This window comes from Entomomonas moraniae, from assembly GCF_003991975.1.
GTDB lineage: Bacteria > Pseudomonadota > Gammaproteobacteria > Pseudomonadales > Pseudomonadaceae > Entomomonas > Entomomonas moraniae.
Window position 1 is genome coordinate 3,105,380 of record NZ_CP029822.1, and the last position, 57,671, is coordinate 3,163,050.

Consider the following 57,671-nt stretch of genomic DNA (forward strand, 5'->3'; position numbering starts at 1 on the left):
TGCGCGCTTATATTGTATACCGTGAACAACACAACCGTTTAAGACAAGATCATAAAACTCTCATTGATGTTTCTGCTTCAATGAATGAGTATTTAAACCGTGAAGACTGGCGTGTTAGAGCAAATGCAAACCAAGGGTATTCATTGGGCGGTTTGATTTTAAATGTTTCAGGTAAAATTACTGCAAATTATTGGTTAGACGAAGTGTATGCTCCTGAAATAGGTGATGCTCATCGCGTAGGTGATTTGCACATCCATGACCTTGATATGTTAGCAGGGTATTGTGCGGGTTGGTCACTACGCACTCTATTATTTGAAGGTTTTAACGGTGTGCCAGGGCGTGTTGAGGCAGCTCCTCCTAAACATTTATCGAGTGCTTTGGGGCAAATGGTAAATTTCTTAGGGACGTTACAAAATGAATGGGCTGGTGCACAAGCCTTTAGTAGTTTTGATACCTACCTTGCTGCTTTTATTCGTAAAGATAATCTAACCTACGAGCGTGTCCGTCAATCGATTCAAGAGTTTATTTATAATTTGAATGTGCCTTCACGTTGGGGGACGCAAACACCTTTTACGAATTTAACGTTTGATTGGGTATGCCCTGAAGATCTGCGTGAGCAAGTGCCTATTGTGGGCGGTGAAGAAATGCCATTTACTTATGGTGATCTACAAGTAGAAATGGACATGATTAACCGCGCATATATTGAGGTGATGCAGGAAGGCGATGCTTATGGTCGGATTTTTACCTTCCCCATTCCTACCTATAATATCACTCATGATTTCCCTTGGGAAAGTGAGAATGCAACACGTTTGTTTGAAATGACTGCCCGTTATGGCTTGCCTTATTTCCAAAACTTTTTGAACTCTGACCTTGCACCTAACTTAGTTCGTTCTATGTGTTGTCGTTTACAGTTAGATGTTCGTGAGTTATTAAAACGTGGTAATGGCCTATTTGGTTCAGCAGAGCAAACAGGCTCGTTAGGCGTAGTAACTTTAAACTGTGCACGTTTAGGGCACTTATATAAAGGCAATAAAAAAGCGCTTTATCAACGCTTAGATGAATTATTAAACTTAGCAAAAGATAGTCTAGAAGTTAAACGTAAGGTCATTCAACGACACATGGATAATGGCTTGTATCCTTATACAAAACGTTATTTAGGCACATTACGTAATCATTTCTCAACTATTGGTGTCAATGGTATTCATGAGATGATTCGTAATTTTACAGATGACCAAGAAGGGATTCATACAGCTCAAGGCCACCAGTTTGCGATTGAATTCTTGGATCATGTACGTGCTAAATTGGTTGAATTCCAAGAGCAAACGACCCATTTATATAATTTAGAGGCAACGCCTGCTGAAGGGACAACGTATCGTTTTGCAAAAGAAGATAGAAAACGCTTCCCTGATATTTTACAGGCGGGGGAAGGTGAGGGCAGTTATTATACCAACTCTTCTCAACTCCCTGTAGGCTTTACCGATGATCCTTTCCAGGCCTTAGAAATGCAAGATGATCTGCAAACTAAATATACTGGCGGTACAGTGTTGCATTTGTATATGGCAGAGCAAATTTCTTCGGCACAAGCGTGTAAGCGTTTGGTACGTAATGCATTATCTAAATTCAGATTACCTTATTTAACGGTAACACCAACCTTTTCAATTTGTCCTACCCATGGTTATTTGGCAGGTGAGCATGAGTATTGTCCAAAATGTGATGAGGCATTATTACAGCAACAAAGCGCACAGGTTACTAAAGATTGTAGTAACTGTTAATTATTTTTTATGTAATAGAAGTGAGAAAATACAATGATGAAGCAACAATTACCTGAAAACCAAAGACAACGTTGTGAAGTATGGACACGTGTAATGGGGTATCACCGTCCTGTGAGTGCGTTTAACCTTGGTAAGCAATCAGAACATAAAGAACGTCAGCATTTTTCTGAGCAAACAATGACCAAGCATTGTTCGCAATAGTTTATTGGGATAACTTGTAGGAGTCATTATGAGCACTTTCGCCCATCTCTCAGAAACGACTTGTAATGCTCCTATCAAGTTATATCCTCTTTTACGTATTGGCGGTTTTGTTCCTCTAACTACGTTGGATTATCCTGACCATTTATCTTGTGTTATTTTTTGCCAAGGTTGTGCATGGCGGTGTCGTTATTGCCACAACAGTGATCTAATTCCTGCGCGAGCAGATAATGAGTTAGCATGGGATAGTATTATCAGTTTCTTAGAGCGGCGCCAAGGTTTATTGGAAGGGGTTGTATTCAGTGGAGGCGAGCCTACATTGCAACGAGGATTATTAAAAGCCATAGAGCAAGTGAAATCCATGGGATATTTAGTTGGATTACACAGCGCAGGCATTAATCCTAGGCAATTTAAACAGATTGTTAATATAGTCGATTGGGTTGGTTTTGATATTAAAGCGTTACCAGAAGATCATCAAAATACGACCTGTGTTGCAGGGAGCGGTGATGCTAACTGGTTAAGTTTGCAGTACTTATTAGATAGTCAAACGGATTACGAAGTACGCACAACCGTGCATTGGCATTTGATGTCTGTTGAGCAATTAAAGCAAATAGGCGATCGGCTACGTGCTAAAGGGGTTGAACGATTTGTTGTTCAATTAGCAAGAAGCCAACGTGTTCTAGATAAAGACTTACCTGCTGTTTATCTCAGAGCCGACCAAAAAGCCTTGTGGGACTACTTTCAAGCATTATTTCCAACATTCATTTTACGAGATGCTTAAGAACATTTCGTTTAAATACTGAACAATTCCTTAACCATTGTAGATTGTATTTATACAGTAGGCGAACAAAATGCATTTTATTCTTTCTAAGAATACTCACAGTATTTTTAATAAGGAAATAAAAATGAAATTAAATGCTTGCTTATTGTTTGTCTCTCTTGTCTCTGTCAATTATGCTATTGCTAATGATCAATGGGGATATCAAGGTAATATTTCCCCTGAACATTGGGGTGAGATTTCAAAAGATTTCTCTGCATGTAAAGCGGGTAAACATCAGTCCCCCATTAATATTGCCACTTCTAAAAAATTACATCACCATGAATTAAGTTTTCATTACGATTTAACTGCCGAAGAGTTAGTCAATAATGGTCATACTGTTCAGATTAATGTAAACAGTGATAATGATTATTTAATCTATAAAAATGATAAATATTATTTAAAACAATTCCATTTTCATACCCCAAGTGAAAATCAAATACATGGTAAGTCCTACCCATTAGAAGTTCATTTTGTCCATGCTAATAAAGAAGGTAAACTATTAGTATTGGCTGTTATGGCTAATGAAGGCAAAGCGAATCAAGAGTTAGCCAAAGCATGGAGTGTTGTATCGGATAAGCAGAACCAAGCAGTTGCAGTAAAAGATACATTTGATATCAGTAAATTTATTCCTGCTGATCATGGGTATTATCATTTTGAAGGCTCATTGACAACACCCCCTTGCACAGAAGATGTTAATTGGCTTATTTTAAAAACCCCTGTGGAAGTGTCTAAAGAGCAAATAGCAAAGTTTGCAGCATTATTAAAAGACCACCATAACAATAGACCCATTCAACCAATCAATGACAGAGAAGTTGATGAAGAGTAGTGGGGTATAAAATTAAAGCGTCTATTAAAAAGTAGGCGCTTTTTTATGAGTGGCTGTTTATAATCTAATGATGACTGAGATAGATACCCCTAGATTACTTTTGAGACAATGGCAAGACAGTGACTATCAACCATTCGCTCGCTTAAATGCTGACGTTGATGTGATGGCTCATTTTCCTACAGCGTTAGATAAAGATGCCAGTAATCAAATGGCGAATAAATGCCGACAATTGATTAATGATAATGGTTGGGGATTTTGGGCGGTAGAGTTAAAAGAAAATAGGGCGTTTATTGGTTTTGTTGGTTTGCATAGGCCAACCATAACGTTACCCTTTTCCCCTTGTGTTGAGGTGGGCTGGCGCTTAGCAAAGGCTTATTGGGGTAAGGGGTTGGCAACGGAAGCAGCTAGAGAAGCATTGGCGTTTGGCTTTATGACATTGGGTTTGGATGAAATTGTTTCTTTTACAGCGACATCTAATAAACAATCAGAAGCTGTTATGAAACGGTTACATATGGATTATAAAGGTCTTTTTGAACATCCTTCTTTAGCTAAAGATTCGCCTTTGTTGAAGCATCATTTATACGGTCTCACTAAAGCGAAATGGCTTAGTTTAAAATAACCTGTTTGGCCCCTCTCACACTATTAATAAACAGTATTTGCTCTGCATTTAAAACATCTTCTTTGTACAAAACTTGTTCATGGATAAAACCGTTATTTAACAAGTATTGCCGTAATGTACCTGCTAAAAGTCCTGAGTGAATGGGAGGTGTTAGCCATTGTCCTTTGCTTAAAATAACCACGTTGCCATTAACGAACTCCGTCACTTGCCCCTGTTCGTTAGTTAATAAATAGTCTTGGTTTGGTTGGGTTAGTGCAGGGTAAAATTCTCGGCGCGTTGTTTTATGATATAACAGGGTATTTGAGCTGTTGACTGCGTGTTCACACCATTGGGCTTGTAGTGGTTGTTCACTAAATACAATAGGCACTGCTTCGCAATCAATCTCACCTTTATTATTAAGCAATAACCTAACTTTATAGGTTCCTAATGGATATTGATTTGCTAGTGAGTTAAGGTGATGTTTGAGTTGGATGTAGTTAAATACAAAGTTAAAGTAATGAGCTGAGTTCTTTAAGCGTTGTAAATGTAAGGCTCGTAAAAAAAACTTTCCTTCTATTAATAATAAGCTTTCTAATAATTGGTCGGGGAGGTGGTTAGTGGTAAGTACTTTAGTTTTAGCGAGTACTTCTTGGTATTCGTTACCGACGGTTGAGTTCCAAGTAATACCCCCACCCACACCATAGCATGCTTGTTGTGTTGTCTTATTGACGGAGATAGTTCTGATAGCGACATTAAACGTTGCTTCATGGCTTGGTGTCATAAATCCTATAGCACCACAGTAGGCTTCTCTTGGAGTTTTTTCTAACCGAGTAATCACCTGCATAGCACTAGCTTTAGGTGCACCTGTAATAGAACCACAAGGAAACAGTGCCTTGAATACATCAAGTAAAGTGGTATTAGGTTTTGTTTCAGCCGTAATGGTTGATGTCATCTGCAAAACAGTGGGGTACTTCTCAATGGTAAAAAGCGCGGGGACTTTAACGGTGTTGAGGATGGCTATTTTGCTGATATCATTGCGCAGCAAATCAACAATCATTAGATTTTCTGCTTGGTCTTTTGCTGAACTTGCTAAGGTATCTGCTTGTTGTTTATCTTCCGATAAGGTTTTACCCCGAGCGATTGTCCCCTTCATTGGTTTAGTGGTAATGACTCCATTTTTCCAATGAAAGAATAGTTCTGGTGAAGCAGAGAGTAATTGGAAATGTTCAGTATCTAAATAAGCACAGTAGTTGGCTTGTTGGGCATGACAAATTTGTTTGTAGTAAGCATAACTTTGCTCTACGGGTAATCTTGCATTTAAACGAAGCGTGTAATTGACTTGATAAACATTGCCTTGAGCTATTTCATCTTGTATTGACTCTATGGATTGCTGATAGGTGAGTGGGTTAGTATCTATCTGCCAGTCAGGTACTGCTTGTAAAGGTTGGTTTTGTTTAAGAGGTATTTCTGTTGGTTTATCAAAAACACCAAACCATACCAACGGCATGTCACCCGTTTGATGAGTGGATAAATAATTGGTAAATGCTGAAGCTGCCTCGTAAGCAACATAGCCTGCAATATAAAAGCCATCATCCACTGCTTGCTGCAGTTGATGAAAGCAGTCAATAACTTCATCTAAATGATAAGCTTCTATAATCTTTAAAGGATGACAGAAGCCGATAGGTTGGCCGTTAAAATCAAATGCAAGGTGTATCAAGGATAAACCTATATTTCTAATGTCCAGTTGTAATCAATGGTCAATGGCGCATGTTGTGAAAAACGTGGCTGGCGCGATAAGTCGAAGTCTCTAACAATACGACGAAGTCCAGGGGTTAATAGTTGATAGTCAAAACGCCAACCCATGTTTAATACTTCCGCTTGTTCGCTTTCTGGCCACCAAGTAAATAGATTAGTTTCGCGCGTCAGTTCACGCATGGCATCAACATAACCAAGGTCAGCAAAAACATCGTCTAGCCAAATACGTTCATCGGTTAAGAAACCTGGAAGCGCTTGGCATTCACGCCAGTTTTTTACGTCTAATTTTTGATAAGCGATATAAAGAGACGCACAATAAATATATTCACGGCGTTTGCGACGTTGTTTGATAAGGTATTCAGTAAAATTTTCCATGAATGAAAACTTTTCATCCAGTTGTTTTTCACTTTCTTGACCTGTTGGGAATAATAAAGAAGAGATACTGATCTTATCAAAATCTAATTGTAAATAGCGACCGAAGTGATCTGCCTCGGGAAAACCTAAGCCAAAAATAATTGCTTTGGGCTGTAAGCGAGAATAAATAGCAACGCCTCCTTTTTCAGGTTCAAACGAATCGCAACTAAAAAGGTTAAAGCCCGGTAGTTGAAATTCGGGTGCTTCTATTTCTTGATTTGTAATACGAGTATCTTGTAAGCAGATAACATCAGCCGACTGATTCGCCAACCAATCAAATAAACCTAAATTTGCCGCTTTTTTAATGCCATTAACATTAACGCTCACAACACGCATAATACGAAAACCTCTTTACAAACTAGGGCCTATCATACTCTAGTTTGATTATTTTTTTAATCAATTTGTTTAAACAATTATAACTACACGTATCTGAGTTAGTTAAATAGCTTTTATTAAAATTGAAGTTAAAGATAATTAATAGATAGTTTTGCATTTTACAACAAAAAAAATCTTTTTGTAGCTGAGACGCATCAAGATAATCTTCATAATTTGTACTGTGTACCTTAATAAAAGTTGTGTTTAAGCGGTGTTCTATCTATTTTTAATATTAATTAAGCGAGAAGATTTGTATAATTATCATTAAAATAGGCTTATTACATAATTAGATTCAGTATTTAGGTGATGCATGCAAGATTATCAGCGGGATTTTATTAAATTTGCAATTGAACAGGGTGTTTTACGCTTTGGTGAGTTCACATTAAAGTCAGGACGTGTGAGTCCTTATTTTTTTAACGCAGGACTTTTTAATTCAGGCGCTGCTATTTCGCGTTTAGGGCAGTTTTATGCGGCGGCAATTGTTGAGAGTGGATTAGAGTTTGATGTGTTATTTGGCCCTGCTTATAAAGGTGTTCCCCTCGCTGTAGCAACCGCTATTTCTCTGGCTGAGGACTATGAGCAAGATTACCCATGGTGTTTTAATCGTAAAGAAGCTAAAGACCATGGTGAGGGTGGCGTATTGGTCGGTTCTGCGTTAAAGGGTGATGTGTTGTTAATTGATGATGTGATCACCGCCGGTACAGCGATACGTGAAGTGATGCAGATTATAAGAAATGAGAAAGCAGTCACTGCAGGCGTCATCATTGCATTAGATAGACAAGAGCGCGGTCAAGGAACCTTGTCAGCTATTCAAGAAATTGAAGATGAGTTTAGAATGCCCGTATTAAGTATTGTGACACTGGATATGATTTTAGAGTATTTAAGTGAAGACCAAGCGTTAAATGAATATTTGCCAGCTGTTAAGCAGTATCGTAAAGAATATGAGGTCTAGTGAAAGCAAGAAAAGGGATAAATATCCCTTTTTTAGAAATTTCTATAAGTAGTTTGTTTTTAAGTATTAGCATGCTTCAAGATGTTTTTTTGCTCTAGTGCAATGAAAGCATCTATCATGCTATTAAAAACAGCAGTAGCCACATTTGTATCGAGTCCTAGTTGCGCAGCCTCTTGAGTTATTTTTTCAATTATTTGCGCACGACGAGCAGGCGCAGGGGCTTCGCTAATATCCTTTTTTAATTGGGCGGCACGTTCAACATATTTTTGTCTTTTGGCCAGTAGTGCAAGTATGGAGTTATTAATTAAATCTATTTGATAACGGACGTCTGCTAAATTTTGACATTCATCTGCTTGCATAAGCTTAATCCCTTTTTTAAACAGGTCGTAGATATTCTTTTAGTTGAATACCTGTGTTAAATCTATAACCAAAATATAACGATTTATTAGCGTATTGTGTGTGGATACTTAGATGGGTATCTAAGTTGCACAACACTAACGTGAAATGAAGTGTTGTGCAAAAAGCTAAATTACATAAATGTAAAGAGTTGCTTCTCATCTAAACGAGACTTAGGTAATTTGCTGTTGAAGTCTTCATCAGCATGATAACCTAAGCTCGCGATAACGACACTGGATAAGCCTTTACTCTTTAATCCTAAGATTTCATCAAGTTTAGCTGGGTCGAATCCTTCGATGGGTGTAGAGTCAATGCCTAAACAAGCAGCACCTAGTAGTAAGTTACCAAGTGCAATATAGACTTGTTTAGATTCCCAGTTAAATTGATCGTGAGGTGTTTTGCTGTTTAAACCAACAAAATAATGGCGTCCATCGTCATTGGCTTGTTTGATTTCTGCCGTAGCAAAGCGCCCATCTTTCTCTTCTTGGTCTAAAATGGCTTTCATGTGCTCTTCTGAGAGATCTGTTTTTGCGCAAAAAACGACAACATGTGAGGCATCAGTAATACGCCCATGGTTAAACTCACTAACACCCGGTAAAATCTTTTGTTTTGCTTCTGTTGAGCTGATAACAAAAAAGTGCCAAGGTTGTGAGTTAACAGAGGAGGGACTGTCTCGTAAAATATTACAAAGTTGTTTGATGTGTTGTTCTGATATTTTTTTACTGCTATTGTATTTTTTTGTCGTAAAGCGTTTAGCCGCAATTTCATCAATATTCATTTTTATCTCCCAATCCTTAAAACTTTAAAATTTAGCCTTTTATTATAACAGCCAATTCAATAGTCAATTAATTAACAGTGTGATTAAATTTTACAAAGATGATTTAATCACATTGTTAATGTTTTAAAGTTATACTTTGTTGTATATTTTAGCGCCCTGTAGCTTGAATTGATTTGCTTTTTCTTGCATCTCGGTTTCTAATTCGGTTGTTGCCAAGGTTTCTGTATTATTGGCATAGTCACGAACTTCTTGCGATATTTTCATGGAGCAAAATTTAGGGCCACACATTGAACAGAAGTGGGCAACTTTTGCCGAATCTTTCGGAAGTGTTTCATCGTGAAAAGCACGAGCGGTATCGGGGTCAAGACCTAGATTAAATTGATCTTCCCAACGAAACTCAAAGCGTGCTTTTGAAAGCGCGTTGTCCCGTATTTGTGCCCCGGGATGGCCTTTTGCTAGGTCAGCGGCGTGGGCTGCAATTTTATAGGTGATAATACCTGTTTTAACGTCTTCTTTATTGGGTAAGCCTAAATGCTCTTTAGGGGTAACATAGCAGAGCATGGCACATCCGTACCAACCGATCATGGCAGCGCCTATGCCCGAAGTGATATGGTCATAACCGGGCGCAATATCGGTGACTAATGGACCTAATGTATAAAAAGGTGCTTCATCGCAACACTCCAGTTGTTTATCCATATTTTCTTTAATTAAGTGCATAGGAATATGGCCAGGCCCTTCGATAATTGTCTGTACATCATGTTTCCATGCTGTTTTAGTTAGCTCACCCAAGGTTTCTAATTCACCAAACTGGGCTGCATCATTTGCGTCTGCAACTGATCCTGGGCGTAAGCCATCGCCCAATGAAAAGCTAACATCATAAGCTTTCATAATGTCACAGATGTCTTCAAAATGGGTATAGAGGAAGCTTTCTTGGTGATGAGCTAAACACCATTTAGCCATGATAGAACCGCCACGAGAAACAATCCCTGTTACCCTTTTAGCAGTTAATGGAATATGGTGTAAACGTAATCCTGCATGAATAGTAAAGTAATCTACGCCTTGTTCAGCTTGTTCAATGAGGGTATCTCTAAAGAGTCCCCAAGTTAGATCTTCTGCAATACCACCTGTTTTCTCAAGTGCTTGATAGATAGGAACAGTTCCAATAGGAACGGGGCTATTACGAATGATCCACTCACGAGTTTCATGGATGTGTTTGCCCGTTGATAAGTCCATGATGGTATCTGCTCCCCAACGGATTCCCCACGTGAGTTTGGCAACTTCCTCCTCAATAGATGAACCAAGAGCGCTGTTACCTATATTACCATTGATTTTTACGAGAAAGTTGCGACCAATAATCATTGGCTCTAGTTCAACATGATTAATATTCGCTGGAATAATGGCACGACCTCTGGCGATTTCTTCGCGAACAAACTCTGGAGTGATTTGTTGAGGGATGCTAGCACCAAAACTATTTCCTTTGTGTTGTTGGTTATACACACCCGCTTCTAATTGTTCTTGTAGTCTTAGGTTTTCACGAATAGCCACAAACTCCATTTCGTCCGTAATAATGCCTTTTTTAGCATAATGCATTTGAGTAATATTTTGTCCAGCTTTTGCTTTTTTGGGCAGACGATTTAAGCCAAAACGCATACTTTGAAGTTCTGGATTTGTTAAACGTTGTTGAGCAAAGTTGGAGCTTAGCTGTGTAAGCTGCTCCGTGGCTTGACGATCATTGATCCATATTGAGCGGATATCAGGCAACCCTTTACAGATATCAATGTTGGCCTGAGGGTCAGTATAAATACCTGAGGTATCGTAGATTGTAACCGATGGATTGTACTCAGGAGTTGAGGATGTTTGGGTAGAGCTTACAGAAACTTCTCTCATAGGTACTTGAATAGAAGGTTTCGAGCCTTGCACATAAATTTTTTTAGAGTTGGGGAAGGGCGCTATGACGCTACGATCCACTTGTACGGATTGGTTTAATGGAGTTAAAGAAATTGTTTTCATAATGGTCACCACCTTGTTATTTCTGTTAATGGAGGTGAACCTGAAGAGTGAGCAAGGCAATAGATAGAGAGGGTGTGCCCAAGTTATCCAACTTGTTCCCTACGCAGGTATTAACCTGATCAGGTTCAACGGGACAAGGCAGTAGCCTATCTCAGCCATAAAGGCGCCCCGACAAGATGCGGTTTAGTTTACGCGATTAACATCATTAGTCAAAGTGATAATTGAGCAGGTAGGGCTTTTATTGTGTCAAGGTAATATACCTGTATTATACGTAATATGTTATGATTTACCTTAGCTATCATCATAAACGAGGTTGTAATGATGTTAAATAGCCAAAATTCTTTTATTGTTTCAATGAATTATCATGTGATATCTAGTTAATCCTTCATTTTTAGTGTACAGCAGGATTAAATAAAGCGAATTTGTTTTGATAAATTATGCAACAAAATCATCAAAAATCGAACTGGATTGTGGAAAAGCTAAAATTTAACTTTTTGTAATTTAATGATTTTTTGTTTTTCTTGCTCTGGTTTTATGCATTAAAACTGCCTTATTTTACATGCCAGAAATTACAATATTTGCTATACTAATAGCCAAGAGTATATAAGTTGGAATGGTTTTTATAGTCTATTAATGTTGTAAGAGGTTAGGAGAATAACTTGATAAAGACACAAACCCCTGCTATTGATAAAGCCGTGCAAATTTTTAGCTATTTATCTCAGCAAGGAGGTGCTACATTTAGTCAGATATATCAAGATGTTAACTTACCTAAAAGTACAACATCTTCTCTGCTTGCATCGCTGGTTGCTCATGGTTTGTTGCGTCAAGATAAAAATAAATATTATCTTGGCTTACGCCTTTATGAGTTTGGGAAAAGGGCAGAGGAAACCTTCGATATCAAAAAATTAGCATTAGAGCCCTTGACCCAATTACGTGATATAACAAAGCTAACTTGCCATTTAGGCGTTTTACAAGGGGCTGAGGCTATTTATTTAAGTAAATTAGAAAGCCCAGGTGCTATAGTGGTAAGAAGTTGGATAGGAAAAAAGCTGTCGCTCTATAGTTCTGGGCTCGGTAAAGCACTTCTTGCTTGGATGTCAGATAAGGAAATTGATCGTTTATTACCGGATGAGAACTTTAAAATATATACAGCCACCACGATTCCAAATAAGACAGAGTTAAAAAAAGAGTTAGCTCAAATCAGAGAGCAGGGCTGGGCTTTTGATAATGGAGAAGACAGCGAAGAGGTAAATTGTATCGCCGCACCAATTTTTAATAAGGAAAAGCATGTGATTGCGGCAATTAGTATCTCTGGTGTTTCTTTTCAAGTCAGTGCTGAAAGAGTACCGCAATTGACTAAAATGGCCTTGGCAACAGCACGAACCATCTCAGAGGAAGTTCAGAAGTATTAGCGCTTAATCGGTTAAAAGAAAAAGGGTATCATTAATGTGATACCCCTTTTTTATGAGTTGATTTATTATTCTGGATCTTTTAGAACCATGGGACGGTTGAAGTTAATCAACATTGAGCACACTAAATACCCTGCGGCAGCAAAGGCAAAAAACATCATAGCTGAGTAATAAGAGCCTGTTCTATGGATCATCCAACCCACTAAGATAGGAACAATTGCTGCTGTCATGTTGCTACAGAAATTCATTGTACCTGTTATCGTTCCTGCCATTTTTTGTGCACCTAATAGCCCTGGAATAGACCAATAGACACTGGCCCAACGTAATGGAAAGAGAGCGATGGTTAAAAATATAACCGCCATAGTTGGACTGGATGTATTAGCACATAAAAATACGCCACCACCTGAAACAATGGCAGAAATGGCTAATAACACATGGAATACTTTATTAGGCGCTGTACCTGCACTACGCCATTTATCTGCGATATAACCCCCCAGCTGTTGACCAACAAAACACAATAAAAACATAATGGTCATGGCACCACCCATCTCTTTTACATTAAAGCCATGAGCTGTTTTTAAATAAGCGGGTACCCAAACCATTAGTCCATAAAACACGGTACTATAACAAGCCCAGCCACCAATGAGTGCTAATACGTTTAATTGTGTTAAGTACGGAAGAATATCTCTTAAGCGTGTTTTGCTGGGTGAGGATGTTTTTGCGCTGTTGATTCCCTCTTCAATGTAGGTTAATTCTTCAGCATTGACAGAAGGGTGCTCGCTAGGTTTATCACGAATAAAGAACCACGCCATGGCACCTACCACTACTGTTCCGACACCCGCAATAATAAAGGCAATACGCCAAGAACCAAAGTGGCCAATCAACCATGTTAAAAGTAGCGCACCTAATGCTGTTCCCAGAGGAGCTCCGCCATCCAATAGCATAGACCCACGACCACGTTCGTTTGGCGTTAACCAGTTACCCATCAGTTTAGCACCTGCCGGCATAATAGGAGCTTCTGAAATACCTAACCCAATACGTGTTAAGCTCAAGGTTAACACTTGGTGACAAGCTGCCCCTACTGCTTGGAAAGCTCCCCAAATGATCGTTGCAACAGCGATGATAGTGCGTGTTTTAAAACGGTCAGCTAAAAATCCACTGGGTATTTGCATTAAGGCGTAAGACCAAAAAAATGCACTGTGTATGAGGCCAACAATACGTTCATCATGAATGCCAAATTCTTCTTGAATAAAAGGCATGGCAATACCTAATGAGGTTCTATCGATATAGTTAATAGCACCTAAAACTAGCATTAGTATAAAAATTAGCCACCGGACAATGGTTGGTTTTCTTTTCGGCGGTGTGGCGGTATTGGATATTGACATGTAAATCTCCTAATAAGCATGAGATATTTGTACTCAAAATATGGTTGGGGTATTGATGTCATTACAAGTACTGCATTTATTACATAGTATTTGGTGCAAAAAGAAGCGCATCTTTTAATGGATTAAACTTCCTTTATTTCTATATGTAGAACATTTATTCTGAATGTTAGAATTTTATTATATCTGATGTCAATGGCTAGTCATATATTTGCTGATCTATATCTATATTTGTTCCTTATAAAGAACTTTATTTTTAAATTTTTAAGGTGGTGAAATACAGCTATATTTTTAATTTGGATTGGTGTGTTTATTAGTATTGATGGATTGTTACAGTTAAGTATTTTTTATTTTATTAACTAGCGTATACTATTTTTCGTTTTTTACTTTTTATTGATAAGTTGATTTATGCGTAATGATCTAAAAGATGAGCCAATCTCTGTTCCTAGTTTAACCATAGATGATGTGGAAGGAGTATCGACTAATGGAGATTTTGAGCTAAGAAATAGAAAAAAATCACGGTTTTCCAATGGTTTTATTCTATCCATGTTGCTGTTCTTATTTATTGTTTACAGTGTGGGGATGTCTATACTTTTTTGGGTGTTTAAGCAGTCGACCGATGAGGTTCGTAACCAACTAAATCAAACAACCAGTTCAACAACACAAGTTACCGAAGCTAACTTGGTGCGTTGGCAAGCATTGGCAAAGCAAATAGCTGATCAGCAAGCAACAACTAAAACAAGTTTAGAAGGCATTCGTGACCAAAATAAGCAGCTGATAGGGTTGCTCAATAAATTACAAACTGAGCAAAAAACGACAGCAAAGCAACAGTCAGAGCAAAATGATCGCCTAGTGAAGCTTGAGCGACAACTACAATCATTTACTCAATACGATGAGCAGATTAAACGCTTAACGACTGAGTTAGATAAGTTAAAGCAATCACAAACTACAATCATAACAATCGCCAGTGATGTTAAAGCATTGCAAGATAAAAAATTACCTCAGGCAGTGCAAAGTGTGCAAGACGATTTGTTGTTATTACGTAGTCAACTTGATGCGTCAGCAAATAATGATTCTAAGCAGCAGTTAGCGAAACTAGAAAAACAAATACAGTCATTGCAAAGTCAGGTGGATACACTCAGACAACAGTTAAGTAATCGTTCGCTCTATTAAATGAAAAGTTTATCTTACCCCCATAGCGTTGCTGAGTTACAAGCAATACGTAAGGCAAATAGTACACGCCCTTTTTTAGCGAGAGGGCATCAGGTTGTTCGCTGTGAACGTTGTCGCCTAAATAAACACTACTGTATTTGTTCGTGGCAACCATCGGTTCATAGTAACGTAGGCATGTGTTTGTTAATGTATGATACAGAGCCATTTAAACCTTCAAACACTGGTTGGCTTATTGCGGATATTGTTAAGGATACTTACGCATTCAGTTGGTCGCGCGTAGGCAATATGCAACAAGTAGAAGCGTTACTTAATGACAGTAGTTGGCAACCTTATGTTGTTTTCCCGGGAGAGTATGCGCAAGAAGAGCGTGTATGCCACCAATTAGTTCCCTCTGATAAAAGACCTCTATTTGTATTATTGGATGGTACATGGCCTGAAGCGCGAAAAATGTTTCGTAAAAGTCCTTATTTAGATAAGTTCCCTGTTTTAAGTCTTACATCGGATCAGCTGTCACGTTATCAACTGAGGCGTTCTAACAATGACGCGCATCTTTGTACGGCGGAGGTGGCGGCGTTATGCCTTGATTTGGCAGGGGAAAGTCATGTGGCTGCGGCACTTAATCATTGGTTGGATGTGTTTACACAGCATTATCTAGCAGCCAGAGAAACCAAAAAAGTTAATACAGAAGATGCATTGCATAAGCAATTATTAGGGTCTATCGAGTATTGATAAAATAGACCCTATTTGAGAGGGTTTGATTAGTTCTCTACTTTTTTAATGATTTTGTCCATGTCCTCTATTTTTAAGTCATGTTTTAAATACACTTCTTTATCAGATAATTCGATATTTAACGAATGTTTTACCTCGTAAGCTAATGTACCTTGTTTTATGGAGAAATCGATCACGTGTCCGCCAATTGATTTTTCTTTATTAATAAAATGGAGATGGAAACCAGCGACAGAAATGTTTTGGAAAAACTCAGGTGTCCAAAAGCCGATTAATGTCCCTTCAATATGGGTTAAATTATCGACTATCTGAAGTTCTGCCACTTCTAATGCCGTTTTACAGGGTTTGTCGTGTTCGCTAGGTCTTCTGATCTTTAGGGTATCAAATACTCCCTCGAGTTTGACGGCTAAGAAGACATTATCAAGCAGTGTATAGTTAGCTAGTTCTTGGTAAAGGGTATCTTTAGATAACAAATGATTAAACGTTGCCTGCTTGTCTGGAACAAAAGTAGTGATTTGTGCAAAAGGTAATTTTTCTGCATCAGTCATCAGTCTTAAACCTTTAGACCCTTTGGCTTCTAAAAAATGGCAGCTATCAATAGTGACTTCCCCAGCTAAACCATCGGAACAACCTAATCCAAAATCACCGTGCTTTTTGATTTCTGAAATAGGGAATAATCCTTCAAAAACACCCCCCATAAGGGCATTAATACCTGAAAATTGAGAAATTTGTTTTTTCATTGTTAATAATCTCCTATTAATTCACTTAATAGCGTACTAAGCCGCCATCAATGTTAAACGTTACGCCATTGACATAATCGGCCAGTTCCGATACCAAAAATAAAACACCTTTGGCTACCTCACTAGGGGCTGCTGGCCTATGTAGGGGGATTGCCTCTAATGATTTGTCATAGAGTGCCTTATCCATGTTACGTGTGATTTCAGTATCAATAAATCCAGGGCAAATCACATTGGTGGTTATGTTATAGCCACCCGCTTCTCGGGCTACGCCTTTAGTAAAGGATATAATAGCTCCCTTTGTTGCGCCATAACAGGTGTTTCCTAAAAATCCGCCACCCATTTGACCTGCAACAGAGGCAATATTAACAATTCGACCCCATTTATTTTGCATCATATAAGGCAGTGCTTTTTTAGTTAGCATGAAAACACTTTTTACATTAATATCAAATAGCTTTTCCCATTCACTGACAGTAACATAGATAATATTTCCTTTAGAAATAATACCTGCATTATTAATCAAAATGTCTATACGCGTATCTTGGTCAATAATATTATTGATCAAGTTAGTTGTATCGGTATCTGATGCTACATCAGCATAAACAAAACGAGCTGAACCACCTTGTTGCTTTAGTTTTTGTATAGCATTATTGCCAGCAGCTTTGTCTATATCGGTGATTACAACATTGGTACCGGCTTTAGATAATTCATTGGCAATATCAAATCCAATACCTTTAGCACCGCCTGTCACTAGTGCTACTTTACCATTAACATCGATTTTCATATCAATATCCTCTATACTTAATTTATGTACCTATCATATCGTTAATAGATTGTGTCTCAAGCTAAAAAAATTAAACCTTGATTAAGCCTAAATTAAGCAGAAGTCTTAAGCATAATATTCCTCTAAACCTTATAAATGTATTTTTAGCGGCTGCTGAACAACAATCATTTAAAATAGCGGCTGATAAGCTTTGTTTAACAACCAGTGCTGTCAGTCAGTCTATAAAAAAGTTAGAGGATAGGATGGGCGTATCATTGTTTACCCGTCGAACTAATGGGGTAGCGTTGACCCCTTTAGGTGTTGAGTTGCTTAAACATGTAAAAGCTGGAATGAGTGAAATTGAAAAGGGCATGGATCAAATTACAAAAAGTAATAACACTATTTCTATTTTTTGCCCACCCGGTATTGCGACTGAGCTAATGGCCCCTTTTGTGTCTAAAGTTATTGCAGAGGGTTACCAAAATATTCGTATGGAGTCTAATGAGCAATCATGCATAGAACATTACGATAAATACGATATAGCGATTATTTTAGATGAGTCTGCAAAGGCTATAGATAATACTTGTTATTTAGGGCCTGATTACTATTTTCCTTTCTGTCATAAAACACTTTATGACCAAATTAATTCCATAGAAGATTTATACAAAACATTACTTTTTTGTAATGATCATGGCAAAGTAAATTGGAAAGAATGGTTTGCCTATAACAACATAGCTTACACACCGCATAAAACATTAACGTTCACAAGAGCCTCTCAGCTTTTGTCTGCTATTGATAATGGGTTAGGCGTTGGGTTGGAGTCTTATCGAGTGCTCTCCAATAAGCTTAAGGCTGGAGAGTATTGCTTGTGTAATTTACCCCATTTAAAACCATTAATAAAAGATATGACATGGCTTTATATTAATCCTAATAAAAAAGATAATAAACAAATCAGTTTTTTTAAAAATCTTGTTTTAACCTTTTGTGCAACGGGGGTAACAGGAAAAATAAACACTGAATAAATAGATTGGTTGGGTTTTTATAAGAAATACATTATTCAGTTTTTTTGTCTTGCCAGATCTGAGCAATAATCATCCCAGCAAACATCAATCCACAACCAACATAACCCCTAGCTGTAAGTGACTCATGTAGAAAAAGAGCACCACAAATAGCAGCGAAAACGGCTTCTAAAGATAATATAATGGCAGCATGTGAGGGTACGGCATCTTGTTGGGCAATTAATTGTAATGTAAAGCTAATGGCTACCGAGATAATGCCTGTGAATAATATAGCGAGCACTGTAGGTGTCGTAAAATGTATATTCAACCCTTCGGTAGGGATGGCAATGAGTATACTGATAGAGGCACAAACCAAGCACTGTATAAATGCTACCGCGATGGGGTCATAGCGTGTCACGAGAAAGCCTGCTAATAAAACGTGAAACGCCCACGCAAAGGCGCTAATTAATGTGATTAGATCACCAAGATTTATGGTTAAATGATTGGTAATGGTTAATAATCCCATGCCAATGGTTGCTAAAATGGCGCCTAACCATGTGCCTTTATTGGTTTTTTGTTTTACAAATAGGCCGATGATTGGGACGAGAATAACGTAAAGGCCTGTAATGAATCCGGAATTTGTAATTGTTGTATACTGTATTCCTATTTGTTGTAGGTTGATACCTAAGGTCAAAATAATACCTAATAATATTCCTCCAATAATGGTTTTTTGAGGGAAGATTTGTGATAAAGTAAGCTTACGCTGTTTAATATACAAAAGTAGAATCAGTAGGAGGACTATACTGCCCAGTAGAAACCGAATACCTGAAAAAATAAATGGGCCCATGTCATTCATGGCGATATTTTGACCGAGGAAAGTGCTTCCCCATATCATTGCCGTAATGAGCATTAAAATATTAGCGCGGGTTGCTGGTTTTTTGAGCATAAAATTAGGTTATAACTGTTGGTGAAATAACTTTGCCTTAAATTAGTGTGTTGTGCTAGTCTTATTTTTATAAAATTAGCGTATTTAATAGATAATAACTAATCGTAACTAAAGCATAGGAATATAGTACGTGAATAAATATGATATCTTGATTGCGGATGATCATCCTCTATTTAGAGGCGCTTTACGACATGCGTTACTATTGGGGCTTGGTCCTGATACTAAATTAGTGGAAGTAGACACTATTTCTAATTTAGAAAAAAGTTTAACTGAAAAGTCTGATTGGGATTTGGTACTACTCGATCTAAACATGCCTGGTGCTTATGGTTTTTCTGGTTTAGTGTTGTTACGTGGACAGTATCCTAAGATCCCCGTTGTGATGATTTCAGCACAAGAAGAACCTTCTATTGTGAGTCGTTCTAGAGAGTTTGGGGCAGTAGGTTTTATTCCAAAATCAAGCCCGCTTGAAACTATCCAACAAGCTATTCAACAAGTGTTAGATGGTGATGTGTGGTGGCCTTACCCTGAAAGTGCAGATGATTTTGTTGATGAAGAAACGAAAGAAACCAGCGCTAAACTTGCCAGCCTTACGCCTCAACAATTTAGAGTATTAACCATGGTGTGTGATGGTTTACTCAACAAACAAATTGCTTATGATTTAGATGTGTCAGAAGCAACCGTGAAAGCTCATATTACAGCTATTTTCCGTAAATTAGGTGTACGTACAAGAACCCAAGCGGCATTATTATTGCAACAAATGGAGTCTTTGGCTCAGTTTAAATAGCCATAGCTTCGTGGTGGAAATCCTTTTCTAGCCAATAGAAAAGGATTGTCCACAACCACAAGTTGTAATGGCATGCGGGTTGTTTTTAACGATAAAACGTGAACCTTGTAGCCCTTCTTCATAATCAATTTCAGCCCCTGATAGATACTGAAAACTCATAGGATCAATAGCTAAAGTAACACCATTTCTTTCAATTAAGGTGTCATCTTCTGCTGTATCTTCATCGAAAGTAAAGCCATATTCAAAACCAGAGCAACCGCCGCCTGTCACGAATACACGAAGCTTTAAGCGTTCATTTCCTTCTTCATCAATTAAGTTTTTTACCTTTCGAGAGGCATTTTCAGTGAATTGAATGGTGTTAGGTGTGAATGTTTCAATGCTCATAATGGGTGTCTCCATGGTATTTAGGAAAAAATAAAATACCAATATATAGATAATAGCCGTGTATTATCTTACTGACTTAAAGTGTACGTCAATTACTAATTCATAACAAAGCATTAATTTATGCTTGTTGAATCCTGTGTTGGTAAGGGTATGGGAGCCCAGTCAAAGTAATAAGTAGCAGGTTTATTTTTACCCGCAAGATGGGCAATAATTTTTATTGTCTTAGGGGTAAAATCATCTGGCAAAATAAGCTCTGCAAATTGATCCTTACTAGGAATCATCTCTAAATATTCAAAAGAGAATGGAATTGATTTGTCATGGTCCTCGGTCACTGACATTTCAGATAAAGGAACAGTTTTAGTTTTTTTGTTAGATATTCCTGTGATATAAATATTTAAATCGCCCTTAAGGATATTCTTTGTGCTGTCGGTACGAGTTAGTATCAGTTTGTATCGAAATACTTTATTAGTCTCTGTGGCTTGAATAATGACGTCTCTTACTACTAAGGGAGAGTCCGATTTATTCTTAGACAGTACAACTTTGTAAGACATGATGTCTTTTTGTTGTTGGTAGATTTGTTGTTCCAGCTGCATAATTGTCTTTCGAGCCTGCTCTATTGACTGAATGTTGATATGGTTTGTATTTTCTGCAACCAGTAGATTATTTTTTGTCTCTTGAAGCGAGTGTTCTAAGTTCTCAATTTTTGTTTTTTGGGCTAATAAGGTTTTATTAGAACCGCTGTTTGTTATTAATTTTCCACTGTAGAAGCTGGCAACAATAACAAACAGGGTAAGTAATATAATCGTGAGAAGCTGTAACTGATTTTTTTTGGGTAAAACGTTTTCTTGTAAATTACTCATAATTAAGGCATTAGTGCAAGATTAGTTAATCCTAGGTTTTCTTCAAAGCCGAATAAGATATTCATATTTTGAATAGCTTGACCAGAGGCGCCTTTAACAAGATTATCGATGACCGATAAAATGACAACTAAATCACCATTTTGAGGGCGATGAATAGCTATACGACAAGTGTTACAACCCTTAACGCTTCGTGTTTGTGGGTGGCTTCCTTGGGGAAGGATATCTACAAAAGGTTCATTGGCAAAGCGGGATTCATACAGTGCTTGTAAGTCTGTAAAGTGGTCTTTTACACGAACATAAAGGCTTGCATGAATACCTCTTATCATGGGTGTTAAATGAGGTACAAAGGTCAGATTTACGGGTTGTTGTGCTATGCATTCTAGGCCTTGTTTTATTTCAGGTAGGTGACGGTGCCCAGCAACACTGTAAGCCATCATATTTTCAGTCGACTCGCAAAATAATGAACCAATTTTAGCTGAGCGCCCCGCACCACTAACACCTGACTTACAATCAGCAATGAGTTGTGACGTATCTGCAATGCCATGTTCAAGCAGTGGTAAGAACCCTAATTGCGTAGCTGTAGGGTAACAGCCCGGAACTGCAATTAAACGTGCTGATTTAATTTGCTCACGATTAACTTCGGGTAATCCATAGACGGCTTCATTAACTAAGTCAGGGGCTCCGTGGGGTTGGTTGTACCATTTTTCCCACTCATCGACATCTTTAATACGAAAATCTGCTGAAAGATCAATTATTTTAGTCCCTGCGGCTAAAAGCTCACCTGCCATCTGGTGGGCAACACCATGAGGGGTAGCAAAGAATACTACGTCGCAACTGGCTAGCTGTTCAGTATTTGGCGAGGTAAATTGAAGGTCTTTATAGTAGTCTCTTAGATTAGGGTACATATCGGCAACATAAACACCTTCTTCTGAGCGTGAGGTGATAATAGCCACTTCAGCTTTGGGGTGTGATGCAAGTAAACGTAATAACTCTACTCCTGTATAGCCTGTTCCGCCGATGATACCGACCTTTATCATGTTTTTACCTTTTTCTAATTAGTCTCTAACAGTTGTTATAATAAAGCTTGATGGATAAACAAACAATAGTATCCGTCTCTTATCTTGATTATACTTATCATATAATTATGTAATTTTGTATGACTTTGTTGATTGAGAAATTTTACAAGGTATTGGGAGAATCTGTTTTGGTATTACGAAAGGATTTATTGGCAGTATTTTTTTTAATTACAGTCGCACCGTTTTGTGCCTTTGTCCACTTGGCACCACTGGGTGACTTTTGGCCGTTTTTTATGGCATGCTCTGCCGTGGTTATTTGTACAACTATTGGCTTAGGTATCGCTAATTTCAAACAAAATAGCCTATTGGTTTCTCCCTTTGTTGGTTTGCTTTCAGGCTTCTTTTTGTTTCTTTGTTTATTAACTGTTATTCAAAATGTCAGTATAAATGATCAAGTCATATTGGTAATTTATAGCGTTATTGTTGTATTAACAGCATTGTTAGCGGTTCAACTAGCTCAAAAAAGTGACGTGCAATATTATGACTATTTAGCCATCATTTTAGTGGTTGGCGGTGTTGTGCAGAGTATTGGAGCTATCGCGATTCAATACCGATTGATGGGTATTGATTACTGGATGGTACCTGTTTTTAATCGTTTAATTGGTTTTATTGCGCAATCAAACCAATTAGCCATTTATATGATGGTTGCCTTTTTGGCATTAAGTTATTTAACGCTTCGTCGATTGATGCCAATTGTTATCGCCATAGTTATTGGTGGATTGTTTGGTTTTATTTTATTTGGCAGTGGTTCGCGCGCGGTCTTGGTTTATCTTATTTTGTCTGTGATTATTACGCTTTTCTGCCTAATCAAATCAAAAGATAAAACGTATGTGAGATTTGTTTTTTTAATTCTTGCGCTTATTTTGGGAGCCATTGTTTATTATTATTTACCTACTATTATAGGTTGGTTCTCTGACGATTCTGCTCAAACCATAGCTTTACAGACTAGTAGTTCTTATGGGCGAACGGCTGCGAGCGACTCTTTTCGTTTGTCAGAAATAAAGAAGGCATTCGCCTTATTTAAGGAGATGCCACTTTTAGGTGTTGGATTTGGTAATTATGCTGCAACAGGTTTTTGGTTTGCAGTACAAGATGGTAGCTACACGTTTTTAGGTGATTTAAGCGTACATAGCCACAACTTATTTGCTCAAATTTTGGCTGAATTTGGTGCTGTAGGTTTCTTAGCACTGCTTGCTATTGTGGGGTATATTGTTGTCCGCTTTTGGCAAACCCCTAAAACATTGCAGTGGTGGTTGGTGTTAAATATTTGTTGTGTTTACTTTGTTAATTCAATGCTTGAGTATGTTTTATGGCGCATGCAGTTTGTACCTTTGCTGGTGCTCGTGATAGTGCCCTTGATATCGCCTGTGATAAAATTACGATTCTCTCGCTGGATTAGCCCTCTAGTCTGGATTGTAGTTGCAGGTATTTTCATTGTTATGGCTAACCAATCATTAAATACGTACGCGAAAAGTTTCTTTTATAATCAAGAGACTGTTTTGATGGATAAGGCAGATTATCAAACCTTCTTATCGGCTACTGATGATTTAATTTGGGGACGTGAAATACAACAACAAGAATTTGTAAATTTGTCGCCTAGTATCATTGATTTTGCAAGACAGCAACAAGTGACCGATACTATGTTAAATTGGCATCCTTATGCGCCTGTTATTGTCAATAAAATACAGTTATTGTTGTTATCAGGACAGGTAGGAGATTTAGAACGCTTTTCTACTGCATTGGTAAGGGCTTACCCTGACATGGTGCCTAGCATCTGTGGTTATTTTAATGGTTTTAATGATTTGCCGAATCCTCAAGGATTACGTGCTGTTAAAAAAGTATTGGATTGTAGATCTGTGTTATCTAAAAAAAAGTAACACGCTGAAATGATATAAAATGGTAGTTGTATAAATGACAAATAAATTATTAACAGAACTCATTACATTATTAAATTTAGAGCATATTGAAGAAGATATTTTTCGTGGTCAAAGCCAAGATTTGGGACTGCGTCAGTTATTTGGTGGGCAAGTTTTAGGACAGGCTTTGTCGGCGGCAAGTCATACAGTACCCGATGATAGGTCAGTGCATTCATTGCATGGTTATTTTTTAAGAAGAGGGGACTCGACAAAGCCTGTTGTTTTTTTTGTTGACCGTGTGCGAGACGGAAGAAGTTTTAGTTCTAGACGAGTCAGCGCCATTCAAAGTGGTAAAACTATATTCTTTTGTAGTGCTTCTTTTCATCGCCCTGAAACAGGTTTTGAGCACCAAGTTGAAATGCCAGATATTCCGGGGCCTGAAGGTTTGGATAATGAGGCAACGCTGATTTTAAAGCAAAGAGATACCTTGCCCAAATCGCTGTATGATAAGGTAAAGGGAGGGCGCCCTATAGAGATTAGGCCTGTTTCTAATTTTAATCCGTATGCTCCTCAAAAAAGACCAGCTATACGCTACGTTTGGTTTAGGGCGGATGGCGAAGTGCCAGATATCGCTTCTTTGCATCGCTATTTATTAGCCTATACCACAGATTTTAATTTATTAACCACCAGTTTATTACCGCATGGCAAAGGCTTTTTGGACGTAGATATGGAGGTGGCTAGTATTGACCATAGTATTTGGTTTCATAGCCAGCCTAATATGAATGAGTGGATGCTTTACTCTATACAAAGCCCTTGGGCTGGTGAAGCAAGAGGATTATCTAGAGCAGAAATTTTTACACAAGATGGACGATTAATCGCTTCAGTTTGTCAGGAAGGACTCATTCGACAAGTTAAAGAGCATTCATAATTACTAAAAGGTGAGCACTAAAATGAATTCAAAAAAAATTAAAGCATGGAGTGTTCATGCCTTTACAGCCAGTGGGGTGGTATTTGGCTTATTGGCTTTGTTAGCGATTTTAGATAATGACCCCAAAATGGCTTTTGTTTGGATGGGAATTACACTATTTATTGATGGTATTGATGGTACTCTGGCACGTCGATATGATGTCAAAAATCAAGTTCCCGAATTTGATGGCACAGTGTTAGATTTAATTATTGATTATCTTACTTATGTGTTCGTACCTGCTATCTTTGTGTATTGTTATGTTCCTTTACCCGAAGGTACTAAAACATTAACAGCTGCTATTATTTTATTGTCTTCATTCTTTTGCTTTTGTAATAAGCATATGAAAAGTGCCGATAATTATTTTGTTGGGTTTCCTGCGACATGGAATATTGTAGCATTATACTATGTGGTTCTTAGCCCACCTGCTTGGGTTATCTTCATTGCAACGGTTATGTTGGCTATTTTGTCGGTGGTTCCTATTAAGTTTTTACACCCTTTTAGGGTTCGTAAGGCCATGCCGCTGAATATTTTCTTTACGGTTATTTGGCTCATTGCTAGCGCATTTTTAATTGCGCAATATGGACATTTTAAAGTGTGGACATTGATGTTGTGGTGGGTGTCTGGTCTTTACTTTATTGGATTTGGTATTTGGCAAACGATTTGTGACAGAAAATAATACGTGGTACGTTTATCTTGTTCGAACGGAGCATGATAAGCTCTATTGTGGTATCAGCAACGATCCTATTGCAAGGTTTTATAAGCATTGTAATGGGACGGGAGCAAAGTTTTTTGCAAGCAGTAAAGCCGTTGCTTTAGTTTATATTGAGCTTTGTGAGTCAAAGTCACATGCATTAAAGCGAGAGTATATGATTAAGCAGTTTTCCAAAAATAAAAAGGAGCAGTTGGTCGCAACTAACTGCTCCTCTCATCAGCTACCTTTTTATAATGACCACATCTCTTAAGTGACTAGTAGAAGTGGGGAGGGGACCTATGGTATGGCAGGAAATTGAACACCACTTAAAGCATTATCAGCCTAACTTACAAAATTTTCCTAATACCCTTAAAGAAGCGGCAGTCTTAATTCCTATTTTAAAGAAAGATAAACCTGAGATTGTTTTAACGCTACGTTCTAACGAACTGTCTACCCACCAAGGGGAAGTCGCTTTTCCAGGTGGCAAACGTGATGCAAGTGATAAGGATTTGCTTCAAACAGCATTACGAGAGTCTTATGAGGAAATTGCGTTAGTACCTGACAATGTAAAGATTGTGGGTTCATTACAGTCGTTAGTCTCTAAGCATCGTTTGATGGTAAAGCCATATGTTGGATTGGTGAATGATCCTTTTACTTATCGTGTAAATGCCGATGAAATAGCTCATGTGTTTACAGTGCCATTAGATTTTTTCAAAACCCCACCTCGTACCTTCACGCATCGAATTGATTGTTTTGGCATGCATTGGTATGTGCCTTGTTATCAATATCAGCAATTTAAAATTTGGGGGTTAACGGCCAGCATTATTGTTGAGCTTGTTAACTTGTTATTTGGTATGCATGTTTCTTTGCATAATAGGCCAGAACATGCAAGTTTGATTAAGCTTTAATAATTTAGTGTGGTATACATTTCAAGAAGCTAAGTTCTCAATTTCTCTAGTGCTACTAATAGAAAAGAGATAGACAATGACTCATATTCTCACGATAATGTTTAGTGTTAGTATTTAGTCAATCTTATCTTACTACATTATTAGGGGAATTAGCATCGTATGGATATTAATCAGCAAATCATATAGAGCCCAAACTTTATAACAAAAATTGAATTATCTCTAACTCCAGAAATAAAGAAAAGTCTTAGTTTTGCAGGAACCATGCAACAAATAGTGGGGGTGTTAACAATCATATCGGGGGCTATGACTTGCTTAGGTATCATTACTATACTCTTTGGTATTCTTGTACTTATTTCAGGCATTAGGCTTTTTAATTCAGGCTCTAACCTTTCAATGGTAGCGACGACGGCGGATGGAAAACAATTAGCTTTGGCCCTTACTAATTTAGCTTCTTATTGGAAATGGATATTAATTAATATAATAATTATTGCTGTGTGTATCTTTGTGTTTTTTGCTTTATTTGCGACTATTCTTTCAATAGCTGTATCATCACATTAATTATTGTTTATACTTTAATATATAATTCATAGCGATGTTAAAGCATATATAAATCTGAAGCATCTTAGTGAAAAGGTACTGACTAGATTTTGTGCTTAACTATTGATTGATAAGCTGATTTCTATCTTTATCTTTTTTTCTTAGTTCTATACGATAAAGCTGAAAAGAGAAAAGTTTCCTGATATATTGCTTCACTATTAATAATAAATAATAAAACTATCTATATATATGGTGTTATTGGTAACCTGTTATTGTTAAAATAGTGGCAAAGCACATGGCTATTTAAAAAATATTAAAGTTTTGAAGTAACAATCTTGTGAGTAGTCTAATTAAATTCAAGCAATTAAATATTAATTATTAGTAAGGAGTTCTTGTAATGAGTGAGTATGCACTCTTTACTTCAGAGTCTGTATCTGAAGGTCATCCAGATAAAATTGCGGATCAAATTTCTGATGCGGTTTTAGATGCAATTATTACCAGTGATAAGCATGCACGTGTTGCGTGTGAAACACTAGTAAAAACAGGGGTGGCAATTATTGCTGGTGAAATTTCTACAAATGCATGGATTGATTTGGAAGAGTTAGTTCGCCGTGTAATCTGTGAGATTGGTTACACTTCATCAGAAGTTGGTTTTGATGGAGCAACTTGTGGTGTATTAAATATTATTGGTAAGCAGTCAGGTGATATTGCAAAAGGCGTTGATAGACAAAAACCAGAAGATCAAGGTGCAGGCGATCAAGGTTTAATGTTTGGTTATGCCAGTAATGAAACAGATGTGTTAATGCCAGCCCCTATTTGTTTTTCTCACCGCTTAGTCGAGCGCCAATCTGAAGCTCGTAAAAGTGGGCTATTACCTTGGTTACGCCCAGATGCGAAGTCACAAGTCACTTGTCGCTATGAAAATGGTAGAGTCATTGGGATTGATGCGATTGTCCTTTCTACACAGCATAATCCGGATATTTCACAAAAAGATATTCAAGAAGCAGTTATGGAGTTGATTATCAAGAATGTAATACCTAAAGAGTTATTGCATAAAGATACTCAGTTCCATATTAATCCAACAGGTCAATTCATTATTGGTGGCCCTGTGGGAGATTGTGGCTTAACAGGCCGTAAGATTATTGTAGATAGTTATGGTGGTATGGCACGTCATGGAGGTGGTGCTTTTTCTGGAAAAGATCCTTCAAAAGTGGATCGCAGTGCTGCTTATGCCGGTCGTTATGTGGCAAAAAATATTGTTGCAGCTGGGCTTGCTGATCGTTGTGAATTACAAGTATCTTATGCGATTGGTGTAGCACAACCTACCTCTATTTCTATTAATACCTTTGGTACGGGTAAAATCAGTGATGACAAAATTATTCAATTAATTCGTCAACATTTTGATCTTCGTCCTTATGCTATTACAAAGATGCTCGATTTGTTGCACCCAATGTACCAAGAAACGGCTGCTTATGGACATTTTGGGCGTACTCCAATACAAAAAACTGTAGGGGATGACACCTTTACGACCTTTACATGGGAGCGTACAGATAAGGCAGAAGCACTCAAGGTAGATGCTGGCTTAAAATAAACTTTTCCATATGAGAAATAAGAAGGCAACATCATGTTGCCTTTTTATTCTTTAAAGGAATAAGTACCTGCATAAAAAGTATTTTTAAGAATAAGAAAAGCCCGATAGAATACCAAAAATAATTACATAACAGGGTATGCTACTATGTCGATATTAAATAAAACAATTGGGAGTATTATAGGGATAATATTATCTCTACCTGTAGTAGCAACAGAGCTACTTAATGTCTCTTATGATCCTACTCGTGAGCTTTATAAATCTTATAATGAAGCATTTACAACGCATTGGCAAGAAACGACGGGCGAGGATATTACAATTAAAAGTTCCCATGGTGGTTCTGGTAAGCAAGCACGCGCCGTGATTGATGGGTTAAGAGCTGATGTGGTTACTTTGGCCTTGGCCGGTGATATTGATGCAATTAATTTAAAGCAACCACTGATTGATAAAGACTGGCAAACCAAGCTACCCAATAATAGTACGCCTTATACTTCAACGATTGTATTTTTAGTGCGTAAAAATAATCCAAAACAGATAAAAGATTGGGATGATTTGGCCAAAGAAGGCATACAAGTCATTACACCTAATCCTAAAACATCAGGAGGAGCCCGTTGGAACTTTTTAGCAGCGTGGGCATATGCCAAACACAAGTACGGTAGCGATGACAAGGCAAGAGAGTTTGTGAAAAAGATATATGCTAACGCTCCTATTTTAGATACGGGTGCGCGTGGTGCAACAACAACCTTTGTACAACGTAAGCAAGGTGATGTTTTGATTGCATGGGAAAATGAAGCACATCTTGCATTACAAGAGGAAGGGGGCGATCAACTAGAAATTATAACCCCTTCTTTATCCATTTTAGCTGAACCTCCTGTTGCTGTTGTTACTAAAAATGCTGAGCGTAAAGGTACGTTGAAACAAGCAACAGCCTATTTAGAATATTTGTACAGTGAGCCCGCTCAGCGTATCATTGCACAGAATTTTTACCGCCCACGTAATGAGAAAATAGCTGCTGAATTTAAAGACCAATTTCCTACCTTGAAACTTGTTACAATTGATGATGAGTTCGGTGGATGGAGTAAAGCCCAGCCTAAGTTTTTTAATGACAAGGGAATATTTGACCAAATTTATGGTGAAATAAATCAATAAACGTATTGGATAGATATAATGTCATTTCGTCAGTCTTCAGTTATACCAGGGTTTGGATTCACATTAGGGTATACCCTAATGTGGCTTTCCTTGATCGTTCTAATTCCCATGGCCGGAATGTTTTTTTATGCTAGCCAAATTACAATGGATCAGTTGGGCGCAATATTAAGCAGTAGGCAGTTACAGTCTGCATTAAAGTTATCACTTTATACTTCCCTTATCTCTGCATTTATTGTTTCTATTATCGGTAGTTTATTAGCATGGGTGTTGGTTCGTTATACCTTTCCTGGGCGTCGTTTTATTGATGCATTGGTAGATTTGCCTTTTGCCTTGCCTACAGCTGTAGCAGGTATTGCCTTAACAACACTGTATGCTCCACAAGGTGCTATTGGTTCTTTATTGCCTTTTAAAGTAGCTTATTCGCCGCTAGGTATTACGGTTGCGCTTGTTTTTGTGACCTTACCATTTGCCGTTCGTACTGTGCAACCCGTTATAAAAGATATACCACGAGAGATTGAAGAAGCTGCACGTAGTTTAGGAGCAAATACATTTCAAACTTTTATCTTTGTGATTTTCCCTATTTTATTCCCTGCATGGATGACAGGCTTCTCTCTCGCATTAGCCCGTGGGATTGGTGAGTATGGCTCCGTTGTATTTATCTCGGCCAATATCCCTTATAAAACAGAAATTCTACCGCTGTTAATTATGTCTAAGCTTGATCAATTTGATTACGTAGGCGCAACAGCTGTTGGTGTATTAATGATTATTATTGCTTTCGCTATGTTATTGATCATTAATTTAATTCAACGGTATTTAAAACCTGTTTATATTTTAAATTTGTTTTTAAAGCTCTTTAATTTTATTAGGGCATAAGGCTAATTATTATGATACGTTCGAATTACACAGGTAAATTCTCTTGGTTAGCACTGGTTCTTATTGTGCTAGTTTGGATAATCTTTGCACTTATTTTTCTTATGCCTCTTTGGGCAGTTGTCTCACAAGGTTTAGCTAATGGACTTAGTGGATTTTGGGACGCAATCAGAACACCTGATGCCATTTCAGCGTTTAAGCTGACACTGATTGCGACAGGTATTTCAGTGCCGTTAAATATCATTTTTGGAGTAACAGCAGCTTGGTGTGTCACAAAATATGAGTTTTGGGGAAAGAGTGTTTTAATTACTTTAATTGATATTCCATTTTCAATTTCTCCGGTGGTTGCAGGGTTAATTTATATTTTATTTTATGGTGCTCAAAGTTATTTTGCTGACTTCTTTAATCAGCATGATATTCAAATTGTTTATGCGGTTCCCGGGATAGTACTAGCCACTATTTTTGTTACCTTTCCTTTTGTAGCTCGCTCATTGATTCCGCTTATGCAGGAGCAGGGAACACAAGAAGAAGAGGCTGCACGGTTATTAGGTGCTAATGGGTTACAAATCTTCTGGTATATCACATTACCCAATATTAAATGGGCTATGCTCTATGGGGTTGTTCTATGTACAGCAAGGGCGATGGGAGAGTTTGGTGCTGTTTCAGTTTTGGCCGGTAATGTTAGTGGTGGCACGAATACCTTACCCTTACACATTGAGATTTTGTATAACGAGTACAATATAGTGGCTGCATTTAGCGTCGCTATTTTATTATTAATAATGGCGTTGGTTGTCTTATTGCTCCGTCAATGGAGCGAGTCACGTTTAAATCGCTCCCGCCAACGTCCAGGAGACACTTCAGCATGAGCATAACGATTCAGAATGTCACTAAGAGTTTTGGTAATTTCAAAGCGTTAAATAATATTAATTTAAAGATTAATAGTGGTGAACTGGTTGCTTTATTAGGTCCGTCGGGCTGTGGTAAAACGAGCTTGTTAAGAATTATTGCAGGTTTAGAAAAACCAGATGAAGGTAATATTATTTTTCATGGTGAGGATGTCAGTGGTCATGATGTGCGTGACCGTAATGTTGGTTTTGTTTTCCAACATTATGCCTTATTTCGTCATATGACAGTATTTGATAATGTAGCATTTGGTTTGCGTATGAAGCCCCGAGCGGTTCGCCCCTCAGAGCAAGTAATTAAAGAAAAAGTACAGTATTTGCTACAAATGGTGCAGTTAGATTGGTTGGGAGATCGTTACCCCGAGCAATTATCAGGTGGACAACGCCAACGTATTGCTCTAGCACGTGCTTTAGCCGTCGAACCCAAAGTATTATTACTCGATGAGCCTTTTGGGGCGTTAGATGCTAAAGTTCGCAAAGAGTTACGTCGTTGGTTGGCAAGGTTACACGATGAAATTCATTTAACTAGTGTTTTTGTAACCCATGACCAGGAAGAGGCCATGGAAGTATCTGATCGTATTGTAGTGATGAATAAAGGTGTTATTGAGCAGGTAGGTTCCCCTGCCGAGTTATATGACCGACCCGCAAATGGTTTTGTTTATCATTTCTTAGGTGATTCTAATCAGTTTAAAGTGGGCGATAAAGAAATCTTATTTAGACCCCATGAGGTTGATCTTGCATTAACCGCACAACCAGATTATTTCGAGGCTGAAACATTGGATATTCGCCCATTAGGTGCGATTACACGTATCAGTATTCGTCCAGAAGGACAGCAAGATATTTTAGAGGTTGAGCTGACTAAAGATACGGGTGTTTTACAAACACTTCAGCGTGGGAAAACCGTTTATTTCAAACCAAAACCACATCAAATTGCTGGCTAAGTAAAAAAGGGTTAATCAAATGATTAACCCTTTTTTGGTTCTACTCTACCGTAACGCTTTTAGCTAAATTACGGGGTTGGTCAACATCAGTCCCTTTTAAAATAGCTACATAATAGGACAATAATTGCAGCGGAATAGTGTAGAGAATAGGCGATAGTACATCGTGAATATGCGGGATATTAACCACATGGATAAATGCTGCTTCTTTGATCTCGACGTCTTCATCAGCAAAAATAAAAAGCTCACCTTCTCGCGCTCTAACTTCTTGTAGATTTGATTTTAATTTTTCGACCAAATCATTGTTAGGTGCTACGGTAATAACAGGCATATTGGCATCAACTAATGCTAAAGGACCATGCTTTAACTCACCCGCAGGATAAGATTCTGCATGAATGTAAGAGATCTCTTTAAGTTTTAAAGCGCCTTCCATTGCAACAGGGTATTGTGCACCACGGCCTAAGAATAATGCATGGTGTTTTTCTATAAAATGCTCTGCTAGTTTCTCAATGGTTTTGTTAGAGGCGAGCACTTCATCTATTCGGCTAGGTAGTCTTCTTAATTCCCTGATTAGAGTGGTTTCTGCTTCAGCTTCTAACGTCTTTTGTGCTTTTCCTAAGGCAATAGTTAATAATAATAATGCGGTTAATTGGGTGGTAAATGCTTTGGTGGATGCAACACCAATCTCAGGTCCTGCTTTGGTGAGTAGAGTAAAGTCTGATTCCCTTACCAACGAGCTAGTTGGGTTATTACAAATAGCCAGACTACCTAAATAATTACCCGAAGGGTAGGTTTCTGAAAAGGCATTACGTAGAGCCGCTAATGTATCAGCTGTTTCGCCAGATTGTGAAATAGAAAGGAAGAGTGTGTCTGGTTGTACTGCTACACGGCGATAACGAAATTCACTAGCTACTTCCACTTGGCAAGGAATGCCAATCAGTGCTTCTAACCAATAGCGAGCAACAAGCCCCGCATGGTAGCTAGTACCACAGGCTACAATTTGAATATTTTTTACTTTTGCAAAAAGCTCTTCAGCATTGGGACCAAAACTCTGTAGATTAATTTTATCGCCAGTGATTCGACCATCAATAGTTGCTTGAATAACAGTAGGTTGCTCATAAATCTCTTTCAACATAAAGTGGCGATATTCGCCTTTATCGGCGGCTTCTGCTGAGATTTGTGCTTTTATTATTTCACGCTTTACTTCTTGGCCGGATTGATCCCACAGCTTTACATTATCACGCGTAATTTCAGCAATATCGCCTTCTTCGAGATAAATAAAGCGGTCTGTTACTTGGCGCAATGCTAATTGGTCTGAAGCAAGAAAGTTCTCGCCAATGCCTAAGCCTATCACAAGAGGGCTACCACTGCGTGCGGCTACAATACGATCAGGTTGTTGTACACACATAGCCGCTAGGCCATAAGCACCTTTTAGTTCTTTCACTGTCGCTTTTAGGGCAGAAGCTAAATCACCTATTTCTGACAGCTTATGGTGAAGTAAATGAACAATAACCTCAGTGTCTGTTTGTGAGGTAAACACATAACCTAAGCTAATGAGATACTCTCTTAGTGTTTCATGATTTTCGATAATACCATTATGAACAAGGGCAACTTGGTCATGTGAGAAGTGTGGATGTGCATTTTCTTCAGTGGGAGCGCCATGCGTAGCCCAACGAGTGTGTGCTATACCAATTTTACCTGTAAATGAAGTATCCTCTTGCAGAGCATTAGCAAGCTGACTGACCTTACCCGTTCGGCGAATACGACGGAGTTTTTGTTTATTATCAATAATGGCGAGTCCTGCGCTATCATATCCTCTGTATTCGAGGCGTCTCAGTCCTTCGACTAATAAAGCTGTTACATTGCGTTCTGCAATGGTACCTACAATTCCGCACATCTTAAATATCCTCTGAGTCTTGCAGTGTCGCGCATAAAAGTGTTACCCCATGTTGGGTAATCTGTTGTTGTATTGTTTGGTTTAAACGGTTGTCAGTGATAAGAATATCAATCTTATCCCAAGGAAGTTCTATATTAGGTATTTTGCGGCCTATTTTATCAGACTCTAACATCACGATAACTTGGTGGGCATTATTAGCCATTACTTGTGATAATGATAAGAGTTCATTAAAGCTCGTGGTTCCTCTCTCAATATCAAGTCCATCTGCACCAATGAATAATTGGTCGAAGTCATAAGCATTAACAGCATTCTCTGCTATTTTACCTTGTAATGAGCCAGAGCAGGGATCCCATGTGCCCCCTGTCATGATTAAATTTGGACCTGCCTCAATAGAAGATAATTGATGAGCAACTTTGATGGAGTTGGTCATGACCACTAAGTTCTTTTTATGTATTAATAAAGGGGCAAGAGCTAAAGTTGTATTTCCACTGTCAACAATAATTCGGCTATTGTCTTTAATTAGCTGGCTAGCTCGTATGGCGATAGCGCGTTTGTATTGTGATATGAGTTGTTCATTGGTATCACTAGGTAAGCGAATAGCTCCACCGTAGCGACGAAGTAATTTGCCTTCATTTTCTAAAAAGGCTAAATCTTTTCGAATCGTAACTTCTGAGGTATTTAATTGATTAGCTAATTGCTCAACTGAGAGTTCTCCTAGTTGATTAATTTGCTCAATAATAAAGTTACGGCGTTGATGGGGATTACGTTGTATCATCTTTTATTTCGAATCGAAAGCTATTTCGTAATTTATACCATAACTATCGATAAAAAATAAAGTATTTATTCATTACTAACTGTAACAGGACACTCTACACGTTGACTTTTTTGGACATCTGTATCCCACGCGAGTTGATAAGTGAAGGCTAGCGTAGTTTTACCTGGTTTTATTGCTTTATATTCCCAAACCGTCTCTTCTCTATGAATTCTACTCTTAGAGTCTTCATCATGTTGTGTATCATTTTTTAATAGCTGTAGAATGTTTTCTTCTTCTTTTTCTAATTTCCATTTATAGCCACTGAACTGACTACTGGGTAGTTTTACTACCAGTGTTTCATCTTTCTTTAAGGATAGGGGAGAGCAAAGTGTTTGGAAGTTATTGTTGGTAACAACGACAGGAGATTTCGTTACACAAGCCGATAATAGCAAGCAAATAAGCAAAGGGGTTAATAAGTTCTTGAGCATAATTAGATCATTCATTAAGTAATTAGCCGATTATATTAACTAACTACCTGTTATATTTGAATTTAAAAAATGGCTAAAGTGTAATTATTTGTTAATTTAAAATGGATTTAAGATGTGGTTACGGTGGGGCTTTGAAGTATTTTGCTACGAGAGCTTTTGATAGTTATTGAGGGGGGCTTTGCCCCTCTGTATTTTTGGTTTGCCTTCTTTTTGATGAGTTACTACAATCATGTTAGTTTCTAGTATATAGGATTTAAATGAAGTGAAAATTATATCGGTTAGGAGTCGGCCAGAGTATGCAGAGCAGGCGATATCTTATTTTCAAGAAAAGTGGGCCAGTGATATGACAAAAATGTTATATCAAGATGCAATAAACCGTTCCATTGATGCATTAAACCCTCTTCCTCAATGGTATATTTTATTAAATAATGATCATATTATTGGTTGTGCAGGGCTTATAACGAATGATTTTATTAGCCGAATGGAGCTTTACCCTTGGCTTTGTGCACTGTACATTGAATCTGATTTTCGTGGCCAAGGTTTGGCCCGTCAATTGATTGAGCATATTGCGTTAGAGGCAAAGTTACTGGGGTTTTCTAAATTGCATTTATGCACTGATTTGGAAGGATTTTACGAGCGTGTCGGGTTTTTATTGGATGGGGTCGGTTATCATCCTTGGGGAGAGTTCTCTTCTGTTTATTCGAGAATACTGGTGTAGTGTTTTGAAGAGCTTTTAAAAAAAATAGCCCTTTGTTTAGGGCTATTTTGTTTAATCGTTAAATAAAATAGTTGCTATATCGCTGTAATGCTTAGCAAAGTTTATAGTTAACCCTTCTTTTAAATAGTTAGGTAACTCTTCATAATGGCCACGATTTGCTTCTGGTAGTATTAGCTCCTTGATTTTTTGACGTCTTGCAGCAATCACTTTTTCTCTTACTCCACCAATGGGCAAAACATGCCCTGTGAGTGTCAGTTCCCCCGTCATTGCTATTCCTTTTTTAGAGGCTTTATTCAAAGCAAGAGAAAGTAATGCACTGGCTATGGTAATGCCTGCACTAGGGCCATCTTTTGGTGTAGAGCCTTCGGGTACATGTATGTGAATATAGGCATTATCAAAAAAATTTGGGTGTTTTTTTGTGTAATTTTTTAGATGTGAAATAATATAGCTATAGGCTATTTCAGCCGATTCTTTCATGACATCGCCAAGATGGCCCGTCAATTTAAGACCCCTGCTAAGATTATGTATACAGCTAGCCTCGATAGGAAGTGTAACACCTCCCATCCCTGACCAAGCGAGACCTGTTACAATTCCAACACCTGTTAATATCTGTTCATTGTGGAAGGCGGGCAAACCAAGCAGTTGATCTAAATTTTGGTGGGTGATTTTTATTTGTAAGTCAGGCTCTTTTAGGAGTTTAACAACATTTTTTCGAATCACTTTGGATAAGCGTTTTTCAAGTTGGCGAACACCTGACTCGCGCGCGTAACCTTCAATAATGGCTTTGATAGCGGCATCGGTAATAGTGATTTTCCCTTTCGGTACACCTGCTTTTTCTAGCTGTTTGGGCCATAGATGTTTTTTAGCAATAGCAAGCTTTTCTTCAGTAATGTAACCTGCAAGGCTAATTACTTCCATTCTATCTAATAAAGGACCTGGAATAGAGTCAATGTCATTGGCTGTACAAACAAAAAGCACTTTAGATAGGTCGACTCGTAAGTCAAGATAGTGATCTAAAAAGTTAATATTTTGTTCGGGGTCTAATGTTTCTAATAAAGCAGAGGCAGGATCTCCCTGATAGCTTTTGCCCATCTTATCAATTTCATCAAGCATGATGACGGGGTTAAATACTTGAACTTCTCTGAGCGCTTGTATTAGTTTGCCGGGTTGAGCACCGATATAGGTACGGCGATGGCCTTTAATTTCAGCCTCATCACGCATACCCCCTAAACTGAATCGATAAAATGGACGGTCTAAAGATTCGGCGATAGATTTGCCAATACTTGTTTTACCAACGCCTGGTGGGCCAATTAATAGAATAATGGATCCATTAATTTCGCCTTTAAAGGTACCAATAGCTAGGAACTCTAAAATACGGTTTTTAACATCTTCGAGTCCTGCATGGTGTTTATTTAGTACTCTTTGAGCATGTTGTAAGTTAAGTTTGTCTTTTCCCTCTATCCCCCAAGGCAATGCAGTTGCCCAATCGAGGTAGTTGCGCGTGACGGCGTATTCAGGTGAGCCTATCTCTAACAGTGAAAGTTTACGAAGCTCGTCGTCTATGCGTTTGTGTACAGGAACAGATAATTGCTTTCCTTCTAATCGTGCTTTAAATGCATCAATATCAGCGCTTTTATCATCTTTACTGATGCCCAGTTCACGCTGAATAATTTTTAGCTGTTCTTTTAAAAAGAAATCACGCTGGTTTTTATTGATCTTCTCATTCACTTCAGAAGATAACTTACTTTGTAATTTTGCAACCTCTACTTCCTTGCGCAATAAAGGTAATACTTTCTTCATGCGCTTTAAAATGGGAATGGTGTCTAGAATTTTTTGTAACTCAGGCCCCGGTGCTGTCGTTAAAGCTGCTGCAAAATCAGTTAAAGGTGAAGGATCATTGGGGCTAAAACGATTTAGGTAGTTTTTTAGTTCTTCATTGTAGAGAGGATTTAAAGGAAGTAGCTCTTTAATGGCATTGATAACTGCCATGCCATAAGCACGAACTTCATTACGAGGATCTTCTGGGCTTTTTGGGTATTCAACCTCTACCGAGTAAGGGGGCTTATGGCTCAAGAATTTTTTAACACTTACTCTTGTGATACCTTGTGCAACAAATTGTAATTTGTCATTTTCTTGGCTAACTTGGTGGATTTTAGCGAGGGTGCCGTATTTGGGAATACTTTCAATATCAAAGTTTTCATCAAAGGGTTGCTCTGTATAGAAGATAGCTACGCAATGATGATCTTTTTTTGCGACTCGGCGTAATGTTTTTTCCCAAGGATCTTGATTGACAAGAATAGGTAAAACTTGAGCAGGAAAAAAGGGCCTATTATGAATAGGGATAATATATAGTTTTTCTGGATGAGCGGGCTCAACAATTGCTAATTCATTATTGGTTTGTTTATTGGTAACCTCTACTGCATTTTCCTTACTATTCATGTCAGTCATAACGTATCCAAATTTAAATGGTTATATTTATAGAGGGGTATTTTATTGAAAATGATTAAATTATTTTCAATATTTGAATTTACCGTTAATAACGCCAAAAACTAGGGGTTAGTAAAACTAAAACTGTAATAATCTCTAACCGGCCTAATAACATACCAAAGGAAAGCACCCATTTTGCACTATCAGGCAGCGGCGAATAATTACCTGAAGGGCCAATAATATCACCTAATGCAACCCCAACATTACAAACCATGGCTGTTGCTCCTGTTAATGCGGTTATCATATCATAGCCTAAATAAGCCAAATATAAAGCAATTATGGCAATAATAAAAAATAAGAAAAAAGTAAATGCTAAGATGGAGCGGACAATCTCATCATCTAAATTATGCCCATTATATTTTTGTGGGATAACTGCTCTTGGATGTATGAGTTGTTTTAAGTTGGCAATCAGTAAACGCCAGCTGATTTGAAGGCGAAATATTTTTAATCCCCCTGTCGTTGACCCCGAGCAGCCTCCAAGGAAAGTGAGGTAGAAAAAGATCATCATAGCGAAACCGCCCCATTTCCCATAGTCATCGACTGCGAACCCCGTTGTCGAAACAACAGAAATCACACTGACTGAAGCAATCCGTAAGGAGTCTATAAAGGAGTTATTACTGTGTTGCCAAAGCCAAATGCTTAGAAGGAGGCAGAAAACAAATATAATAATCAAGAAGCCTCTGACTTGTTCATCTTTGAACAATGCGGTGTAGTTTCCTCGAACCGTTGTGACGTATAGCGTAAAAGGTAGGCTGCCTAGTAGCATTAAAATAATGGCAATCCAATGTGTACTGGGTACAAATTTACCCAAAGAAGTATCAGAAGTAGAAAAACCACCTGTTGAGATTGCACTCATTGCATGGTTAATTGAATCAAAAAAAGGCATACCGCTAAGATAAAAAGCTAAGATTCCCATTGCAGTAAAAAAGACGTAAATGCTTAGAATATATTTAGCAATAATGTGTGAGCGGGGTAAAACTTTTTCTGACCAGTCAGAGGATTCTGTTTGGAATAGCTTCATTCCTCCAACGCGGAGCATTGGTAAAATGGCAACAGCCATCACAATAAACCCTATACCACCGATCCAATGTAACATGGAGCGCCAAATGAGCAGTGCTGGTGCTGTATTATCGAGATCAGAAAGTACGGTAGCGCCCGTTGTGGTAATGCCTGACATGGCTTCGAAAAAAGCATCTGTATAGCTTATATGGCGTATCATTGTCATGGGTAAGGCGGCAAAGATACAAACGACAAGCCATGTACAAACAGTCAAAAAATACATGTCTCGTGGACGTAAATGTATTTGAAGGGAGCCTTTTTGCTTGATCATTAAAAAACCAGTCAAGAAGGTAATAAGCCCAGACCAAAAGAAAGCCATCATGTCATTCGTTGAATGTAAGAATGTGAGTGAGGCTGTCATTGGCACTAACATAGCAATAGATAGCGCTAATAGAAAAAAACCGGTTATGTAAAAAATACTGCGTAGAGTTTGGCGAGTCATCTTGAGACGCAATCAAATAAATTATTAAAGGTTCAACATTATAGAGGGTTGATTTAGAAATAGTAATGGAATTTATCAGTTTTATTGTTTGGGGCTAATAAAAAGGCCACATCATCAGTGGCCTTTTTATTAGTGGAGGAATTTTTTACACCCAGCCACGTGCTTTAATGGCTCTGGCAAGTCGATCGATCGATACCATATAAGCGGCCATACGTAACGTAGCTGCTTTGTTATGGTTTTGGTACATATTCCATACATTATCAAATGCACGAATCATTGATTCCTCTAGTCGTTCATTAACTTCTCTTTCTGACCAATATAAACCATAGCGGTTTTGTACCCATTCAAAATAAGAAACAGTAACGCCGCCAGCATTAGTTAGAATGTCAGGCGTTACAATAATACCTCTTTCTAATAATATATCATCGGCCTCTGTGCTGACAGGGCCATTTGCAGCTTCTGCAATAACTTTAGCTTTTATTTTATGGGCATTGTCTTTAGTAATTTGGTTTTCTAAAGCCGCAGGAACGAGAACATCACATTCTAACTCAAGTAAGTCTTCGTTAGATATTGGTTTAACACCTGCAATTGACTGAATACCTTTGTTGTTTTCGAGCGCACGCTCTGCTTCTATAGGATCAATACCCTGTGGGTTATAAACACCACCAGAGCTATTGCTAATCGCAATGATTTTAGCGCCAAGTTCATGAAGAAAACGTGCTGCAAATGAGCCTGCATTACCATAACCCTGTATTACAACCTGGGCATTTTTAATATTTATACCTAGTTTTTGTAGTAGTTCTTTGACAATAATGGCTGTACCTTTTCCTGTTGCAGCAACTCTGCCCTCTGAACCGCCAAGAATAAGCGGCTTACCTGTTAATACACCAAACTGATTACCATTTAGCTTGATGTATTCGTCAACCATCCAGCCCATAATCGTTGGGTTTGTGTTTACATCAGGTGCAGGAACGTCTTCTTGCTCGCCAATAACAGGTGATATTGCTCGGATATAAGCACGAGTTAATCTTTCCAGTTCGGCTTTTGACAGTTGTTTAGGGTCAACAACAATACCGCCTTTACCGCCACCATAAGGTAGATTAAGAACTCCACACTTAAATGTCATCCAAATAGACAGTGCCTTAATTTCATCCATTGTGACATCTGGATGGTAGCGTATTCCCCCCTTTCCAGGGCCAATAGCATTACAGTGCATGGAGCGATAACCTTTAAATATTTTTATTGTGCCGTCATCCATTTTTATCGGAATTGAAACTTCTAGGCAACGTTGAGGCTCTCTTAGGATGGCGTGAATAGCAGGATCTAGTTTAAGAAAAGACGCTATTTTATCGAGTTGTTGATGGGCGTTTTCTAAGGCAGCTGTTGCGTGTTTACTCATAGTAAATCCTTATATGATATGTTGTTTGTTTATTATTGATGATCCGGCTATGTAAATAGCGTAGATAGTATATAAAATTATTTTTACTTAATGCAAAATATGTATATATTATGCTTATTTTGCATAATGATGCTGGTTTAAGGTAAATAAATCAGATTTTATAAAGAAGTAATATGTGTCAACTGCCTAGTTAACAGTCAAAACACTCAGTAAGCTATTTTATGCACTTGCTGAATGAGGTTAATTTAAAGTTAAATAAAAAAAGATAATGCTTTCAGCAAATGCTAATTACCTACTATAATAAGAGTTTTACAATTTTGCTTTACTGGACGAGTTCATGTTTGATAATTTAACCGAGCGCCTTTCCAAGACACTTCGCCATATCACTGGTCAGGCAAAGCTCACGGAAGACAATATTCAAGAGACATTGCGTGAAGTGCGTATGGCTCTATTAGAGGCCGATGTAGCGCTGCCTGTTGTAAAAGAGTTTATAGAGAAAGTCAAAGAAAAGGCCGTCGGGACAGAGGTCATCAAAAATCTTTCGCCAGGTCAGGCCTTTGTTAAAATTGTTCAGACAGAGTTAGAGCAATTGATGGGGGCTGCTAATGAAGATTTAGCCCTCAATGCTACACCACCTGCTGTTGTCATAATGGCCGGTTTGCAAGGTGCTGGTAAGACTACCACCGTTGCTAAGTTAGCGCGCTTTTTAAAAGAGCGTAAGAAAAAATCAGTACTAGTCGTATCTGCGGATGTGTATCGTCCCGCTGCGATTAAACAGTTAGAAACATTAGCTGACGAAGTGGGTGTTACATTCTTCCCGTCAACAACTGAACAAAAACCTGTTGATATTGCTAAATCAGCTATTGCAGAAGCAAAGCTGAAGTTTGTTGATGTTGTATTAGTGGATACTGCAGGGCGCTTGCATATTGACTCTGAAATGATGGATGAGATCAAAGTGCTTCACTCAGCAGTTAATCCTGTTGAGACATTATTTGTTGTGGACGCCATGACGGGGCAGGATGCTGCTAATACGGCTAAAGCTTTTAATGATGCCTTGCCTCTAACAGGGGTTATTCTGACTAAGGTAGATGGTGATGCACGTGGCGGTGCGGCATTATCAGTGCGCGCAATTACAGGTAAACCCATTAAGTTTTTAGGAATGGGCGAGAAAACAGAAGCTTTAGAACCTTTCCACCCAGAGCGTGTAGCTACCCGTATTTTAGGTATGGGGGATATGCTCAGCTTAATTGAGCAAGCCGAACAGAAGTTAGATAAAGAAAAAGCTGAAAAATTAACGAAAAAAATCAAAAAAGGTAAAGGGTTTGATTTGGAAGATTTTCGTGACCAATTACGCCAAATGAAAAGTATGGGCGGTTTGGGTAGCTTAATGGATAAATTACCCATGATGGGTGGTGTTAATCTTGCGGCGATGGCGGGCCAGCAGGATCAAGCAGATAAACAATTTGTGCAAATGGAGGCTATTATTAGCTCAATGACAATGGCTGAACGCCGTGATCCAGATATTATTAATGGTTCGCGTAAGCGTCGTATTGCTCAAGGCTCAGGAACACAAATACAAGATGTTGGTCGGTTGATTAAACAACATAAGCAAATGCAAAAGATGATGAAAAAAGTCATGGGTAACGGTGGCTTAACTAAAATGGTCCGCGGACTAGGTAGTGTTTTACCAAAAGGTAAAGCAGGTCGTCGTTTTTAATTTGCGCTTAAAACGGGCTGTTTTTTATTTTTAAACGTAAGTTTTTTTGTATAGCTTTAAAAAGGCATTTGCAAAAAAAAATACTTCCTATAAAATATGCAGCCTTTTATATATTTTACATATTAACTAATTTAGGAATAATATCTTCATGGTAACTATTCGTTTAGCACGTGGCGGTTCTAAAAAGCGTCCATTTTATTACATTACAGTATCTGATAGCCGCAATGCACGTGACGGTCGTTTTATTGAGCGCGTAGGCTTTTTTAACCCAGTTGCAACGGGTGGTGAAGTCAGACTAAATGTAGACCAAGAGCGTGTTGCTTATTGGAAAGGCCAAGGTGCACAAGTTTCTGAGCGTGTCACTAGCTTATTAAAGGAAGCGGCTAAAGCAGTTGCTTAATTAATAGCACCTATGCTTGATAAAGAATTAATTGTTTTAGGTAAAATTGTTTCTGTACATGGTTTACAGGGTGCGGTTAAGGTGTATTCGTTTACTGACCCCATCGAGAATATCCTTACTTATAAAGAATGGATATTACGAAAAGCTGATGAAAAGTTTACAGTTAAATTAGAGCGGGGGCGTTTACAAGGTAAAGTTCTTGTTGCTCAGTTGAAAAATTTAACCGATAGAGAAGAAGCCAGAAAATTGGCGGATTACGAAATATGTATCCCTTTTGATCGGCTGCCTGTGCTAGAAAGCAGTGAGTATTATTGGCATCAATTAGTAGGCCTTAAGGTTATTAATCTTCAAGAACAGTTGTTAGGAAACATTGATCACCTGTTAGAAACAGGGGCAAATGATGTTTTAGTGGTTAAGCCTACGGCTGAGAGTATTGATGATAAGGAACGTTTACTTCCCTATACTGATCAATGTGTTCTTTCAATTGATCTAAATGTTAGAGAAGTAAAAGTTGATTGGGATGCAGAGTTTTAACCAATAGGCGACAGCCATGCAATTTGAGCTCATCACCCTTTTCCCTGAAATGCTGACAGCAATTACTGATTATGGTGTTACAGGCCGAGCAGTTAAACAAGGATTAGTAACAATACATTGTTATAATCCGCGAAGTTATACTGATGATCGACATCATACTGTTGATGATCGGCCATTTGGTGGTGGACCAGGAATGGTAATGAAAGTTGCCCCCCTTGAATCTGCATTGTTAGATGCAAAAAAACAAGCATCACCATCGGCAAAAGTGGTTTATTTGTCCCCGCAGGGGAAAAAACTAACTCAAGCCGCTGTACAAGAGTTATCGCAAGAAAAAACGTTAATTCTAATAGCTGGTCGCTATGAAGGCATTGATGAACGTTTTATAGAATCCTTTGTGGATGAAGAATGGTCGATAGGCGACTATGTACTGTCGGGTGGTGAGTTACCAGCGATGGTTTTAATAGACGCGATTACACGCCAATTACCTGGTGTTTTAGGGTGTAATGAATCGGCAGAGCAAGATTCTTTTATGAATGGCTTGCTAGATTACCCCCATTATACAAGACCTGAACAGTATAATGGGCAATGTGTTCCTGAGGTGCTACTAAGTGGTAACCATGAACATATCCGGCGTTGGCGATTGCAACAAGCCCTTGGGCGAACGTGGCAACGCCGAGCCGATCTTCTGGAAAGCCGCTCGCTTTCTGGAGAAGAAAAACAGCTGTTGCAAGACTATGTTGCGCAACAGGACGATAGATAACGTATCGATGGTTAACGAGTGGTTAGCCTTTGGAGCATTTAAATGACAAACAAAATTATTGCACAGCTTGAAGCTGAACAAATGAGTAAAGAAATCCCTGAGTTTACATCAGGCGATACAGTTGTTGTACAAGTTCGTGTGGTTGAAGGTGAGCGTACACGTTTACAGGCTTTTGAAGGTGTTGTAATTGGTAAACGTAATCGTGGCTTAAACAGTGCTTTCACTGTACGTAAGATTTCTAGTGGTGTTGGAGTTGAGCGTACATTCCAAACATATAGCCCGATTGTTGACAGTATTACTGTTAAACGTCGTGGTGATGTACGTAAAGCTAAACTTTACTACTTACGTGAGCTATCTGGTAAGGCTGCTCGTATTAAAGAAAAATTAGCTAAACAAACACAAGCTGATTAGTTCTTTTATAGAAAAAAACCCGCTAGATGCGGGTTTTTTTATTGGTAAAATCATAAGATAGTTATTTCCGATTTATAACAGGGTTATTCCAGTCCCCTTTAACGCTGTAGCTAACAGCAGCAATTTTCATCAGTTCATTCCCTAAGAAATAGTCAGCAACAAGCATTGCTCCACCTATGGGGGGGGTAACGGCTAGTGTTGCAATAGAAATACTTGATGCTAGAGGAATACCGACTTTTACTGTTGCATCCACTTGTTGAGTTTGCATATTTACATTGCCAGACATTGAGATCATCATCGAGGGACCTTCAAGGAGTATAGGTTTGGTGATAGTCAATAAGCCATTGTCCCCTTTGAGTTCTCCTTTGATGCTATTAAATGCTAATCCAGGCTTATAGAAGTCACTAAAATCTAAGCGTAGTTGTCTCGTAACGGCTTCTAGATTGAGTATCCCGAAGATACGTAGGATGTTAGCTGTTGATTCGTCAAAGCTCAGTATTCGACCTGATTTTAATTCAGGAGAGAGTGTTCCAGTAAAATGTTCTGGTGAAAACTCCGTTGGTGAACCTTTCCATGTCCCGTTGATTACAACACTAAATTTATCAGCAGTAATGCTAGGTTTTACACTCCAATTAGCCAGTACTTTATCAAGGTTTTTTCCGAAAAGCTTTCCTGTAAAAGTCGTTTGCTTACCTATTTTCCAATCTAAATCCCCATGTATATGAACCCCTCTGAGATTTAGAGCGATATTGGAGACCTTTAGACCTTCTTCGTGTTTTGCATTATCAAATCGAATACTTCCAATTGATTCATCACCTAGAAATAATTGCTGAATGGATAGACTAATGCTTGGGATTTTACTGAGATCAAGGGTATTGTCTGATTTGCTTTTCTTTAAAATACTAGTTAATGTTTCTGGTATTCTTAAATAGTTAAGATGAATGTAATAGGGTAAATCTTTTGTTTGGGGGGCTGTCAGTCTTCCAAATAAAGAAGGGCTACTGAGGTTTAATTGCCACCCTGTATTTCCTGCAGGTTGAATATAAATGGCAGCTTGTTGTGGAGGAATATTAAACCCAACAACTTTTCCTATTAATAAATTGATATTATTAATTTCTTTAGAGTTGAACGGAGATTTTGATTCTGGGAGATCTGCTAAGTACTTATTATAGAGATTATACCATTCCTCTATATTAACTTGACCAAAATTACCACGAACTTGTAATCCTTGTTTATCAGATAGAGAGGCCTTGCCTTGGTTAAGTAAGAGTTCACCGCGCCAGTTTTGACTATTTTTATCCATTGCGATGACTGAGTTTATTAAAGTACCGTAATCGAGTTTTAATGCGATCGGTTGTTCTTTACCAAAATCCATTTGGAAAGAGATATTTTTGGTTTGTTTTGCAGTCTTATTAAAAGGGGCTGGTAAATCAAACTCTATGCCCTTGAGTGTAGAGGATATAGTGAGTTGATTTTTTTTGGCGATTAGAAGATCTAGGTTATAAGGAGTAGTTCCATGTATCGGCCATCCCTCTTTGGTTGGGAAGTACCAATTGATTAATTTAGCAATATTGATAATCCCTTTAAGTTTTAGGTGAGATATCGGGGTATTTTTACCTTCAGCCTCGATAGTTCCTTGTACAGGGTTACCAAGAACGGTTGCTGTAATAGCTTTGCTACTTAGCCCTTGCTGACTATTGTAATTAAAATCGCCCGAAATATTGATTAAGGGAGGAATAGGGTATTGTAGATTTAATGATGCATTGTATGCCTTGAAATCTGTAATAACGAGAGGTTCTTGTTGCTTTTCTAAGGGAATATCAAGTTGTAATTGTCCCTGAATTACCCCTTGACCTTGCCAAGTAGCAAAAACTTCAGATATGTTACGTGGAGAGTTTTTTAATACATGTAATATGTCATTAACGGTACTTTTTAACTCTGCTTTGGCATAGAGATGAGGTATTGTTTGTTTTTTATTTAGGGGAATATTGACTTTGATTTTCTCTAATGTTGTATTGCTGATAGTGCCATGTTCAGCTAATATCTTGACGCCTGACGGTTGTATAAAAACTTCACCAGCAATATCGCGAATAGGTAGCCAAGGCTGTTCATAGTTAACCTCTGTTTTATTGACCTTCATATAGAGTAATAAGGCATGAGCAGTTGACGGCGTCTTTTTATTTAAAGAACCTTGGAATTGGAAGTAGCCATTTTCAATATCGCCGCCAATAATCGCTGTATTAAGCCAATGAACGAGTTCTTTGCTCATTTTTGCTTTGCTGGGGATGTATTTTGGGGTATAGCTAGCATCACCATTTGTGATATTAACTCGTAAATCCATGTAGTCTTGAATTGGATTGTAAGGGTATAGACGAATCATCATATCGCCTGTTAAATCCCCTTCATCGGCTTTTAATTGCATAAGATGAGAGAAAATACTAACTTTTTCTCCATCAAATGACCAATTGAGAAGGCTATCTGCCTGTTTGTAGTGCCATGGCTTATTAAAGAGAGCGGCAATAAATAGTGAAAAATCTTTTGCTTTTAATGCAAGGGTCCCTTCGTTGATTCCACCTTGAATTTTACCTGTTATATTGCCTGAACCAACAGTCTCTTTGTAGGGATTGAATGATACATTTTCAACCTCTGCCGAAAATTTTAGGCGTTCAATAAGCGGTTTATCTGGTAGCCATGTTATGTGCAGATTATTAATGTTACCTTTAGGGTTTATGTCATGAATGATTTGCTGGGTTTCTTGAGATATGGGCGCTAACGCTAATACTGGCGTAAGGGTATTTTCAATATTAAGTGTGCTTGATTGAAGATCCCATTGTCGATGCTTGTCTGTATTATGTTGCACAAAGCGTAAATTATCATTTTGAAAATGGGTTTGATTAGCATTAAAAGATAGGTTTTTGATTTGTACGTCAGTATAGTTAGACGTATGGTGATTAAACCACGCTTGCATAGTAATATCTTTAAATGAAACAGTGTTGTTTTTTTGATAATTAACTGCAACCTGGCTATTTTTTGTATCAATTGTTAGTGATTGAAGTTCACCTTTTCTCACTGATCCCCAGACTTGTCCTCCGAGCGTTAGATCATCAATCTTCCATGGAATATCTATATTTTCAGGTAACCAAGTTCGCCAATTAATATAAGGGACATTAGCATAAAACTTGCCTTTTAGTTTATACCAGTGCTTTGGATTGATAGATGCATCGATGGAGAGCGTTAGTGGCTTATCATCGTTAATGTAAAGAATGCCATCAAGCTTCATGTCTTCATCTGAAAAATGGGTGAGGGTTGCGTTAATATGGGTAAAAACACGGCTGGCTTTCTGATAGGGATGAATACTGATTGTGCTATTACTAATCGAGAGTTTTTTAAATCGTTGTAGTTGGGATAGGACGATTTCAGGTGTAATAGGGTCTTTTTGTTTGGGGATACCGCCAATAGACCAATCATTCGGATTATTTTCACGAATTTGTAAGGTCAGGTTTTCTCCATGTATTTTATCGATGCGTAGTTGCCAGTTTAAAATACTGCTAGGTACATCTAGCTCAAGCGTTAGTTGGTCAACCTCAAGCATTTGTTTTTGGGTACCGATATGTATATTTTGTAGGGTGATCGTGGGGGAAAAAATATCCCAAGAGCCTTTGATATCACCAATGGTGACAGGGGTATCATGGAGTGTCTTAGAGAGTTTCTCTTGCAATTCAATTCTATAATCAGAGACCCAAATAACAGTTTGTCTTGCAATAACCACATAGAGTGTGATTAATACCACGGCTAACAAAAACAGGCTGATAATAAGTCGGTAAAGTTTAGTTATTTTTCTAGGGGGCGACTGGGTCATTAACTCTTTGCCTTATTGTGGTACGACGTCATACTGATCTTGAGTGTAAAGTGTATCTGATTGAAAATTAATGGCTTTGCCAATCAAAACTTCTAAATCTGCAACATTATCAGATTCTTCTTCCATCAGACGATTAACAATTTTAGGGTTGGCTAATACAAGATAACGATTCGTTGGGTAAGCTTTCGCGATACGCATGATCTCTCTAAAAATTTCGTAGCAAATGGTTTCTGATGTTTTTAAAATGCCTTTCCCATGGCATTGAAAGCAAGGTTCACATAAGATTTGTTCTAAATTTTCACGAGTTCGTTTGCGCGTCATCTGAACAAGCCCAAGTTCTGTAAAACCCAAAACGTTAGTTTTTGAGTGGTCTTTTTCTAATTCTTTTTGCAATGTTTGTAATACTTGTTCTCGATGTTCTTCTAACTCCATATCAATGAAGTCAATAATGATAATACCACCTAAGTTTCTTAATCTTAATTGTCTGGCGATAGTTGTTGCTGCTTCTAGATTGGTTTTAAAGATTGTTTCTTCAAGGTTTTTATGGCCTACAAACCCGCCTGTATTTACGTCAATGGTTGTCATTGCTTCGGTATTATCAACAACAATGTAGCCACCTGATTTTAAACTAACTTTTTTGTCGAGAGCATGTTGTATTTCTTGTTCAATGCCATGGATATCAAATAAAGGAGGATCACTGTTATAGAGCTTTAAACGATCTCCCAATTCGGGAAGAAATTCTTCTAGGAAGAGTTTGGCTTTATTATAAATGTCTTCTGAATCAATATAGACTTTGTTGATCTCTGGATTCATAAAGTCACGAATAATCCGTAAGCTTAACGGAAACTCTTCATAAATCAGAGAGCTGATGGATGATTTATTAATCGACTCTTTAACCTGTAGCCATAACTTTTGTAAATAGTGAATGTCTTTTGCAAGTTCTGCTTTAGAGATACCTTCGGCTGCTGTGCGTATTATAAAACCACCTTCATCAAGCTGTGTTTCTGTAATACACTCAGTAACCAATAGTCTTAAGCGCTCGCGCTCTTCTTCCTCTTCAATGCGTAACGAGATACCAATGTGATGTGTTTGTGGAATATAGACAAGGTAATGAGAGGGGAGGGATAGCTGTGTTGTTAATCGAGCACCTTTAGTTGCAATAGGGTCTTTAGTTACTTGGACAATGATACTTTGCCCCTCTCTGATGAGCTTGGTAATGTCTTCAGGAGGTTGTTCACTGTCTCGATTTACTAACTCAGCAACGTGAATAAAGGCTGCTTTTTCAAGGCCTATATCAATAAATGCAGCTTGCATCCCCGGTAGTACTCGAATGACTTGGCCTTTATAAATATTACCAACGATACCACGTTTTAGTGTTCTTTCCATGTAAACCTCTTGTAGAATACCATTCTCTACAAAGGCAACCCTTGTTTCCATGGGTGTTACATTTATAAAAATCTCAGTGCTCATAGCCAATTCTGATACCTATTACTTGTTAATGAGTAAATACCAGCCTGTTTTAGTAGTTTAGATGTTGCAAATATAGGGAGGCCAACAATCGCATAGTAATCTCCATTTATTTGTTCAATAAATGTTGCGGCTATTCCTTGAATAGCATAACCTCCGGCTTTTCCTTTTGGTTCTCCTGTATGCCAATAAGTAACTGCTTCCTCTATTGAAATAGGCCGCATTGTTACCTCTGTCACAACAACATTAGATATTAATTTATCTAAGTAGTATAACGCAATAGCGGTAAAAACTTTATGTGTTTTACCTGATAAAGACTGTAGCATTGTTACAGCTTGTTGTTGAGAAGTTGGTTTCCCCATGATGTTATTTTCTAAACTAACAATCGTGTCAGCACCTAGTACATACGCTGTTTTTTGTTGCGCTATTGATAACTGATTAAAACCCGCTTTAGCTTTAGTGATGGCCAGTCGAGAGACATAATTTTCTGGTAATTCATTATCGATGGGTGTTTCATCAATGTTGGGTTCAATGATGGAAAAGGGAGTATTCAGTTGTTTTAAGAGAAGTTGGCGCCTTGGCGAGCTTGAGGCCAGATACAAACTGTGCATTAGTTGATGCCTACACGGATTTGTAGTGAGCGAAGTGCAGCAGAAAGCCAAGGCCATAAAATTGCTGTTGTGATAATGGGGAAGATATAGTCAAATATGCTAAATTTATTGGGATAAATACCTGTTAATGTATAGATCCAAATTTGAATGATTTGTCCCAAGGTTAAAATAATAGTGACCATAAACGTTTGTCGAATGATGGGTTGGGGTCTGATTTTGTGTTGAAAGAGTAGTGTTATATAGACGGTTAATACTAGTACTAATGCATTTTGTCCCAATAGGCTATTTACCATGACATCGATAATGAGACCAAAAATAAAGGCCGCAAATAGGCTTGATCGATGGGGTAAGAATAATGACCAATAGATAAATACGGCGCTAATCCATAGGGGGCGAAAAGCCATTAAGCCTTGTGGAAGTGGAGCAATACTAAGCAGGAGTGCAATAAATAAGCTAAGCCAAATAGCCCAGCCTCCTGTGAGTTGATAAGAAGCCATTATTTATTTGCCTCCTTGTTATTTTCCTCTTCTGATGTTTTTGTTTCATCTTGTGGTGCTGTTTGTTCATCAGGGAGTGAGGATTTTTTATGAGTAAAGATAAGCAGTACATATCTACTTCTATTTAATGCCGCTGTGGGTTTGGCGTAGATAGTCGCAAAGGGGCTTCCCGTATCATTTTTAATATCTGAAACCGTCGCAACAGGGTAGCCAGAAGGAAAGTTACCCCCTAGTCCAGAGCTGACGAGTAAATCATTGACTTTGATATCTTCATTGTTAGGTACATAACGGATCTCTAATAGGTCCTCACCTGTTCCTGATGCGATGGCGCGTAATCCATTACGATTGACCATTACGGGGATACTGTGTGTTGTATCGGTGATAAGAATCACCCATGCACTGTAAGAGGTAACATCAACAACTTGTCCCATGACACCTGTTGCGTCGAGCACCGATTGGCCAACAAAAACACCATCGTTGCTCCCTTTATCAATAAGATAACGGAAGGTCGTTGGGTTCGGATCAATGCCAATCAGTTCGCTAACAACTGCCTTTTCATCGACTAAACTTGCAGAGTTAAGTAACTCACGTAATCGCGCATTTTGTTGGGTGATGGAAGCAAGTTTTTGTAGCCGTTGCTCTAGAAGGAGTGATTGTGCTTTTAGACGTTCGTTTTCAGACAGTAATTCGCTGTGGCTAGAAAATTGTTCTACAGCGGTATCCCATAGTTTTGAGGGAATATTAGTAATCGAGTAGACTTGTGTTGTAATAATAGCTATTTTATGGCGAACAGGCACTAACACTTCAAAGCGCGCATCAACAATCATAACAATGATTGCTAAGATTGATAGCGTAATCGCTTTAAATCTTTTAGAAAGCCCTCTAGGGAATAAAGATTTAATAATAATCCCCCTCTATAAAATGAATAGAGAGTATAGCTCTACTTGTGCCCATAACAATAGTAGATACATGGATGATGTACCTACTTATTTATACTATGGATTGGTGGATAGAAGATCCATTGCATGGCGATCAATCATTTCTAATAATTTACCACCTCCTCGTGCTACACAAGTGAGTGGGTCTTCTGCAACAATAACAGGAAGTCCTGTCTCTTGTGAGATTAGTTTGTCTAAGTCCCTCAATAATGCTCCACCACCTGTTAATACGAGACCACGCTCTGCAATATCAGAAGCTAGTTCTGGAGGTGATTGTTCCAAGGCGCTTTTCACAGCTTGGACGATCGTTGCTAATGATTCTTGAAGTGCTTCAAGTACTTCTGTAGAAGTTAAAGTGAAAGAGCGTGGTATCCCTTCTGCAAGGTTACGACCTCTCACTTCAATTTCACGAATTTCGCCATTAGGATCAGGGAAGGCTGAACCGATTTGTTGTTTAATGTGTTCAGCGGTTGACTCACCAATTAAACTACCATAGTTACGGCGAACATAAGTAACAATAGCTTCGTCAAAGCGGTCACCACCCAGTCTAACGGATTCTGCATAAACTACGCCGTTGAGTGAGATAAGAGCAATTTCTGTTGTACCCCCACCGATATCAATCACCATTGAACCACGGGCTTCTTCTACTGGTAATCCTGCACCGATGGCCGCTGCCATGGGCTCTTCGATTAAGTAAGCTTCACGAGCTCCTGCATGCAGCGCTGCGTCACGAATGGTTCTACGCTCAACTTGGGTGGACTTACAAGGTACACAAATTAAAATACGGGGGCTAGGTGGAAGTAAACTTTTCTCATGTACTTTATTGATAAAGTATTCAAGCATGCTTTCGCAAACTTCAAAGTCAGCAATGACACCGTCTTTCATAGGGCGGATAGCTGAGATATTACCGGGGGTACGTCCAAGCATTTGTTTTGCTTCTGTACCTACCGCGACAATAGTTTTTTGACTACCTTGATGACGAATGGCAACAACGGAAGGTTCATTTAAAACAATTCCACGGTCGCGAATATAGACCAATGTGTTGGCTGTTCCTAAATCAATAGATAGATCACTAGAAAAAAAGCCGCGTAACTTCTTAAAGACATTAAACATACAGGAAGAACTCTAGTTTTTAATTAAAAGAATAAAAATGTACAATAATCGACAATGATAAAACAAAAATTATTCCTATATAATAAGGAATAGAAATCAATATTGTGATAAATTGTAAAAAAATTTGCATAATTTATATATTGGGAAATTGTATCCCATTTTTAAAAAATTATATATAGCTGGAGAGATTAATGGCACTTGAGCAAACAGATGTTGAAAAAATTGCCCAGTTAGCGGCGCTAAAGCTAAATGAAAGCGATTTAGCCGAAAGCACGGTGATGTTAAATAACATTTTGCAGTTAGTTGACCGTATGCAAGCGGTGGATACAAACGGTATCGAGCCGTTAGCTCATCCTTTGGAAGCTACTCAAAGACTACGTCCTGATATGGTTACTGAAGAAAATCATCGCGATGAGTATCAAAAGATTGCTCCATCTGTAAGTGATGGCTTGTACCTTGTCCCTAAAGTAATTGATTAATTTAAGGTAAACAAATAATGCATCAATTGACCTTGTCAGAAATTTCTAAAGCGTTAATAGCAAAAGAATTTAGCTCTGTAGAAATTACTCAGTATTTATTAGAAAGAATTAAGCAACTTGATCCACAACTCAACAGCTTTATTACCATCACCGAATCATTAGCTATGGAACAAGCCAAAGCTGCCGATGAAAGACGGGCACAAGGAAAGTACCATGAGTTATTGGGTGTCCCCATTGCTCATAAAGATTTATTTTGTACGCAAGGTGTTCGTACTAGCTGTGGCTCTAAGATGTTGGATAATTTTATTGCCCCCTATAATGCGACTGTTGTTCAAAAGTTAATCAATGCAGGCTGTGTAACATTGGGTAAAACCAACTTAGATGAGTTCGCTATGGGCTCTTCGAATGAGTCAAGTTATTATGGGCCTGTTAAAAATCCATGGGATCAAACACGTGTTCCAGGTGGTTCGAGTGGTGGTGCGGCGGCCGCGGTAGCTGCTCGTTTGACGCCTGCATCTACAGGCACAGATACTGGTGGCTCAATTCGTCAACCTGCTGCTTTTAATGGTGTTACAGGTATTAAACCTACCTATGGGCGTGTTTCTCGTTGGGGTATGATTGCTTATGCGTCTAGCTTGGATCAAGGTGGTCCTATTGCGAGGACGGCAGAAGACTGTGCGCTGTTATTATTAGCCATTGCAGGGTTTGACCAAAAAGACTCAACGTGTGTTAATGAACCTGTACCTGATTATTACACTTTCTTGGATAAGAAGCTGACAGGCTTAAAAGTAGGGTTACCTAAAGAATTCTTTAGTCAGGGGCTCGATTCACGCATTGCTAGTTTAATAGATAATGCAGTGAAAGAATTACAAAAATTAGGCGCAGAGGTTAAAGAAATAAGCCTTACGAACATGGAACAAGCAATTCCAGCCTATTATGTTATTGCACCTGCTGAAGCCTCTTCAAATTTATCTCGTTTTGATGGTGCGCGTTTTGGCTATCGTTGTGATAATCCTAAAGATCTACAAGATATGTATACTCGTTCACGAACAGAAGGATTTGGTGCTGAAGTCAGACGGCGTATTTTAGTCGGTACTTATGCTTTATCTGCGGGTTATTATGATGCTTATTATTTACAGGCTCAAAAAATTCGTCGCTTAATCAAAAATGATTTTGTCCGGGCATTTAATGAGGTGGATGTGATTTTCTGTCCAACTACACCTAATCCTGCTTGGAAACTCGGTGAGAAAGTAGGTGATCCTGTTGCGCAGTATTTAGAAGATGTTTATACCATTACAGCTAATTTGGCAGGCTTGCCTGCTCTGTCTATGCCTATTGGTTTTGCCGATGGTTTACCGGTAGGCGGGCAGTTATTAGCTCCTTATTTTGAAGAGGGGCGTTTGCTTAATGTTGCTCATCAATATCAACAAGTGACTGACTGGCATCGTCAAGTCCCTACTGGATTTTAAGGAGTTAAGCAGATGCAATGGGAAATAGTGATTGGTTTAGAAATTCATGCACAGCTTTCAACCGTGTCAAAAATCTTTTCAGGTAGTAGTACAACCTTTGGTGCTGAGCCAAATACACAAGCTAGCTTAATTGATTTAGGTATGCCGGGCGTTTTGCCAGTATTAAATGGTCAGGCGGTACGCCGTGCGATTAAATTCGGTTTAGCCATTAATGCAGAAATTGGCAAGAAAAGTGTTTTTGCTCGTAAAAATTATTTTTATCCTGACCTGCCTAAAGGTTATCAAATTAGCCAGTTTGAATTGCCGATCATTGGTAAAGGGCATTTAGATATTGCGCTAGAAGATGGAACTATTAAAACAGTAGGTATTACGCGTGCCCATTTAGAAGAAGATGCAGGTAAGAGCTTGCATGAAGATTTTCAAGGCATGACGGGGATTGATTTAAACCGTGCGGGTACTCCGTTATTGGAGATCGTTTCTGAGCCCGATATGCGCAGTGCGAAAGAGGCAGTAGCCTATGCCAAGGCAATACATGCAATGGTGCGTTATTTAGATATTTGCGATGGTAACATGGCCGAAGGATCTTTGCGTTGCGATTGTAATGTTTCGGTTAGGCCGCTAGGAGCTAAAGAGTTTGGTACACGTTGTGAAATTAAAAACGTTAACTCATTTCGCAATGTTGAAAAGGCAATTACATATGAAGCTAATCGTCAAATTGAAATCTTAGAGGATGGTGGTAGTATTACCCAAGAAACACGCTTGTATGATCCAGCAAAAGATGAGACGCGTTCTATGCGGAGCAAAGAAGAGGCGAATGATTACCGTTATTTCCCAGACCCTGATTTGTTACCTGTTGTATTAGACGATGAGCTCATTGAAGAGGTTAGGGCATTACTACCAGAATTACCGACTGAAAAGCGTGAACGGTTACAACAGCAATTTGGTTTATCTGCCTACGATGCTAGTGTACTAACCGCCAGTAGAGAATTAGCTGACTACTTTGAGCAAGCACAAGCTATTTGTGGTGATGCAAAGCTAACTGCTAACTGGGTAATGGGTGAATTATCTAGTCTGTTAAATAAAGATAATCTAGATGTTACGGCTTCTCCTATTTCAGCAGAGTTGCTTGGTGGTTTATTAGTACGGATTAAAGACAATACTATTTCTGGAAAAATTGCAAAAACAGTTTTTGAAGCGATGGCAGCAGCTGAAGGAACAGCCGATGATATCATTAGCGCTAAAGGGCTAAAGCAAGTCACAGATTCAGGTGCGATTGAGTCTATTTTAGATGAAATGCTCTCAGGGTTGGCTAAAGATGTTGAAGAGTATCGTCTAGCGGATGATAATAAACGTAAGAAAATGTTTGGCTTTTTTGTTGGCCAAGCAATGAAAGCCTCTAAGGGGAAAGCAAATCCGCAACAGGTCAATGAGTTGCTCAAAAGCAAGCTTGAAAGTTAATTATTTATTTTATCGGAAGTAACCTGTTTCCTATTAACAAATAAAGAGTAAATATTTGGGTAGTAAAGAAGTATTTACTCTATTTGATCCATTAATAGAGTTAGTTTTAATAAAGTATCAGTCGTATTTGGAATTTAATATATGAGCAGTTCAGATCAAAATTCCCATGTGGTATT

At 38.3% G+C, this 57,671-nt stretch carries 54 protein-coding genes, 1 pseudogene and 1 riboswitch (2 of these 56 running past the window's edge); of the genes and pseudogenes, 31 read left to right on the forward strand and 24 right to left on the reverse strand.

Annotated elements, in window-relative coordinates:
* From DM558_RS14445 to DM558_RS14465, 4 genes and pseudogenes are all read left to right on the forward strand, one after another.
* Window positions 1-1,943 (forward strand): annotated as a pseudogene (locus DM558_RS14445) (ribonucleoside triphosphate reductase) (its annotated part extends 253 nt beyond the left edge of the window); the annotation flags it as partial.
* 58 nt (window positions 1,944-2,001) lie between these two features.
* Window positions 2,002-2,751: an anaerobic ribonucleoside-triphosphate reductase activating protein gene (locus DM558_RS14455; RefSeq protein WP_127164587.1), complete on the forward strand. Its 750-nt coding sequence runs from the start codon at window positions 2,002-2,004 to the stop codon at window positions 2,749-2,751.
* Window positions 2,752-2,875: 124 nt separating this feature from the next.
* A complete protein-coding gene (locus DM558_RS14460) occupies window positions 2,876-3,616 on the forward strand; it encodes a carbonic anhydrase (RefSeq protein ID WP_164731471.1) in 741 nt (246 codons plus the stop codon).
* A gap of 49 nt (window positions 3,617-3,665) precedes the next feature.
* Window positions 3,666-4,235 (forward strand): GNAT family N-acetyltransferase, encoded by a 570-nt coding sequence (locus DM558_RS14465; RefSeq protein ID WP_323368263.1) that lies wholly within the window; start codon window positions 3,666-3,668, stop codon window positions 4,233-4,235.
* Here DM558_RS14465 and pabB read toward each other — a convergent pair.
* Together pabB and DM558_RS14475 are read right to left on the reverse strand one after the other, a co-directional pair.
* Entirely contained in the window at window positions 4,222-5,931 is a 1,710-nt protein-coding gene (gene pabB / locus DM558_RS14470; RefSeq protein ID WP_127164589.1) for an aminodeoxychorismate synthase component I, read from the reverse strand. The two genes, DM558_RS14465 and pabB, sit on opposite strands and share 14 nt — an antisense overlap.
* An 8-nt stretch (window positions 5,932-5,939) precedes the next feature.
* Window positions 5,940-6,719: an exodeoxyribonuclease III gene (locus DM558_RS14475; RefSeq protein WP_127164590.1), complete on the reverse strand. Its 780-nt coding sequence runs from the start codon at window positions 6,717-6,719 to the stop codon at window positions 5,940-5,942.
* Between the two features lie 349 nt (window positions 6,720-7,068).
* Here DM558_RS14475 and pyrE point away from each other — a divergent pair, with 349 nt between their 5' ends.
* Complete coding sequence (gene pyrE, locus DM558_RS14480) at window positions 7,069-7,710, forward strand: orotate phosphoribosyltransferase (RefSeq protein WP_127164591.1); 642 nt, start codon at window positions 7,069-7,071, stop codon at window positions 7,708-7,710.
* Window positions 7,711-7,769: 59 nt separating this feature from the next.
* Here the strand turns inward: pyrE and DM558_RS14485 are convergent, their stop codons facing one another.
* The 3 genes from DM558_RS14485 to thiC form a co-directional block, all read right to left on the reverse strand.
* Window positions 7,770-8,069, reverse strand: a complete 300-nt coding sequence (locus tag DM558_RS14485) for a chorismate mutase (RefSeq protein WP_109703864.1) — start codon at window positions 8,067-8,069, stop codon at window positions 7,770-7,772.
* 170 nt (window positions 8,070-8,239) lie between these two features.
* Window positions 8,240-8,884, reverse strand: coding sequence for an oxygen-insensitive NAD(P)H nitroreductase (gene nfsB / locus DM558_RS14490; RefSeq protein WP_127164592.1), 645 nt, complete (start codon window positions 8,882-8,884; stop codon window positions 8,240-8,242).
* A gap of 129 nt (window positions 8,885-9,013) precedes the next feature.
* Complete coding sequence (gene thiC, locus DM558_RS14495; protein WP_127164593.1) at window positions 9,014-10,894, reverse strand: phosphomethylpyrimidine synthase ThiC; 1,881 nt, start codon at window positions 10,892-10,894, stop codon at window positions 9,014-9,016.
* 79 nt (window positions 10,895-10,973) lie between these two features.
* A riboswitch (TPP riboswitch) is annotated at window positions 10,974-11,075 on the reverse strand.
* A gap of 478 nt (window positions 11,076-11,553) precedes the next feature.
* Between thiC and DM558_RS14500 the strand changes: the two genes are divergently transcribed.
* Window positions 11,554-12,306: an IclR family transcriptional regulator gene (locus DM558_RS14500; protein WP_109703861.1), complete on the forward strand. Its 753-nt coding sequence runs from the start codon at window positions 11,554-11,556 to the stop codon at window positions 12,304-12,306.
* A 65-nt stretch (window positions 12,307-12,371) separates the two neighbouring features.
* On the opposite strand, the gene DM558_RS14505 is transcribed toward DM558_RS14500, so the two are convergent.
* On the reverse strand, window positions 12,372-13,688 hold the full coding sequence (locus DM558_RS14505; RefSeq protein ID WP_109703860.1) for an MFS transporter: 1,317 nt from the start codon (window positions 13,686-13,688) through the stop codon (window positions 12,372-12,374).
* A gap of 405 nt (window positions 13,689-14,093) precedes the next feature.
* Here DM558_RS14505 and DM558_RS14510 point away from each other — a divergent pair, with 405 nt between their 5' ends.
* Window positions 14,094-14,858 (forward strand): hypothetical protein, encoded by a 765-nt coding sequence (locus tag DM558_RS14510; protein ID WP_127164594.1) that lies wholly within the window; start codon window positions 14,094-14,096, stop codon window positions 14,856-14,858.
* A complete protein-coding gene (locus tag DM558_RS14515) occupies window positions 14,859-15,587 on the forward strand; it encodes a tRNA-uridine aminocarboxypropyltransferase (RefSeq protein ID WP_127164595.1) in 729 nt (242 codons plus the stop codon).
* A 29-nt stretch (window positions 15,588-15,616) separates the two neighbouring features.
* Here the strand turns inward: DM558_RS14515 and budA are convergent, their stop codons facing one another.
* On the reverse strand, window positions 15,617-16,324 hold the full coding sequence (budA, locus tag DM558_RS14520; protein ID WP_127164596.1) for an acetolactate decarboxylase: 708 nt from the start codon (window positions 16,322-16,324) through the stop codon (window positions 15,617-15,619).
* A 25-nt stretch (window positions 16,325-16,349) separates the two neighbouring features.
* Window positions 16,350-17,105, reverse strand: a complete 756-nt coding sequence (locus DM558_RS14525) for an SDR family NAD(P)-dependent oxidoreductase (protein WP_127164597.1) — start codon at window positions 17,103-17,105, stop codon at window positions 16,350-16,352.
* A 77-nt stretch (window positions 17,106-17,182) separates the two neighbouring features.
* On the opposite strand from DM558_RS14525, the gene DM558_RS14530 reads away from it, so the two are divergent.
* Window positions 17,183-18,106 (forward strand): LysR family transcriptional regulator, encoded by a 924-nt coding sequence (locus DM558_RS14530; protein ID WP_127164598.1) that lies wholly within the window; start codon window positions 17,183-17,185, stop codon window positions 18,104-18,106.
* A 31-nt stretch (window positions 18,107-18,137) separates the two neighbouring features.
* Here the strand turns inward: DM558_RS14530 and DM558_RS14535 are convergent, their stop codons facing one another.
* Window positions 18,138-19,028, reverse strand: a complete 891-nt coding sequence (locus DM558_RS14535) for a DMT family transporter (RefSeq protein ID WP_127164599.1) — start codon at window positions 19,026-19,028, stop codon at window positions 18,138-18,140.
* A gap of 130 nt (window positions 19,029-19,158) precedes the next feature.
* Between DM558_RS14535 and erdR the strand changes: the two genes are divergently transcribed.
* Window positions 19,159-19,812 (forward strand): response regulator transcription factor ErdR, encoded by a 654-nt coding sequence (gene erdR / locus DM558_RS14540; RefSeq protein ID WP_109703853.1) that lies wholly within the window; start codon window positions 19,159-19,161, stop codon window positions 19,810-19,812.
* Window positions 19,813-19,839: 27 nt separating this feature from the next.
* On the opposite strand, the gene erpA is transcribed toward erdR, so the two are convergent.
* The 3 genes from erpA to argC all read right to left on the reverse strand — a co-directional run bounded on the left by erpA (window position 19,840) and on the right by argC (window position 22,093).
* Window positions 19,840-20,196, reverse strand: a complete 357-nt coding sequence (erpA, locus tag DM558_RS14545) for an iron-sulfur cluster insertion protein ErpA (RefSeq protein WP_127164600.1) — start codon at window positions 20,194-20,196, stop codon at window positions 19,840-19,842.
* Window positions 20,197-20,309: 113 nt separating this feature from the next.
* Window positions 20,310-21,056 (reverse strand): DUF6776 family protein, encoded by a 747-nt coding sequence (locus DM558_RS14550; protein WP_127164601.1) that lies wholly within the window; start codon window positions 21,054-21,056, stop codon window positions 20,310-20,312.
* A 2-nt stretch (window positions 21,057-21,058) separates the two neighbouring features.
* Entirely contained in the window at window positions 21,059-22,093 is a 1,035-nt protein-coding gene (argC, locus tag DM558_RS14555) for an N-acetyl-gamma-glutamyl-phosphate reductase (RefSeq protein WP_127164602.1), read from the reverse strand.
* A 167-nt stretch (window positions 22,094-22,260) separates the two neighbouring features.
* Here argC and DM558_RS14560 point away from each other — a divergent pair, with 167 nt between their 5' ends.
* From DM558_RS14560 to DM558_RS14610, 11 genes are all read left to right on the forward strand, one after another.
* Window positions 22,261-24,009, forward strand: coding sequence for an O-antigen ligase family protein (locus DM558_RS14560; RefSeq protein ID WP_164731472.1), 1,749 nt, complete (start codon window positions 22,261-22,263; stop codon window positions 24,007-24,009).
* Window positions 24,010-24,043: 34 nt separating this feature from the next.
* Window positions 24,044-24,916, forward strand: a complete 873-nt coding sequence (gene tesB, locus DM558_RS14565; protein WP_127164604.1) for an acyl-CoA thioesterase II — start codon at window positions 24,044-24,046, stop codon at window positions 24,914-24,916.
* A 22-nt stretch (window positions 24,917-24,938) separates the two neighbouring features.
* Window positions 24,939-25,631, forward strand: a complete 693-nt coding sequence (gene pcsA, locus DM558_RS14570) for a phosphatidylcholine synthase (protein ID WP_127164605.1) — start codon at window positions 24,939-24,941, stop codon at window positions 25,629-25,631.
* Window positions 25,618-25,917: a GIY-YIG nuclease family protein gene (locus DM558_RS14575; protein WP_127164606.1), complete on the forward strand. Its 300-nt coding sequence runs from the start codon at window positions 25,618-25,620 to the stop codon at window positions 25,915-25,917. The genes pcsA and DM558_RS14575 overlap by 14 nt, the downstream gene beginning before the upstream one ends.
* Window positions 25,918-25,945: 28 nt before the next feature.
* Window positions 25,946-26,554 carry a CoA pyrophosphatase gene (locus DM558_RS14580; protein WP_127164607.1) on the forward strand — a complete coding sequence of 203 codons (609 nt, stop codon included), beginning with the start codon at window positions 25,946-25,948 and terminating at the stop codon, window positions 26,552-26,554.
* A 231-nt stretch (window positions 26,555-26,785) separates the two neighbouring features.
* Window positions 26,786-27,112 carry a DUF5362 family protein gene (locus DM558_RS14585; RefSeq protein WP_267128208.1) on the forward strand — a complete coding sequence of 109 codons (327 nt, stop codon included), beginning with the start codon at window positions 26,786-26,788 and terminating at the stop codon, window positions 27,110-27,112.
* Between the two features lie 376 nt (window positions 27,113-27,488).
* Window positions 27,489-28,682: a methionine adenosyltransferase gene (gene metK, locus DM558_RS14590; RefSeq protein WP_127164609.1), complete on the forward strand. Its 1,194-nt coding sequence runs from the start codon at window positions 27,489-27,491 to the stop codon at window positions 28,680-28,682.
* Between the two features lie 144 nt (window positions 28,683-28,826).
* Window positions 28,827-29,828 (forward strand): sulfate ABC transporter substrate-binding protein, encoded by a 1,002-nt coding sequence (locus DM558_RS14595; RefSeq protein WP_127164610.1) that lies wholly within the window; start codon window positions 28,827-28,829, stop codon window positions 29,826-29,828.
* Window positions 29,829-29,846: 18 nt separating this feature from the next.
* Window positions 29,847-30,701 (forward strand): sulfate ABC transporter permease subunit CysT, encoded by an 855-nt coding sequence (gene cysT, locus DM558_RS14600; protein WP_109703842.1) that lies wholly within the window; start codon window positions 29,847-29,849, stop codon window positions 30,699-30,701.
* 11 nt (window positions 30,702-30,712) lie between these two features.
* Window positions 30,713-31,564 carry a sulfate ABC transporter permease subunit CysW gene (gene cysW / locus DM558_RS14605; protein WP_127164611.1) on the forward strand — a complete coding sequence of 284 codons (852 nt, stop codon included), beginning with the start codon at window positions 30,713-30,715 and terminating at the stop codon, window positions 31,562-31,564.
* Window positions 31,561-32,541 carry a sulfate/molybdate ABC transporter ATP-binding protein gene (locus DM558_RS14610; protein WP_127164612.1) on the forward strand — a complete coding sequence of 327 codons (981 nt, stop codon included), beginning with the start codon at window positions 31,561-31,563 and terminating at the stop codon, window positions 32,539-32,541. The genes cysW and DM558_RS14610 overlap by 4 nt, the downstream gene beginning before the upstream one ends.
* Window positions 32,542-32,581: 40 nt before the next feature.
* Here the strand turns inward: DM558_RS14610 and glmS are convergent, their stop codons facing one another.
* From glmS to DM558_RS14625, 3 genes are all read right to left on the reverse strand, one after another.
* The gene (gene glmS, locus DM558_RS14615) at window positions 32,582-34,435 is read right to left on the reverse strand and encodes a glutamine--fructose-6-phosphate transaminase (isomerizing) (protein WP_127164613.1); all 1,854 of its coding nucleotides are present in this window, start codon (window positions 34,433-34,435) and stop codon (window positions 32,582-32,584) included.
* Window position 34,436: 1 nt separating this feature from the next.
* Entirely contained in the window at window positions 34,437-35,210 is a 774-nt protein-coding gene (locus tag DM558_RS14620; RefSeq protein ID WP_127164614.1) for a DeoR/GlpR family DNA-binding transcription regulator, read from the reverse strand.
* 65 nt (window positions 35,211-35,275) lie between these two features.
* The gene (locus DM558_RS14625; RefSeq protein ID WP_164731473.1) at window positions 35,276-35,677 is read right to left on the reverse strand and encodes a protease inhibitor I42 family protein; all 402 of its coding nucleotides are present in this window, start codon (window positions 35,675-35,677) and stop codon (window positions 35,276-35,278) included.
* Between the two features lie 262 nt (window positions 35,678-35,939).
* Between DM558_RS14625 and DM558_RS14630 the strand changes: the two genes are divergently transcribed.
* Window positions 35,940-36,395 carry a GNAT family N-acetyltransferase gene (locus DM558_RS14630; protein WP_127164616.1) on the forward strand — a complete coding sequence of 152 codons (456 nt, stop codon included), beginning with the start codon at window positions 35,940-35,942 and terminating at the stop codon, window positions 36,393-36,395.
* A gap of 51 nt (window positions 36,396-36,446) precedes the next feature.
* On the opposite strand, the gene lon is transcribed toward DM558_RS14630, so the two are convergent.
* The 3 genes from lon to DM558_RS14645 form a co-directional block, all read right to left on the reverse strand.
* On the reverse strand, window positions 36,447-38,843 hold the full coding sequence (gene lon, locus DM558_RS14635; RefSeq protein ID WP_228411768.1) for an endopeptidase La: 2,397 nt from the start codon (window positions 38,841-38,843) through the stop codon (window positions 36,447-36,449).
* A gap of 85 nt (window positions 38,844-38,928) precedes the next feature.
* Window positions 38,929-40,383 (reverse strand): TrkH family potassium uptake protein, encoded by a 1,455-nt coding sequence (locus DM558_RS14640; RefSeq protein WP_127164617.1) that lies wholly within the window; start codon window positions 40,381-40,383, stop codon window positions 38,929-38,931.
* A gap of 145 nt (window positions 40,384-40,528) precedes the next feature.
* Window positions 40,529-41,782, reverse strand: coding sequence for a Glu/Leu/Phe/Val family dehydrogenase (locus DM558_RS14645; protein ID WP_127164618.1), 1,254 nt, complete (start codon window positions 41,780-41,782; stop codon window positions 40,529-40,531).
* 337 nt (window positions 41,783-42,119) lie between these two features.
* Here DM558_RS14645 and ffh point away from each other — a divergent pair, with 337 nt between their 5' ends.
* The 5 genes from ffh (at window position 42,120) to rplS (ending at window position 45,604) form a co-directional block, all read left to right on the forward strand.
* Complete coding sequence (gene ffh / locus DM558_RS14650; RefSeq protein WP_127164619.1) at window positions 42,120-43,499, forward strand: signal recognition particle protein; 1,380 nt, start codon at window positions 42,120-42,122, stop codon at window positions 43,497-43,499.
* A gap of 148 nt (window positions 43,500-43,647) precedes the next feature.
* Window positions 43,648-43,899: a 30S ribosomal protein S16 gene (rpsP, locus tag DM558_RS14655; RefSeq protein ID WP_109703830.1), complete on the forward strand. Its 252-nt coding sequence runs from the start codon at window positions 43,648-43,650 to the stop codon at window positions 43,897-43,899.
* A 12-nt stretch (window positions 43,900-43,911) separates the two neighbouring features.
* Window positions 43,912-44,433 carry a ribosome maturation factor RimM gene (gene rimM / locus DM558_RS14660; RefSeq protein WP_127164620.1) on the forward strand — a complete coding sequence of 174 codons (522 nt, stop codon included), beginning with the start codon at window positions 43,912-43,914 and terminating at the stop codon, window positions 44,431-44,433.
* Between the two features lie 16 nt (window positions 44,434-44,449).
* A complete protein-coding gene (gene trmD / locus DM558_RS14665) occupies window positions 44,450-45,193 on the forward strand; it encodes a tRNA (guanosine(37)-N1)-methyltransferase TrmD (protein WP_127164621.1) in 744 nt (247 codons plus the stop codon).
* A gap of 42 nt (window positions 45,194-45,235) precedes the next feature.
* Window positions 45,236-45,604, forward strand: a complete 369-nt coding sequence (gene rplS / locus DM558_RS14670; protein WP_109703824.1) for a 50S ribosomal protein L19 — start codon at window positions 45,236-45,238, stop codon at window positions 45,602-45,604.
* 61 nt (window positions 45,605-45,665) lie between these two features.
* Here rplS and DM558_RS14675 read toward each other — a convergent pair whose 3' ends face one another.
* The 6 genes from DM558_RS14675 to DM558_RS14700 all read right to left on the reverse strand — a co-directional run bounded on the left by DM558_RS14675 (window position 45,666) and on the right by DM558_RS14700 (window position 54,089).
* The gene (locus DM558_RS14675; RefSeq protein ID WP_127164622.1) at window positions 45,666-49,463 is read right to left on the reverse strand and encodes a YhdP family protein; all 3,798 of its coding nucleotides are present in this window, start codon (window positions 49,461-49,463) and stop codon (window positions 45,666-45,668) included.
* Between the two features lie 12 nt (window positions 49,464-49,475).
* The gene (gene rng / locus DM558_RS14680) at window positions 49,476-50,933 is read right to left on the reverse strand and encodes a ribonuclease G (protein WP_127164623.1); all 1,458 of its coding nucleotides are present in this window, start codon (window positions 50,931-50,933) and stop codon (window positions 49,476-49,478) included.
* Window positions 50,930-51,541 (reverse strand): Maf family protein, encoded by a 612-nt coding sequence (locus DM558_RS14685; RefSeq protein WP_127164624.1) that lies wholly within the window; start codon window positions 51,539-51,541, stop codon window positions 50,930-50,932. Before DM558_RS14685 ends, rng begins: the two co-directional genes overlap by 4 nt.
* Window positions 51,541-52,038 (reverse strand): rod shape-determining protein MreD, encoded by a 498-nt coding sequence (gene mreD / locus DM558_RS14690; protein WP_127164625.1) that lies wholly within the window; start codon window positions 52,036-52,038, stop codon window positions 51,541-51,543. The genes DM558_RS14685 and mreD overlap by 1 nt, the downstream gene beginning before the upstream one ends.
* On the reverse strand, window positions 52,038-52,895 hold the full coding sequence (gene mreC, locus DM558_RS14695; protein WP_407644325.1) for a rod shape-determining protein MreC: 858 nt from the start codon (window positions 52,893-52,895) through the stop codon (window positions 52,038-52,040). Before mreC ends, mreD begins: the two co-directional genes overlap by 1 nt.
* Window positions 52,896-53,033: 138 nt before the next feature.
* On the reverse strand, window positions 53,034-54,089 hold the full coding sequence (locus tag DM558_RS14700; protein ID WP_109703815.1) for a rod shape-determining protein: 1,056 nt from the start codon (window positions 54,087-54,089) through the stop codon (window positions 53,034-53,036).
* 191 nt (window positions 54,090-54,280) lie between these two features.
* On the opposite strand from DM558_RS14700, the gene gatC reads away from it, so the two are divergent.
* From gatC to DM558_RS14720, 4 genes are all read left to right on the forward strand, one after another.
* The gene (gatC, locus tag DM558_RS14705; RefSeq protein ID WP_127164627.1) at window positions 54,281-54,568 is read left to right on the forward strand and encodes an Asp-tRNA(Asn)/Glu-tRNA(Gln) amidotransferase subunit GatC; all 288 of its coding nucleotides are present in this window, start codon (window positions 54,281-54,283) and stop codon (window positions 54,566-54,568) included.
* A 14-nt stretch (window positions 54,569-54,582) separates the two neighbouring features.
* The gene (gene gatA / locus DM558_RS14710) at window positions 54,583-56,037 is read left to right on the forward strand and encodes an Asp-tRNA(Asn)/Glu-tRNA(Gln) amidotransferase subunit GatA (protein ID WP_177412524.1); all 1,455 of its coding nucleotides are present in this window, start codon (window positions 54,583-54,585) and stop codon (window positions 56,035-56,037) included.
* A 12-nt stretch (window positions 56,038-56,049) separates the two neighbouring features.
* On the forward strand, window positions 56,050-57,495 hold the full coding sequence (gene gatB / locus DM558_RS14715) for an Asp-tRNA(Asn)/Glu-tRNA(Gln) amidotransferase subunit GatB (RefSeq protein ID WP_127164629.1): 1,446 nt from the start codon (window positions 56,050-56,052) through the stop codon (window positions 57,493-57,495).
* Window positions 57,496-57,636: 141 nt separating this feature from the next.
* Window positions 57,637-57,671, forward strand: the 5' portion of a protein-coding gene (locus DM558_RS14720; protein WP_127164630.1) for a response regulator. 1,111 nt of this gene lie beyond the right edge of the window; the window shows 35 of its 1,146 coding nt (coding positions 1-35); its start codon is at window positions 57,637-57,639; the stop codon falls past the right edge of the window.

Bases quoted from the DNA above. Each gene is read 5' to 3' on its own strand.
- DM558_RS14455 (WP_127164587.1), top strand. From the start codon at position 2,002: ATGAGCACTTTCGCCCATCTCTCAGAAACGACTTGTAATGCTCCTATC.
- DM558_RS14460 (WP_164731471.1), top strand. From the start codon at position 2,876: ATGAAATTAAATGCTTGCTTATTGTTTGTCTCTCTTGTCTCTGTCAAT.
- DM558_RS14475 (WP_127164590.1), bottom strand. From the start codon at position 6,719: ATGCGTGTTGTGAGCGTTAATGTTAATGGCATTAAAAAAGCGGCAAAT.
- pyrE (WP_127164591.1), top strand. From the start codon at position 7,069: ATGCAAGATTATCAGCGGGATTTTATTAAATTTGCAATTGAACAGGGT.
- DM558_RS14485 (WP_109703864.1), bottom strand. From the start codon at position 8,069: ATGCAAGCAGATGAATGTCAAAATTTAGCAGACGTCCGTTATCAAATA.
- nfsB (WP_127164592.1), bottom strand. From the start codon at position 8,884: ATGAATATTGATGAAATTGCGGCTAAACGCTTTACGACAAAAAAATAC.
- thiC (WP_127164593.1), bottom strand. From the start codon at position 10,894: ATGAAAACAATTTCTTTAACTCCATTAAACCAATCCGTACAAGTGGAT.
- DM558_RS14505 (WP_109703860.1), bottom strand. From the start codon at position 13,688: ATGTCAATATCCAATACCGCCACACCGCCGAAAAGAAAACCAACCATT.
- DM558_RS14510 (WP_127164594.1), top strand. From the start codon at position 14,094: ATGCGTAATGATCTAAAAGATGAGCCAATCTCTGTTCCTAGTTTAACC.
- DM558_RS14515 (WP_127164595.1), top strand. From the start codon at position 14,859: ATGAAAAGTTTATCTTACCCCCATAGCGTTGCTGAGTTACAAGCAATA.
- budA (WP_127164596.1), bottom strand. From the start codon at position 16,324: ATGAAAAAACAAATTTCTCAATTTTCAGGTATTAATGCCCTTATGGGG.
- DM558_RS14525 (WP_127164597.1), bottom strand. From the start codon at position 17,105: ATGAAAATCGATGTTAATGGTAAAGTAGCACTAGTGACAGGCGGTGCT.
- DM558_RS14535 (WP_127164599.1), bottom strand. From the start codon at position 19,028: ATGCTCAAAAAACCAGCAACCCGCGCTAATATTTTAATGCTCATTACG.
- erpA (WP_127164600.1), bottom strand. From the start codon at position 20,196: ATGAGCATTGAAACATTCACACCTAACACCATTCAATTCACTGAAAAT.
- DM558_RS14550 (WP_127164601.1), bottom strand. From the start codon at position 21,056: ATGAGTAATTTACAAGAAAACGTTTTACCCAAAAAAAATCAGTTACAG.
- argC (WP_127164602.1), bottom strand. From the start codon at position 22,093: ATGATAAAGGTCGGTATCATCGGCGGAACAGGCTATACAGGAGTAGAG.
- tesB (WP_127164604.1), top strand. From the start codon at position 24,044: ATGACAAATAAATTATTAACAGAACTCATTACATTATTAAATTTAGAG.
- pcsA (WP_127164605.1), top strand. From the start codon at position 24,939: ATGAATTCAAAAAAAATTAAAGCATGGAGTGTTCATGCCTTTACAGCC.
- DM558_RS14580 (WP_127164607.1), top strand. From the start codon at position 25,946: ATGGTATGGCAGGAAATTGAACACCACTTAAAGCATTATCAGCCTAAC.
- metK (WP_127164609.1), top strand. From the start codon at position 27,489: ATGAGTGAGTATGCACTCTTTACTTCAGAGTCTGTATCTGAAGGTCAT.
- DM558_RS14595 (WP_127164610.1), top strand. From the start codon at position 28,827: ATGTCGATATTAAATAAAACAATTGGGAGTATTATAGGGATAATATTA.
- cysT (WP_109703842.1), top strand. From the start codon at position 29,847: ATGTCATTTCGTCAGTCTTCAGTTATACCAGGGTTTGGATTCACATTA.
- cysW (WP_127164611.1), top strand. From the start codon at position 30,713: ATGATACGTTCGAATTACACAGGTAAATTCTCTTGGTTAGCACTGGTT.
- DM558_RS14610 (WP_127164612.1), top strand. From the start codon at position 31,561: ATGAGCATAACGATTCAGAATGTCACTAAGAGTTTTGGTAATTTCAAA.
- glmS (WP_127164613.1), bottom strand. From the start codon at position 34,435: ATGTGCGGAATTGTAGGTACCATTGCAGAACGCAATGTAACAGCTTTA.
- DM558_RS14620 (WP_127164614.1), bottom strand. From the start codon at position 35,210: ATGATACAACGTAATCCCCATCAACGCCGTAACTTTATTATTGAGCAA.
- DM558_RS14625 (WP_164731473.1), bottom strand. From the start codon at position 35,677: ATGCTCAAGAACTTATTAACCCCTTTGCTTATTTGCTTGCTATTATCG.
- lon (WP_228411768.1), bottom strand. From the start codon at position 38,843: ATGACTGACATGAATAGTAAGGAAAATGCAGTAGAGGTTACCAATAAA.
- DM558_RS14640 (WP_127164617.1), bottom strand. From the start codon at position 40,383: ATGACTCGCCAAACTCTACGCAGTATTTTTTACATAACCGGTTTTTTT.
- DM558_RS14645 (WP_127164618.1), bottom strand. From the start codon at position 41,782: ATGAGTAAACACGCAACAGCTGCCTTAGAAAACGCCCATCAACAACTC.
- ffh (WP_127164619.1), top strand. From the start codon at position 42,120: ATGTTTGATAATTTAACCGAGCGCCTTTCCAAGACACTTCGCCATATC.
- rpsP (WP_109703830.1), top strand. From the start codon at position 43,648: ATGGTAACTATTCGTTTAGCACGTGGCGGTTCTAAAAAGCGTCCATTT.
- rimM (WP_127164620.1), top strand. From the start codon at position 43,912: ATGCTTGATAAAGAATTAATTGTTTTAGGTAAAATTGTTTCTGTACAT.
- trmD (WP_127164621.1), top strand. From the start codon at position 44,450: ATGCAATTTGAGCTCATCACCCTTTTCCCTGAAATGCTGACAGCAATT.
- rplS (WP_109703824.1), top strand. From the start codon at position 45,236: ATGACAAACAAAATTATTGCACAGCTTGAAGCTGAACAAATGAGTAAA.
- DM558_RS14675 (WP_127164622.1), bottom strand. From the start codon at position 49,463: ATGACCCAGTCGCCCCCTAGAAAAATAACTAAACTTTACCGACTTATT.
- rng (WP_127164623.1), bottom strand. From the start codon at position 50,933: ATGAGCACTGAGATTTTTATAAATGTAACACCCATGGAAACAAGGGTT.
- DM558_RS14685 (WP_127164624.1), bottom strand. From the start codon at position 51,541: ATGCACAGTTTGTATCTGGCCTCAAGCTCGCCAAGGCGCCAACTTCTC.
- mreD (WP_127164625.1), bottom strand. From the start codon at position 52,038: ATGGCTTCTTATCAACTCACAGGAGGCTGGGCTATTTGGCTTAGCTTA.
- DM558_RS14700 (WP_109703815.1), bottom strand. From the start codon at position 54,089: ATGTTTAATGTCTTTAAGAAGTTACGCGGCTTTTTTTCTAGTGATCTA.
- gatC (WP_127164627.1), top strand. From the start codon at position 54,281: ATGGCACTTGAGCAAACAGATGTTGAAAAAATTGCCCAGTTAGCGGCG.
- gatB (WP_127164629.1), top strand. From the start codon at position 56,050: ATGCAATGGGAAATAGTGATTGGTTTAGAAATTCATGCACAGCTTTCA.